This is a genomic window from Streptomyces sp. NPDC046122 (assembly GCF_056429965.1).
This window is the reverse complement of sequence record NZ_JBWKLQ010000015.1, coordinates 63,505-119,429: the sequence shown is the minus strand read 5'-3', so window position 1 is coordinate 119,429 and position 55,925 is coordinate 63,505. Positions and strand designations below refer to the sequence as shown.

At 71.2% G+C, this 55,925-nt stretch carries 52 protein-coding genes and 1 pseudogene (2 of these 53 only partly in view); 15 read left to right on the top strand and 38 right to left on the bottom strand.

Annotation, left to right across the window (positions count from 1 at the left end):
* On the top strand, nucleotides 1–982 hold the 3' portion of the coding sequence (gene rarD, locus AC07FK_RS29030) for an EamA family transporter RarD (protein WP_479107924.1). 131 nt of this gene lie to the left of the window's left edge; 982 of the gene's 1,113 nt are visible here — the last part of the coding sequence; its start codon lies off the left edge, out of view; it ends in the stop codon at nucleotides 980–982.
* A 23-nt stretch (nucleotides 983–1,005) separates the two neighbouring features.
* Here the strand turns inward: rarD and AC07FK_RS29025 are convergent, their stop codons facing one another.
* Nucleotides 1,006–1,566 carry an MFS transporter gene (locus AC07FK_RS29025; protein ID WP_479107923.1) on the bottom strand — a complete coding sequence of 187 codons (561 nt, stop codon included), beginning with the start codon at nucleotides 1,564–1,566 and terminating at the stop codon, nucleotides 1,006–1,008.
* Between the two features lie 86 nt (nucleotides 1,567–1,652).
* Between AC07FK_RS29025 and AC07FK_RS29020 the strand changes: the two genes are divergently transcribed.
* Nucleotides 1,653–2,138, top strand: a complete 486-nt coding sequence (locus tag AC07FK_RS29020; protein WP_479107922.1) for a winged helix-turn-helix transcriptional regulator — start codon at nucleotides 1,653–1,655, stop codon at nucleotides 2,136–2,138.
* A 58-nt stretch (nucleotides 2,139–2,196) separates the two neighbouring features.
* Here the strand turns inward: AC07FK_RS29020 and AC07FK_RS29015 are convergent, their stop codons facing one another.
* Complete coding sequence (locus tag AC07FK_RS29015) at nucleotides 2,197–2,853, bottom strand: CGNR zinc finger domain-containing protein (RefSeq protein WP_479107921.1); 657 nt, start codon at nucleotides 2,851–2,853, stop codon at nucleotides 2,197–2,199.
* Between AC07FK_RS29015 and AC07FK_RS29010 the strand changes: the two genes are divergently transcribed.
* Together AC07FK_RS29010 and AC07FK_RS29005 are read left to right on the top strand one after the other, a co-directional pair.
* Complete coding sequence (locus tag AC07FK_RS29010; protein ID WP_479107920.1) at nucleotides 2,852–3,301, top strand: VOC family protein; 450 nt, start codon at nucleotides 2,852–2,854, stop codon at nucleotides 3,299–3,301. The genes AC07FK_RS29015 and AC07FK_RS29010 overlap by 2 nt on opposite strands.
* A 235-nt stretch (nucleotides 3,302–3,536) precedes the next feature.
* A complete protein-coding gene (locus AC07FK_RS29005; RefSeq protein WP_479107919.1) occupies nucleotides 3,537–4,871 on the top strand; it encodes a M28 family metallopeptidase in 1,335 nt (444 codons plus the stop codon).
* A 48-nt stretch (nucleotides 4,872–4,919) separates the two neighbouring features.
* On the opposite strand, the gene AC07FK_RS29000 is transcribed toward AC07FK_RS29005, so the two are convergent.
* From AC07FK_RS29000 to AC07FK_RS28980, 5 genes are all read right to left on the bottom strand, one after another.
* Nucleotides 4,920–5,819: an ABC transporter permease gene (locus AC07FK_RS29000; RefSeq protein ID WP_479107918.1), complete on the bottom strand. Its 900-nt coding sequence runs from the start codon at nucleotides 5,817–5,819 to the stop codon at nucleotides 4,920–4,922.
* Nucleotides 5,806–6,750, bottom strand: coding sequence for an ABC transporter ATP-binding protein (locus tag AC07FK_RS28995; RefSeq protein ID WP_479107917.1), 945 nt, complete (start codon nucleotides 6,748–6,750; stop codon nucleotides 5,806–5,808). The genes AC07FK_RS29000 and AC07FK_RS28995 overlap by 14 nt, the downstream gene beginning before the upstream one ends.
* A gap of 40 nt (nucleotides 6,751–6,790) precedes the next feature.
* Nucleotides 6,791–8,038: a LolA family protein gene (locus AC07FK_RS28990; RefSeq protein ID WP_479107916.1), complete on the bottom strand. Its 1,248-nt coding sequence runs from the start codon at nucleotides 8,036–8,038 to the stop codon at nucleotides 6,791–6,793.
* A gap of 232 nt (nucleotides 8,039–8,270) precedes the next feature.
* Nucleotides 8,271–9,248 (bottom strand): CHRD domain-containing protein, encoded by a 978-nt coding sequence (locus tag AC07FK_RS28985; RefSeq protein ID WP_479107915.1) that lies wholly within the window; start codon nucleotides 9,246–9,248, stop codon nucleotides 8,271–8,273.
* A 118-nt stretch (nucleotides 9,249–9,366) separates the two neighbouring features.
* Nucleotides 9,367–10,377, bottom strand: a complete 1,011-nt coding sequence (locus tag AC07FK_RS28980; RefSeq protein ID WP_479107914.1) for a polyprenyl synthetase family protein — start codon at nucleotides 10,375–10,377, stop codon at nucleotides 9,367–9,369.
* A gap of 647 nt (nucleotides 10,378–11,024) precedes the next feature.
* On the opposite strand from AC07FK_RS28980, the gene fahA reads away from it, so the two are divergent.
* The gene (fahA, locus tag AC07FK_RS28975; RefSeq protein WP_479107913.1) at nucleotides 11,025–12,254 is read left to right on the top strand and encodes a fumarylacetoacetase; all 1,230 of its coding nucleotides are present in this window, start codon (nucleotides 11,025–11,027) and stop codon (nucleotides 12,252–12,254) included.
* Nucleotides 12,255–12,357: 103 nt separating this feature from the next.
* Nucleotides 12,358–12,966, top strand: a complete 609-nt coding sequence (locus tag AC07FK_RS28970) for a Uma2 family endonuclease (protein ID WP_479107912.1) — start codon at nucleotides 12,358–12,360, stop codon at nucleotides 12,964–12,966.
* Nucleotides 12,967–13,004: 38 nt separating this feature from the next.
* Here AC07FK_RS28970 and recQ read toward each other — a convergent pair whose 3' ends face one another.
* The 15 genes from recQ to AC07FK_RS28895 form a co-directional block, all read right to left on the bottom strand.
* A complete protein-coding gene (gene recQ, locus AC07FK_RS28965) occupies nucleotides 13,005–15,041 on the bottom strand; it encodes a DNA helicase RecQ (protein ID WP_479107911.1) in 2,037 nt (678 codons plus the stop codon).
* A gap of 141 nt (nucleotides 15,042–15,182) precedes the next feature.
* Entirely contained in the window at nucleotides 15,183–16,838 is a 1,656-nt protein-coding gene (nuoN, locus tag AC07FK_RS28960; RefSeq protein WP_479107910.1) for an NADH-quinone oxidoreductase subunit NuoN, read from the bottom strand.
* Entirely contained in the window at nucleotides 16,835–18,412 is a 1,578-nt protein-coding gene (locus AC07FK_RS28955; RefSeq protein WP_479107909.1) for an NADH-quinone oxidoreductase subunit M, read from the bottom strand. The genes nuoN and AC07FK_RS28955 overlap by 4 nt, the downstream gene beginning before the upstream one ends.
* A 5-nt stretch (nucleotides 18,413–18,417) precedes the next feature.
* Nucleotides 18,418–20,358, bottom strand: coding sequence for an NADH-quinone oxidoreductase subunit L (gene nuoL / locus AC07FK_RS28950; protein ID WP_479107908.1), 1,941 nt, complete (start codon nucleotides 20,356–20,358; stop codon nucleotides 18,418–18,420).
* Between the two features lie 15 nt (nucleotides 20,359–20,373).
* A complete protein-coding gene (gene nuoK / locus AC07FK_RS28945) occupies nucleotides 20,374–20,673 on the bottom strand; it encodes an NADH-quinone oxidoreductase subunit NuoK (protein ID WP_069927518.1) in 300 nt (99 codons plus the stop codon).
* Nucleotides 20,670–21,503, bottom strand: a complete 834-nt coding sequence (locus AC07FK_RS28940) for an NADH-quinone oxidoreductase subunit J (RefSeq protein ID WP_479107907.1) — start codon at nucleotides 21,501–21,503, stop codon at nucleotides 20,670–20,672. Before AC07FK_RS28940 ends, nuoK begins: the two co-directional genes overlap by 4 nt.
* A complete protein-coding gene (nuoI, locus tag AC07FK_RS28935; protein ID WP_479107906.1) occupies nucleotides 21,500–22,150 on the bottom strand; it encodes an NADH-quinone oxidoreductase subunit NuoI in 651 nt (216 codons plus the stop codon). Before nuoI ends, AC07FK_RS28940 begins: the two co-directional genes overlap by 4 nt.
* Nucleotides 22,143–23,495, bottom strand: coding sequence for an NADH-quinone oxidoreductase subunit NuoH (nuoH, locus tag AC07FK_RS28930; protein ID WP_479107958.1), 1,353 nt, complete (start codon nucleotides 23,493–23,495; stop codon nucleotides 22,143–22,145). The genes nuoI and nuoH overlap by 8 nt, the downstream gene beginning before the upstream one ends.
* A 5-nt stretch (nucleotides 23,496–23,500) precedes the next feature.
* A complete protein-coding gene (locus AC07FK_RS28925) occupies nucleotides 23,501–26,005 on the bottom strand; it encodes an NADH-quinone oxidoreductase subunit G (protein ID WP_479107905.1) in 2,505 nt (834 codons plus the stop codon).
* Nucleotides 26,002–27,363 (bottom strand): NADH-quinone oxidoreductase subunit NuoF, encoded by a 1,362-nt coding sequence (nuoF, locus tag AC07FK_RS28920; protein WP_479107904.1) that lies wholly within the window; start codon nucleotides 27,361–27,363, stop codon nucleotides 26,002–26,004. The genes AC07FK_RS28925 and nuoF overlap by 4 nt, the downstream gene beginning before the upstream one ends.
* On the bottom strand, nucleotides 27,360–28,181 hold the full coding sequence (gene nuoE / locus AC07FK_RS28915; RefSeq protein ID WP_479107903.1) for an NADH-quinone oxidoreductase subunit NuoE: 822 nt from the start codon (nucleotides 28,179–28,181) through the stop codon (nucleotides 27,360–27,362). The genes nuoF and nuoE overlap by 4 nt, the downstream gene beginning before the upstream one ends.
* Nucleotides 28,182–28,216: 35 nt before the next feature.
* Entirely contained in the window at nucleotides 28,217–29,542 is a 1,326-nt protein-coding gene (locus AC07FK_RS28910) for an NADH-quinone oxidoreductase subunit D (RefSeq protein ID WP_479107902.1), read from the bottom strand.
* Nucleotides 29,539–30,273, bottom strand: coding sequence for an NADH-quinone oxidoreductase subunit C (locus AC07FK_RS28905; RefSeq protein ID WP_479107901.1), 735 nt, complete (start codon nucleotides 30,271–30,273; stop codon nucleotides 29,539–29,541). The genes AC07FK_RS28910 and AC07FK_RS28905 overlap by 4 nt, the downstream gene beginning before the upstream one ends.
* Nucleotides 30,270–30,824 (bottom strand): NuoB/complex I 20 kDa subunit family protein, encoded by a 555-nt coding sequence (locus AC07FK_RS28900; RefSeq protein WP_069927526.1) that lies wholly within the window; start codon nucleotides 30,822–30,824, stop codon nucleotides 30,270–30,272. The genes AC07FK_RS28905 and AC07FK_RS28900 overlap by 4 nt, the downstream gene beginning before the upstream one ends.
* 18 nt (nucleotides 30,825–30,842) lie before the next feature.
* Nucleotides 30,843–31,202: an NADH-quinone oxidoreductase subunit A gene (locus AC07FK_RS28895; RefSeq protein ID WP_003967084.1), complete on the bottom strand. Its 360-nt coding sequence runs from the start codon at nucleotides 31,200–31,202 to the stop codon at nucleotides 30,843–30,845.
* 713 nt (nucleotides 31,203–31,915) lie between these two features.
* On the opposite strand from AC07FK_RS28895, the gene AC07FK_RS28890 reads away from it, so the two are divergent.
* Entirely contained in the window at nucleotides 31,916–32,761 is an 846-nt protein-coding gene (locus tag AC07FK_RS28890; protein WP_479107900.1) for a C40 family peptidase, read from the top strand.
* An 88-nt stretch (nucleotides 32,762–32,849) separates the two neighbouring features.
* Here the strand turns inward: AC07FK_RS28890 and AC07FK_RS28885 are convergent.
* Nucleotides 32,850–33,193, bottom strand: a pseudogene (locus tag AC07FK_RS28885) (imine reductase family protein).
* A gap of 432 nt (nucleotides 33,194–33,625) precedes the next feature.
* On the opposite strand from AC07FK_RS28885, the gene AC07FK_RS28880 reads away from it, so the two are divergent.
* Entirely contained in the window at nucleotides 33,626–35,005 is a 1,380-nt protein-coding gene (locus AC07FK_RS28880) for a serine hydrolase domain-containing protein (RefSeq protein ID WP_479107899.1), read from the top strand.
* Nucleotides 35,006–35,008: 3 nt separating this feature from the next.
* On the opposite strand, the gene AC07FK_RS28875 is transcribed toward AC07FK_RS28880, so the two are convergent.
* A complete protein-coding gene (locus tag AC07FK_RS28875; protein ID WP_479107898.1) occupies nucleotides 35,009–35,881 on the bottom strand; it encodes a hypothetical protein in 873 nt (290 codons plus the stop codon).
* 346 nt (nucleotides 35,882–36,227) lie between these two features.
* On the opposite strand from AC07FK_RS28875, the gene AC07FK_RS28870 reads away from it, so the two are divergent.
* Nucleotides 36,228–37,070: a helix-turn-helix domain-containing protein gene (locus AC07FK_RS28870; RefSeq protein ID WP_479107897.1), complete on the top strand. Its 843-nt coding sequence runs from the start codon at nucleotides 36,228–36,230 to the stop codon at nucleotides 37,068–37,070.
* Complete coding sequence (locus AC07FK_RS28865) at nucleotides 37,067–37,282, top strand: DUF397 domain-containing protein (RefSeq protein ID WP_479107896.1); 216 nt, start codon at nucleotides 37,067–37,069, stop codon at nucleotides 37,280–37,282. Before AC07FK_RS28870 ends, AC07FK_RS28865 begins: the two co-directional genes overlap by 4 nt.
* A gap of 15 nt (nucleotides 37,283–37,297) precedes the next feature.
* Here the strand turns inward: AC07FK_RS28865 and AC07FK_RS28860 are convergent, their stop codons facing one another.
* The 8 genes from AC07FK_RS28860 to AC07FK_RS28825 form a co-directional block, all read right to left on the bottom strand.
* Nucleotides 37,298–38,581, bottom strand: a complete 1,284-nt coding sequence (locus AC07FK_RS28860) for a geranylgeranyl reductase family protein (protein WP_479107895.1) — start codon at nucleotides 38,579–38,581, stop codon at nucleotides 37,298–37,300.
* Nucleotides 38,582–38,734: 153 nt separating this feature from the next.
* Nucleotides 38,735–39,703, bottom strand: a complete 969-nt coding sequence (locus AC07FK_RS28855) for a zinc-ribbon domain-containing protein (RefSeq protein WP_479107894.1) — start codon at nucleotides 39,701–39,703, stop codon at nucleotides 38,735–38,737.
* Nucleotides 39,704–39,788: 85 nt separating this feature from the next.
* A complete protein-coding gene (locus tag AC07FK_RS28850) occupies nucleotides 39,789–40,700 on the bottom strand; it encodes a glutaminase (RefSeq protein WP_479107893.1) in 912 nt (303 codons plus the stop codon).
* Nucleotides 40,701–40,708: 8 nt separating this feature from the next.
* Complete coding sequence (locus AC07FK_RS28845) at nucleotides 40,709–41,404, bottom strand: demethylmenaquinone methyltransferase (RefSeq protein WP_479107892.1); 696 nt, start codon at nucleotides 41,402–41,404, stop codon at nucleotides 40,709–40,711.
* 121 nt (nucleotides 41,405–41,525) lie between these two features.
* On the bottom strand, nucleotides 41,526–42,776 hold the full coding sequence (locus AC07FK_RS28840) for an ABC transporter permease (protein ID WP_479107891.1): 1,251 nt from the start codon (nucleotides 42,774–42,776) through the stop codon (nucleotides 41,526–41,528).
* Nucleotides 42,773–43,462: an ABC transporter ATP-binding protein gene (locus tag AC07FK_RS28835; protein ID WP_479107890.1), complete on the bottom strand. Its 690-nt coding sequence runs from the start codon at nucleotides 43,460–43,462 to the stop codon at nucleotides 42,773–42,775. Before AC07FK_RS28835 ends, AC07FK_RS28840 begins: the two co-directional genes overlap by 4 nt.
* Nucleotides 43,459–45,003: a peptidoglycan-binding protein gene (locus AC07FK_RS28830; protein ID WP_479107888.1), complete on the bottom strand. Its 1,545-nt coding sequence runs from the start codon at nucleotides 45,001–45,003 to the stop codon at nucleotides 43,459–43,461. Before AC07FK_RS28830 ends, AC07FK_RS28835 begins: the two co-directional genes overlap by 4 nt.
* A 26-nt stretch (nucleotides 45,004–45,029) precedes the next feature.
* Nucleotides 45,030–45,569: a hypothetical protein gene (locus AC07FK_RS28825; RefSeq protein WP_479107887.1), complete on the bottom strand. Its 540-nt coding sequence runs from the start codon at nucleotides 45,567–45,569 to the stop codon at nucleotides 45,030–45,032.
* Nucleotides 45,570–45,843: 274 nt separating this feature from the next.
* On the opposite strand from AC07FK_RS28825, the gene AC07FK_RS28820 reads away from it, so the two are divergent.
* The 3 genes from AC07FK_RS28820 to AC07FK_RS28810 all read left to right on the top strand — a co-directional run bounded on the left by AC07FK_RS28820 (nucleotide 45,844) and on the right by AC07FK_RS28810 (nucleotide 47,824).
* Nucleotides 45,844–46,257, top strand: coding sequence for a peptidase inhibitor family I36 protein (locus AC07FK_RS28820; protein ID WP_479107886.1), 414 nt, complete (start codon nucleotides 45,844–45,846; stop codon nucleotides 46,255–46,257).
* A 115-nt stretch (nucleotides 46,258–46,372) separates the two neighbouring features.
* Nucleotides 46,373–47,335 (top strand): hypothetical protein, encoded by a 963-nt coding sequence (locus AC07FK_RS28815; RefSeq protein ID WP_479107885.1) that lies wholly within the window; start codon nucleotides 46,373–46,375, stop codon nucleotides 47,333–47,335.
* A 219-nt stretch (nucleotides 47,336–47,554) separates the two neighbouring features.
* Nucleotides 47,555–47,824, top strand: a complete 270-nt coding sequence (locus AC07FK_RS28810; RefSeq protein ID WP_479107884.1) for a LuxR C-terminal-related transcriptional regulator — start codon at nucleotides 47,555–47,557, stop codon at nucleotides 47,822–47,824.
* 43 nt (nucleotides 47,825–47,867) lie between these two features.
* On the opposite strand, the gene AC07FK_RS28805 is transcribed toward AC07FK_RS28810, so the two are convergent.
* From AC07FK_RS28805 to AC07FK_RS28785, 5 genes are all read right to left on the bottom strand, one after another.
* The gene (locus AC07FK_RS28805) at nucleotides 47,868–48,521 is read right to left on the bottom strand and encodes a hypothetical protein (protein ID WP_479107883.1); all 654 of its coding nucleotides are present in this window, start codon (nucleotides 48,519–48,521) and stop codon (nucleotides 47,868–47,870) included.
* Nucleotides 48,522–48,585: 64 nt separating this feature from the next.
* Nucleotides 48,586–49,782: a cyclic dehypoxanthinyl futalosine synthase gene (gene mqnC, locus AC07FK_RS28800; protein WP_479107882.1), complete on the bottom strand. Its 1,197-nt coding sequence runs from the start codon at nucleotides 49,780–49,782 to the stop codon at nucleotides 48,586–48,588.
* Between the two features lie 171 nt (nucleotides 49,783–49,953).
* Nucleotides 49,954–50,271 carry a hypothetical protein gene (locus tag AC07FK_RS28795; RefSeq protein WP_479107881.1) on the bottom strand — a complete coding sequence of 106 codons (318 nt, stop codon included), beginning with the start codon at nucleotides 50,269–50,271 and terminating at the stop codon, nucleotides 49,954–49,956.
* A 193-nt stretch (nucleotides 50,272–50,464) separates the two neighbouring features.
* Nucleotides 50,465–51,463, bottom strand: a complete 999-nt coding sequence (locus tag AC07FK_RS28790) for a CDP-alcohol phosphatidyltransferase family protein (protein ID WP_479107880.1) — start codon at nucleotides 51,461–51,463, stop codon at nucleotides 50,465–50,467.
* Nucleotides 51,464–51,659: 196 nt separating this feature from the next.
* Nucleotides 51,660–52,523, bottom strand: a complete 864-nt coding sequence (locus tag AC07FK_RS28785; protein ID WP_479107879.1) for a menaquinone biosynthetic enzyme MqnA/MqnD family protein — start codon at nucleotides 52,521–52,523, stop codon at nucleotides 51,660–51,662.
* A 296-nt stretch (nucleotides 52,524–52,819) separates the two neighbouring features.
* Here AC07FK_RS28785 and AC07FK_RS28780 point away from each other — a divergent pair, with 296 nt between their 5' ends.
* On the top strand, nucleotides 52,820–53,023 hold the full coding sequence (locus AC07FK_RS28780) for a cold-shock protein (protein WP_003984261.1): 204 nt from the start codon (nucleotides 52,820–52,822) through the stop codon (nucleotides 53,021–53,023).
* Between the two features lie 84 nt (nucleotides 53,024–53,107).
* Here the strand turns inward: AC07FK_RS28780 and AC07FK_RS28775 are convergent, their stop codons facing one another.
* A complete protein-coding gene (locus AC07FK_RS28775; RefSeq protein ID WP_479107878.1) occupies nucleotides 53,108–54,862 on the bottom strand; it encodes an AMP-dependent synthetase/ligase in 1,755 nt (584 codons plus the stop codon).
* Between the two features lie 95 nt (nucleotides 54,863–54,957).
* On the opposite strand from AC07FK_RS28775, the gene AC07FK_RS28770 reads away from it, so the two are divergent.
* Nucleotides 54,958–55,925: the 5' portion of an AraC family transcriptional regulator gene (locus tag AC07FK_RS28770; RefSeq protein ID WP_479107877.1), read on the top strand. It continues 61 nt past the right edge of the window; the window shows 968 of its 1,029 coding nt (coding positions 1–968); its start codon is at nucleotides 54,958–54,960; the stop codon falls past the right edge of the window.

Here is a 55,925-nt window from a genome sequence, read left to right as displayed (position 1 = left end):
CCGGATGGTCTGGTCCCTCGCCGTCGTGGGCGTCGTGCTGGTGGCGGTGCGCCGGTGGGCCTGGATCGGTGAGCTGGTCCGCCAGCCCCGCAGGCTCGGGCTCATAGCCGTCGCCGCGAGCGTCATCACCGTCAACTGGGGGCTCTACATCTGGGCCGTCAACAACGGCCAGGTCGTCGAGTCGTCGCTCGGCTACTTCATCAACCCGCTGGTCACCATCGCCATGGGCGTCCTGCTGCTGAAGGAACGGCTGCGGCCGGCGCAGTGGGCGGCGGTCGGCGTCGGCTTCGCCGCGGTGCTCGTGCTGGCCGTCGGGTACGGACGGCCGCCCTGGATCTCGCTGGTCCTGGCGTTCTCGTTCGCGACGTACGGGCTGGTGAAGAAGAAGGTCAATCTCGGGGGCGTGGAGTCGCTCGCCGCCGAGACCGCGATCCAGTTCCTGCCCGCGCTGGGCTACCTGCTGTGGATCGGGTCCCACGGGGGCGCGACCTTCGGCTCGCAGGGGCCGGGCCATGCGGCGCTGCTCGCCGCGACCGGCATCGTGACCGCCGCGCCGCTGGTGTGCTTCGGGGCGGCGGCGATACGGGTGCCGCTGTCGACGCTGGGGCTGCTGCAGTACCTGGCGCCCGTCTTCCAGTTCGGGCTCGGCGTCGTGTACTTCCACGAGGCGATGCCGGCGGAGCGGTGGGCCGGCTTCTCGCTGGTCTGGGCGGCCCTGGCCCTGCTGACCTGGGACGCGCTGCGGTCGGCCCGACGCGGACGCACGGAGGCGATCCGCCTCGCCGCGCTCGCGGCGGGGGGTGGGGCGGGGGGCCCGTCCGGGGGCCCGGGCGACGCTGCCACCGGTGGCCCGGGCCACTCGGGTGATGCGTCCGACGCCGGTGGACCGGGTGGCTCCACAGCGGGCAGGGCGGTCGAGGCCACGACCGACGAGGGGACTTCGCCCGCCGATTCCGCCACGGCGACGAAGAGCGCGCCTTAGACGCGCGCGCCCTGCCGCGAGCGTCAGCGGTCAGCCGTCGAGTCCGTGCTCCAGGCGTACGATCCCCTACGCGGGCAGCAGCACCGCCCCGGCGGCGGTGGCCGCCCCGGCCAGGTCGAAGGCACCGCTCCGGCGGTCCGGCCGAGCGAGAAGCCGCCCGCGGCCGTGCCGGCGAAGACGAACAGGGCCTTGTTGCGCTGGGGGCCCTCCTCGTACGAGGCGGTGATGATCGACATCGCGGCCGGCGTCATGAAGGCCGCCGCCACACCCGTCACGAAGCGGGCGGTGATCAGCATCCAGCCCTCGGTCGCGAACCCGCCGAGCATCGAGAAGCCGAGGAAGACGGTGAGCCAGGTCAGGAACATGCGCCGTCTGCCGAGGAGGTCGGCCGCGCGGCCGCCGAGCAGGGTGAAGCCGGCGTATCCGAGGACGTACGCGCTCATCACCCAGGCCGCCGTGCCGGTCGGCAGCTCCAGGTCGGATCTGATGGACGGCACGGCCGCCGAGAGCACGGCCACGTCGATGCCTTCGAGGAAGATGGTGCCGCAGAGTACGAGCAGGAGTGCGCAGGCGCGTCGGGTCATGGGATCGCCTCACGCTGCGTCGGTTATCGGGATGCCGGTCGGTTCTCTCTAGTAACCATTGGCATCCTGAGGCAGCATCAGGCCGCATGGAAGAAGGCTCTTTGAAGTCACCGAGTAACTGCGAAGTCACCGACTCCCAGGGGGGCGGCGACACCGACCCCTTCCAGTGGGACACCCGCGAGGACTGCGAGGTCCGCCAGATCCTCGACCGCGTCGCGGACAAGTGGTCGCTGCTCGTCATCGCGCTGCTGGACCGCCACGTACTGCGCTTCACCGAACTGCGGCGCAGGATCGACGGGATCAGCCAGCGCATGCTGACGGTGACGCTGCGTCAGCTGGAGCGGGACGGACTCGTCAAGCGCACGGTGCATCCGGTGGTGCCGCCGCGCGTGGAGTACGAACTCACCCCGCTCGGAGCGACGTTGCACACCACGATCCGGTCCCTGGTGACCTGGACCGAGGAGCACCAGAACGAGATCGCGGCGGCCCGCGCCGACTACGACGCCCGCGCGGCGGGGGAAGAGGGGCAGACCCCGGGCGCTCCCGCCGCCGTGGCGGCCTCCGCACGGTGAGACCCGCCGCGGCCGCTCCCCGGTGAGTCCCTCCGGCGCCCGGCCCGTCCCCCGCGCGTCAGCCCTCCGCCCCCTCGGCGCGGGCCTGGCGGGCCCGGTGGGCGCGGGCCTTGCTGCGGTTGCCGCAGCGCTCCATCGCGCACCAGCGCCGGCGGCCGGGGCGCGAGGTGTCGACGAACAGCAGGTAGCAGTCGTGCGAGCCGCACTCGCGGACGCGGTGGGCGTACGGTCCGGTGAACAGGTCGATCGCGTCGCGGGCCACCGTCGACAGCAACTGGCCCCCGGTGGCGCCCGGCGCCCACGCGCGCACGGCCCCCACGCCCGCGGCCAGCTCGACCCGGGGGGCCAGCGGCTCCCGCGCGGCCCGCTCGTTGACCACGTCGAGGTCGGAGGCGGCCAGGGCGCGGCCGTGGGCCCGGTCCCCCGCGAGCCGGTGGAGCGCGTCGCGCAGGGCGCGCGCGTCCGACAGTTCGCCCGCGCTCACCGTCAGGTCGAGGCCGCCCGGCAGCCGGCTGCTCTTCGCCCACCGCACCAGATCGGCCGGCTCGTGCAGCACCTCGTACCGGGCGAGCAGGCCGGGGCCGCCGGTCGGCAGGAGCTCGAGGCACAGGGCGCCCGGGTCGAAGAGGTACGGGCGCCCTTCGGGCGTACGCAGGGTGAGTCCGGGCGAGTCTGTTGCGGGCGCGATCACGTAACCACTATAACTGGTTAGCATGACACTGCACTGGAAGCTCGTAGTCGACGCCGCCGACCCGCACGCGCAGGCCGATTTCTGGGCCGCCACCCTCGGTTACGAGGTGGAGGACAACAGCGGGCTCATCGAGCGCCTCATCGACCTCGGCGCCGTACCGCCGGCGGCCGCGGTGGAGTCGCACGGCCGCCGCGCTTGGCGTGATCTGATCGCCGTCCGGCATCCGGACGACCCGCACGAGGAGGACAGCGGGATGGGGCTCGGCCGCCGGATCCTCTTCCAGCGCGTACCGGAGCCGAAGACGGTCAAGAACCGGCTCCACATCGACGTGCACGCTGAGCCCGGCACCCGCGACGCCGAGGTCGCCCGCCTGGAGGCGCTGGGCGCGTCCGCCGTCCGGCACGTGCGGGAACCCGGCGGGGAATGGGTCGTCATGACCGACCCCGAGGGCAACGAGTTCTGCGTCCAGTGACGCGCCCCGCCCGGGGCCGTCCGGGCCTCGCGCGCCGTCCGGCATCCGAACACCGGTGACCGGTTTCCGCTCTTGACGCAGAGTCAAGCTCTCACTGAACATTCAGCACGCACAGCGCACGCACAGCCAGGCACAGCCCTGAGCACCACCAGCTCCAACGCCCCGCGCCGCCACCCGCGTCACGGGGCGTCCCGCACGTTCCGTCTGTCCCCGTACGGAATCCCGGAGCCCCCACATGAGTCCCTCCAGCGCCTCCCGCCTCTCCACTTCCAGACGCACCGCGGCCGCCGTCGCCCTCGCCCTCACCGGCCTGGTCGCCGCCACCGCGCCCACCGCGTCCGCCGCCCCGGCCGCCCCCGCGGCCGCGCTCGCGGCCCCCGACATACCCCTCGCCAACGTCAAGGCGCACCTGACCCAGCTCCAGTCGATAGCCACCGCCAACGGCGGCAACCGCGCCCACGGCCGCCCCGGTTACAAGGCGTCCCTCGACTACCTCAAGGCCAAGCTGGACGCCGCCGGATTCACCACCTCCGTCACGACGTTCACCTCCAGCGGCGCGACCGGCTACAACCTCATAGCCGACTGGCCGGGCGGCGACCCGAACCAGATCCTGATGGCCGGCGCGCATCTCGACTCGGTCTCCTCGGGCGCCGGCATCAACGACAACGGATCCGGCTCCGCCGCCGTCCTGGAGACCGCGCTCGCCGTCTCCCGCGCCCAGCTCAAGCCGACGAAACACCTGCGCTTCGGCTGGTGGGGCGCGGAGGAGCTGGGCCTCGTCGGCTCCAAGGCGTACGTCAACAGCCTGCCGGCCGCCGAGCGTTCGAAGTTCTCCGGCTATCTCAACTTCGACATGATCGGCTCGCCGAACCCCGGCTACTTCGTCTACGACGACGACCCGGCCATCGAGAAGACCTTCAAGGACTACTACGCGGGCATCGGCGTCCCGACCGAGATCGAGACCGAGGGCGACGGCCGCTCCGACCACGCGAGCTTCAAGAACGTCGGCATACCGGTCGGCGGCCTCTTCACCGGCGCGAGCCGCACGAAGACCAGCGCCCAGGCGCAGAAGTGGGGCGGGACGGCGGGCACCGCCTTCGACCGCTGTTACCACTCGTCCTGCGACACCACGGCGAACATCAACGACACCGCCCTGGACCGCAACAGCGACGCGATCGCCCACGCCGTCTGGACGCTGGGCAGCGGGCCGGTCGTCCCGCCCGGTGACACGTACGAGAACACCGCCGACGTCGCCGTCCCGGACAACGGCGCGGCCGTCACGTCGTCCGTCACCGTCGCCGGCCGTACGGGCAACGCCCCGGCGGCGCTCAGGGTGGGCGTGGACATCAAGCACACCTGGCGCGGTGATCTGGTCGTAGACCTCGTGGCGCCCGACGGGACGGCGTACCGGCTGAAGAACTCCAGCAGCAGCGACTCGGCGGACAACGTGATCGCCACCTACACGGTGGACGCGTCGAGCGAGGTCGCCAACGGCGCCTGGAAGCTCAGGGTCCAGGACATCGCCGCGCAGGACACCGGCTACATCGACAGCTGGAAGCTCACCTTCTGATCCTGTCGCGCTCGCGCACGGCCCGGCCCCGGCGGGGGCCGGGCCGCTTCACGCCGTGATGTCCTTGGTCGTGAAGCGCGCCCAGGCGGCGGAGCCGAACACGGCGGCGTACAGCGCCTGGAGCCCGAGGTTGTCCAGCACCTCGTCCCAGTACACCGGCTCGCGCAGCAGATCCGCGAAGGACAGCCAGTGGTGCGGGAAGAGGTACGGGTGGATCGCCTCCAGCTGCGGGATCGTGTCCAGGATCTGCACCGTGATCAGCAGCCCGACCGTCGTCGCCATCGCCGCGACGCCGCTGTTGGTGAGGGTCGAGACGAACAGGCCGATCGCCGCGAGCCCGGTCAGCGAGGCCGCCACCAGCGCCGCGATCAGCACGGCCCGCAGCAGGCCCTCGCCGAGGCCGATCCGCGTACCGGAGATCGTCGTGACATCGCCCAGCGGGAAGAGCAGGGCCCCGGTGGCCAGCGCCGACACGGCGACGACCAGGGTCGCGACCAGGCAGAAGACCAGCGTGGCCGCGTACTTCGCGAGCAGCAGCCGGCTGCGCCCGGCCGGGGCGACCAGCAGATAGCGCAGCGTGCCCGCGTTCGCCTCGCCCGCCACCGCGTCGCCCGCGACGACGCCCACGGCCATCGGCAGGAAGACCGGCAGGGTCGCGGCGAGCGCCGCGAACACCAGGAAGAGACCGTTGTTGGTGATCTGGGCGAGGAAGGCGGGGCCGCCCCCCTCTCCACCGCCCCCGCCGCCGGCCGGCGAACCGCCGCTCGTCTCGATCTTCACCGCGATGCCGATGAGCACGGGCACGGCGGCCAGCACCGCCAGCAGCGCCGCCGTCCGCCAGCGCCGGAAGGTGATCGTCAGCTCGGACCGGAAGAGTCCGAGGGTCCACAGCGGGCCGCGAGCGCGCGGAGCGTCCTGCGGCCGGGCCGTCGTCTCAGCCCGCGACATCGAAGCCCTCCCCGGTCAGCGCCACGAAGGCGTCCTCCAGCGAGGCGCGTTCGACGCCGAACGACCTCACGCGTACATCGGCGCGCACGAGCGCCGCGTTGAGGTCCGCCGGGTCCACGTCCCCCGGCGGCAGCTCCCCGCTCACCCGCTCCTGCGCGACCGTCAGGTCGGTGACCCCGCGTTCCTCGAGCACCCGCGCCGCCCGCGCCGGGTCCGGTGTGGTGACGGCGAGCCGCCCGCGCGCACCGGCCGCCAGCTCGGCGACCGTGCCCTGGACGACGAGCCGGCCCCGGGCCATCACCGCCGCGTGGGTGCACACCTGCTCGATCTCGTCGAGCAGATGCGAGGAGAGGAAGACCGTCGTGCCGTCGGCGGCCAGCTCCCGCACCAGCGAGCGGATCTCGCGCATGCCCTGCGGGTCGAGGCCGTTCGTCGGCTCGTCCAGCACGAGCAGCCTGCGCGGCTGGAGCAGCGCGGCCGCGAGCCCGAGCCGCTGCTTCATGCCCAGCGAGTACGCCTTGGCCTTCTTGGTCCCCGCCGCCGTCAGGCCGACCCGGTCGAGCGCCGCCGCGACCCGCGCCCGGCGGGTGCGCGGGTCCGCCGTCGGGTCGGCCGAGTCGTACCGGACGAGGTTGTCGCGCCCCGACAGGAACCCGTACAGCGCCGGCCCCTCGATGAGCGCGCCCACCTGGGGCAGGACGCCCCGGGCGGCGCGGGGGACGGGGCGGCCGAGCAGTGCCGCCGTACCGGAGGTCGGTTCGATCAGCCCCATCAGCATGCGGATGGTGGTGGTCTTGCCCGAGCCGTTGGGCCCGAGGAAGCCGAAGACGCTGCCGGCGGGCACGCTGAGGTCGAGCCCGTCGACGGCGAGCTGCCCGCCGCGGAAACGCTTCGTGAGCCCCCGCGTGTCGATCACGGTCTCACTGTCCACGGCGGGCGACTCCTCCGTCCCGGTTCCCCGGCGCTCGCGCCTACTTGGCCGCGTTCGCGGCCCGGACCAGCACGTCCTGGGTGACCGCGCCGACGTACACCTTGCCGTCGTCCGTCATCAGGGCGTTGACGAGACGGGTCTTGAAGACCGTGCCCGAGCCGAACTCGCCGGACACCTTGTCGCCCAGCGCGTCCAGGAACTCCTCGGCCTCCGGCGGCACCTCGTCCTTCCCGGGGGCCTTGAAGTCCTTCTCGCCGCCGGGCGAGGAGATCTCGGCCACCGTGGTCCAGCCCTCGCCGATGACGTTGAGGCCCTCGAAGTCCTTCAGGTCCCCCCCGGCCTCGAGGTCCTTCTCGACGTCCTTCCCGAAGTCCCGGCCCTCCTCGTCGGCCTCGGTCACCTTCGCGCCCTTGGGCGGGCTGAAGTCGAAGGTGTCCGCGGCCGGCTTCGCGAAGTCGACCTTGGTGAAGCCCGCGTCGATCGCGGCCTTGCCGCCGCCGCTCGGCTGGAGCGTGAACTTGAGCGGCACGCCGTTCTCGGCGTCGACCGCGATCCGGACGGCCCCGATCGTCGAACCGGACTGCTTGGGCTTGATCAGGAGCTGGTACGCGTCCCGGCCGGCGACCTGCGCCGTGCCGTCGACCGTCACCGACGTGGTCTTGTCCGCGGCCTTCAGCGCTTCCTCGGCCAGACCCTTAGGGGTCGTCGGCACGCCCTCGGGGAGCTTCTCGTGCTGGCCGGAGCCGTCCGGGCCCTTGCCCCGGTCCTTCGCGTCGGCGGGCGCCTCGGCGTGGAACGCCTCGTTCGAGGCACTGTCGTACGCCCAGACCTCACCGGCGTTGTGGATCAGGCTGTACTCCGCGGCGTCGTCCAGGATCGACACCCGCTGCTTGTCCGGGCCGTCGGCCGCCACGCGCAGCGTGTGCGTGCCGGAGGCGAGTTCCATGAGCTTGGCCTGCGGGTCGGCCGACGAGCCCTCGCCGCCGGTCTCGCCCTTGGGCGCCAGGCTGCCCGCGATACCGCCGAGCGACGGGATGCCCAGGTCGGTGTGGATCTTCACGGTGCCGGAGAGCCGCTGTGTGTCCGAAGCCGCGATCTTCTCGATCAGCTGCTGAGCGGTGATCTCCGGCAGGTCGGGGTCGCCGGAATCGGCGAGGGCCGGTACGAGCCCGAAGGTCGCCGCCGCCACCCCCGCCACCGCGACCGGGACGATGTAGCGCGCGGCCTTGCGGCGTCCCGCGGCGAAGTCCCTGTCCTCGGTGGTCTGTGCGCTGTCGTTCGGTGCCATGTGTGCCCTACCTCCGTGGTTGGCGGCCGTCGTCCAGTTGCACTCGTCCACCCCGCGCCGCCATTCTCACCCGAATCGGTGGTGAGTGGTGCTTCTCATCTGACCAAAACACCGGCGCGGAAGCGTCAGACCCCGGGATCAACTCATGTACTGCTCGGGGATGACATGCGGCGTCGGCGCCTCCCCCGTCAGAGAGCGCAGACGCCGGTTGCCCCTTGCATCCGGTTCGCGCTCAGCGCGGTACGAACACGTAGTCCGCCTGGTAGGGAACGGCCGCCCGCGTGCCCGTCTCGCAGTCGCCGGCCGGCGCCGTGCCGCCCACCGTGTTCAGCCGCAGGATCCGGGTGGTCCGCGCGAGCAGGCCGTGCTTCGCGCCGGACCGCTCGGCCCGCAGGACGAGTTCCGGGATGTTGCCGTCGCCGTTGGGGCTCCTGCTGACCACCGAGCCCGTGACCGCGCTGCCGTCGGGCGCGATCCACTGCGGCGTACCGGAGTTCGGCCGTACGAAGGAGTGGGCGATGCCGCCGTCGAGTACGGCCCGTACGTCACGCTGCTGGAACGCGCGCCCGCCGTCCGTCCCCTTCTCGCATCCGTAGATCTGCTCACCCTCGAGCACCGGGGCCACGACACCGCGAAGTGCGCGGCCGGGGTCGAACCCGCCGGCGACCTCGTGGAACTGGCCGCGCACCGCGCCGCCCGGGAACGCGGCGGTGTGCAGGTTGGCGTAGAAAGCCGTCGGGGCGGCCTTGAACGCCGTGAGCACCGCCGTGTCCGCGACCTCGACCGCACCGGTCGCGGTCCGCCACTCGCCCATGCGCGCGCCCTCGCGGAGCCGCGCGGTGAAGTCGATCTCCATGGCGCCGTTGGCGTTCCTGGCGCCCCGGTGAACGTGCAGAGCGGTGGGCCTGCCGGTACCGCGCCACTTCACGGCGAAGGACACCGTGCCGCCCTTGACCGTGACGAACTCCAGCGCGACGCCGTCCTTGTCACCGGCGGCGGGGCCGCCGGGGACCGGCACCTCGTTGGCGCCGTTCAGGGCGGCCACGAAGTACGACGTGCCGCTCTCCGCACCGCCCCGCGCGGACGGATCCGCGCCGTCGGCGGCGGCCGGGACCGCGGCGAGCGCGAGGCTCGCCGCCGCCGCGACCGCGGTGGTGATGATGAGGACGCTTCTACGACCGCCGGCTTGCGCCGTACCCGTTCCGCTCACGACCGGACATCTCCCCGTGTCAGTGCCGTCGCCCCTGCGCCGGCTTCCGCACATGAATACGGAGAGGGCCCGGCCGCGCACTCAACGCGACGGAGTGACGGGGGTCACACCGGCCGCGCTAGCCCGCGCGGTGCACCACGGCGTCGCACAGCTCCTCCAGAGCCGCCTTCGCGTAGCACTCGGGAAGCGGCGCGAGCGAGGCCCTTGCGTCCTCGGCGTACTGAATGGTGTCGCGCCGCGCCTGCTCCAGCGCCGGGTGGGCGCGCAGCCGCCGCAGCACCTCGGCGAGCCGGGCGTCGTCCGTGAGGTCGCCGTCCAGCAGCTCGCAGAGCTCCACGTCCTCGGGGCGCCCGTGCTCGGCCGCCTGCGCGCGCAGCAGCAGGACCGGCAGCGTGGGAATCCCTTCCCGCAGGTCCGTGCCGGGCGTCTTGCCGGACTCGTGGCTGTCGCTGGCGATGTCGAGTACGTCGTCGGCCAGCTGGAAGGCGGTGCCGAGGCGCTCGCCGTACTGGGTGAGGATGTCGACGACGCGCTCGTCGGCGCCGGCCATTATGGCGCCGAAGCGTCCGGAGACGGCGATCAGCGAACCCGTCTTGCCCGCGATGACGTCCAGGTAGTGCCCGACGGGGTCCTGGCCCTCGCGCGGTCCGGCCGTCTCCAGGATCTGGCCGGTGACCAGACGCTCGAACGCGTCCGCCTGGATCCGCACGGCTTCGGGGCCGAGGTCCGCCAGAATGCGCGACGCGCGCGCGAAGAGGAAGTCGCCGGTCAGGACCGCGACCGAGTTGCCCCAGCGGGCGTTGGCGCTGGGGACCCCGCGGCGTACGTCCGCCTCGTCCATCACGTCGTCGTGGTACAGCGTCGCCAGATGCGTCAGCTCGACGACGACGGCGGAGGGCACGATGCCCGGCGCGTGTGGGTCACCGAACTGCGCGGCCAGCATGACCAGCAGCGGCCGGAACCGCTTGCCCCCGGCCCGGACCAGGTGCTGGGCGGCCTCCGTGATGAAGGGAACCTCGCTCTTGGTAGCGTCGAGCAGCCCTTCCTCGACAGCTGCCAATCCGGTCTGGACATCGGTCTCAAGAGCCTGGTCCCGCACGCTCAGTCCGAACGGCCCGACGACGGTCACGAGGGTCACTCCTGTCTGCTGACGATCACACGGATTGTCGATGTGTCGCTGTCTTCACTCAAGTCAGCCTATCCGGTCGCCTTTCGATCACAGTGAGCGCCTTCCCGTCGCCCGGAGCACAGCCCGATGGGAACCGGTATGTCGCCTCTCGCCTGTTACGCACAGGAGTGGGCGCATTACTGCGCGCCCGTGTCCGCGCTCGTCGCGCGCCCACGGCGGAGCCGCCGGGCCGGGCGTCCGGAGCCCGCCGCTGATCTTTCTCCCACCCCAACCCCGGCCAGGGCCGTACGGACACGCCCTCAGGCCCACCGGGCCGACCGGCGGGGGACAGGGCGGCGGGCCGGAGAGGGGCCGCCAGGGCCCGCGGCAGCCGCGCCAGGCCGGTCAGCCCGGTCGCCACGGCCACCGCCCGCCCCTGACTGCTCTGCCCCCGCGCCCGCACCGGTCCTCGCCGCCGCCTCCGGTCTCGGCCGCGGCCCCGGTGCCGCCCCCCCCCCTGCCTGCCCGTGTCCCCAAAGGGCGCTAAGCCGGAATTCCCCACTCCAGCAAGGCTTTTTCGGACATCACGCACTCTTTAGGCACTGCCGTCCCAGGCGACTCCCACGTAACGTGTTGTCCTCCACGACCTGGAAAGCGAGGCAGCACCAATGCCCGAGCACAGCCCGCTCGACCTGGCCGAAGGCGACCTCTTCGGCCCGCACAACCTTCCCTACGGCGTCTTCTCCACCGCGGACGAGCCCGAGCGCCGCCGGGTCGGTGTGCGTATCGGCGGCCATGTGCTGGACGCGGGGGCGGCGGCGCTCACCCTGGGCTCCCCGTACGCCGCGCTGCTCGCCCAGCCGACGCTCAACCCGCTGCTCGCCGCCGGACGCACCGCATGGCGCGACGTGCGCCGGGCGCTCACCGCCTGGGTCACGAGCCCGGCGCACCGGGCCGACATCGAGCCGCTGCTGCACCCCGTCACCGAGGTCACGCTGCACCTCCCGTACGAGGTAGCCGACTACGTCGACTTCTACGCGAGCGAGCACCACGCCACGAACGTCGGCAGGATCTTCCGCCCCGACGGCGACGCGCTGACCCCCAACTGGAAGCACCTGCCGATCGGTTACCACGGCCGGTCCGGCACGGTCGTCGTGTCCGGTACGGACGTAGTGCGCCCCAGCGGCCAGCGCAAGGCGCCGACGGATCCGGCGCCGGTGTTCGGCCCCTCGGTCAAGCTGGACATCGAGGCGGAGGTCGGCTTCGTGGTCGGCACCCCGTCCACGCAGGGCACGCCGGTCCCGCTCGCGGACTTCCGGGAGCACGTCTTCGGCCTGTTCCTCCTCAACGACTGGTCGGCGCGGGACATCCAGGCGTGGGAGTACGTGCCGCTCGGCCCGTTCCTGGGCAAGTCCTTCGCCACCTCCGTCTCGGCCTGGGTGACCCCGCTCGAAGCACTGGAAGCGGCCCACGTGGCGCCGCCGGCCCGCGACTTCCCGCTCCTCCCCTACCTGGACGACGCCGACGAGGAGGAGCCGGGCGGTTACGACGTCCGCATCGAGGTGAAGATCAACGGCGAGGTGGTCTCCGCTCCCCCCTTCTTCACCATGTACTGGACGGCGGCGCAGCAGCTCGCCCAGATGACGGTGAACGGCGCGTCGCTGCGCACGGGTGACCTCTTCGGCTCCGGCACGGTCAGCGGTCCCGAGGTGAACCAGCGGGGCTCGCTCCTCGAACTCACCTGGAACGGCCGGGACCCGATCGAACTCGCCACGGGCAAGCGGACGTTCCTGGAGGACGGCGACGAGGTCACGATGACGGCCTGGGCCCCCGGCCCGCACGGCACGAGGGTCGGCCTGGGCGAGGTCACGGGGCGGATCGTTCCGGCATCGGAGTGACGGGGTGAGCGAGTCTCCCCCGTCCACACGAACGGGGGAGCCGCTTGCGAGCACCCGCCGTACGCTGGACGGACCCGCCAGACTCCGTCTCATGGGAGCACTGATGAGCGTCGTACCCGAGGACCCGGAGCCCACGTGGCCGGTCCCGCCCCCGGGCGGCTGGACCGCCGACGACCTGGACCGGCTTCCGAATCTGCCTCCGCACACGGAGCTGATCGACGGGAGCCTCGTCTTCGTGAGTCCACAGACCCTCTTTCATTCGCGGGCGGTCAGCTTCTTCGAGTGGCAACTGCAGTCCGTCGTCCCGCCCGAGCTGGAGGTGGTACGCGAATTCACCATCGACATCGACCGCTACAACCGGCCCGAGCCCGACGTGATCGTCGTGGACGGTGACGTCATCGAGGACCCGGAGCAGACCCGGTTCCCCGCCGGGTCGGTGCGGCTGGCGATCGAGGTCGTCTCCCCCGAGTCCATGTCGCGGGACCGTGAAACCAAGCCTGTGAAGTACGCGCGCGCCAGGATTCCCCACTTCTGGAGGGTCGAGAACAACGGCGGCCACGCCGTCGTCTACGTCTTCGAGCTGGAGCCGAGCACCAGGGCGTACACGAGCACCGGGATCTTCCACGACCGCATGAAGGTGTCGGTCCCGTTCGCCGTCGATCTCGACCTCAGCCTCATCACACCTCGCCGGAAGGCCGGCGGCCAGCAGTAGGACGGGCTTGGCCCTCCGGGCCCAGCTCCCACTGGCGCTCACTGCGACTCGGGCGGCTCCGTGTCCCACTCGGGCTCCGCGTCCCAGTCCCACTCCGCCGCCCCATCGTCCGCACCCGGTGACGCCGAGGCCACCGCCCCGACCAGGGCCACCGAGCCGACCGGGCCTGTCGGCGGCGCCACCGGAGCCGACTCCCCCGCTCCGCTCAGCGCGCCCAGTACCCCCAGCACGCCCTCCCCGTACGTGGCCAGCTTCTTCTCGCCGAGACCGGCGACGCCGCCCAGCTCGGCCACCGACCCCGGCCGCACCGTCGCGATCTCCCGCAGCGTCGCGTCGTGGAAGATCACGTACGCCGGTACGCCCAGCTCCCGCGCCTGCTCCGCCCGCCACGCGCGGAGCGCCTCGAAGACCGGCACGGCCTCCGCCGGCAGGTCCGCGTTGGCGGCGGCCGCCTTCGCCTTGCGCTCGCCCTTCGCGGCCCGGGCGGCCGGCACCGGCTTCGCCTCCTTGCGCAGCCGCACCTCCCGCTCCCGGCTCAGCACGGACCCGCTCGCGTCGGTCATCACCAGCGTGCCGTACTCACCCTCGACCGCCAGCAGCCCCTGCGCCAGCAACTGCCGCACGACACCCCGCCATTCGACCTCGGACAGCTCCTCGCCGATGCCGAACACCGACAGCTGGTCGTGGTCGAACTGGATCACCTTGGCGGTCCTGCGGCCCAGCAGGATGTCGATGATCTGACCCGCCCCGAACTTCTGCCTCCGCTCCCGCTGCAACCGCACCACCGTCGACAGCACCTTCTGCGCCGGCACGGTCCCGTCCCACGTCTCGGGCGGCGTCAGGCAGGTGTCGCAGTTGCCGCAGGAGGGCGCGGCCGGGTCCTGCCCGAAGTAGGCCAGGAGCTGCGCCCGCCGGCACTGCGCGGTCTCGCAGAGCGCCAGCATCGCGTCCAGGTGCGACGCCGCCCGCCGCCGGAACGCCTCGTCGCCCTCCCCGCCCTGGATCATCTTGCGCTGCTGCACCACGTCCTGGAGGCCGTACGCCATCCACGCCGTCGACGGCATCCCGTCACGCCCGGCGCGGCCCGTCTCCTGGTAGTAGCCCTCGACCGACTTGGGAAGGTCGAGGTGCGCGACGAACCGCACGTCCGGCTTGTCGATTCCCATCCCGAAGGCGATGGTCGCGACGACGACCAGGCCCTCCTCCCGCAGGAACCGCGACTGGTGCGCCGCGCGCGTCCCCCCGTCGAGCCCCGCGTGGTACGGCACCGCTTCGATGCCGTTGCGGCAGAGGAACTCCGCCGTCTTGTCGACGGAATTGCGCGAGAGGCAGTAGACGATGCCCGCGTCACCCGCGTGCTCCTCGCGCAGGAACGACAGCAGCTGCTTCTTCGGGTCCGACTTCCCCACGATCCGGTACTGGATGTTGGGACGGTCGAAGCTCGCCACGAAGTGCCGCGCCTCCGGCATCCCGAGCCGCTGCGTGATCTCCCGGTGCGTGGCGTCCGTCGCGGTCGCCGTCAGTGCGATCCGCGGTACGTCCGGCCAGCGCTGCCCCAGCACCGACAGGGTCAGGTAGTCCGGCCGGAAGTCGTGGCCCCACTGGGCCACACAGTGCGCCTCGTCGATGGCGAAGACGGAGATCTTGCCCCGGGACAGGAGGTCCAGCGTCGCGTCCAGCCGCAGCCGCTCCGGCGCCAGGTAGAGCAGGTCCAGCTCCCCGGCGAGGAACTCCGCCTCCATGGCGCGCCGCTCGCCGAAGTCCTGCGTGGAGTTGATGAACCCGGCCCGCACGCCGAGCGCCCGCAGCGCGTCGACCTGGTCCTGCATCAGTGCGATGAGGGGCGAGATCACGATGCCCGTACCGGGCCTCACCAGCGCCGGGATCTGGTAGCAGAGCGACTTTCCGCCGCCGGTCGGCATCAGCACGACGGCGTCGCCGCCGGCCACGACGTGCTCGATGACCGCGGCCTGCTCACCGCGGAACGCGTCGTACCCGAAGACGCGGTGCAGCGTCTCCAGGGCGTCGCTCCGCGTCACCTCACCGGCCTCGACCATGCCACCTGTCCCGTCCATCGCTCTGTCCCCCGTACGTACCGTGCCCGGCTCCCCACGATAGGGGCACCCACTGACACCACCGCCCAAAAGCGGCCGCCCGGCACCCCTGCGAGGAGGGGCGCCGGGCGGCGATCATGCCCGTACGGGCCGCGGCACGCGTCAGCGGACGAAGACTCCCGCCTGGCCGGCCAGGTCCAGGAAGTACTGCGGTGCGACACCGAGCACCAGCGTCACCGCGACGCCCACCCCGATCGCCGTCGTCGTCAGCGGCGACGGCACGGCGACCGTCGGTCCGTCCGCCTTCGGCTCGCTGAAGAACATCAGGACGATCACCCGGATGTAGAAGAACGCGGCGATCGCGGAGGAGATCACACCGACCACGACCAGCGCCCCGGCGCCGCCCTCGGCCGCCGCCTTGAACACCGCGAACTTGCCGGCGAAGCCGGACGTCAGCGGAATCCCGGCGAAGGCGAGCAGGAACACCGCGAAGACCGCGGCCACCAGCGGCGAGCGCCGCCCCAGCCCCGCCCACTTCGACAGGTGCGTCGCCTCGCCGCCCGCGTCCCGCACCAGCGTGACCACCGCGAACGCGCCGATCGTCACGAAGGAGTACGCCAGCAGGTAGAAGAGGACGGACGAGATGCCCTCGGGCCTGGTGGCGATCACACCGGCCAGGATGAACCCGGCGTGCGCGATCGACGAGTACGCCAGCAGCCGCTTGATGTCGGTCTGGGTGATCGCGACGATCGCGCCGCCCAGCATGGTGACGATGGCGACGGCCCACATCACCGGCCGCCAGTCCCACCGCAGGCCCGGCAGTACGACGTAGAGCAGCCGCAGCATGGCGCCGAAGGCGGCGACCTTGGTCGCGGCGGCCATGAACCCGGTGACCGGCGTCGGAGCGCCCTGGTAGACGTCCGGGGTCCACATGTGGAAGGGGACCGCGCCGACCTTGAAGAGCAGGCCCATGAGGATCATCGCGCCGCCGATCAGCAGCAGCGCGTCATTGCCCATGGTGTCCGCGAGCGCCGGGTCGATCTGCTTGACCGTCCCGTCGACCACGCTCGCGATGCGGGCGTACGACACCGAGCCCGCGTACCCGTACATCAGCGCGATGCCGAAGAGCAGGAACGCCGACGAGAAGGCGCCCAGCAGGAAGTACTTCACCGCGGCCTCCTGCGACATCAGCCGCTTGCGGCGGGCGACGGCGCAGAGCAGGTACAGCGGGAGGGAGAAGACCTCCAGCGCCACGAACAGCGTCAGCAGGTCGTTGGCCGCCGGGAACACGAGCATTCCGGCGACCGCGAACATCATCAGCGGGAACACCTCGGTGGTGGTGAACCCGGCCCTGACCGCCGCCTTCTCACTGTCGCTGCCCGGTACGGACGCGGCCTGCGCGGCGAACGAGTCGACGCGGTTGCCGTGCGCGTCCGGGTCGAGCCTGCGCTCGGCGAAGGTGAAGACGGCGACCAGGGACGCCAGCAGGATCGTGCCCTGCAGGAAGAGCGCCGGGCCGTCGACCGCGATGGCGCCCTCCGCCGCGATCTGCGCCTTCGTGGTGCCGTACCCGCCGGCCGCGAGCGCGACGATCGCCGCGAAGGCGGCGGCGACGGCCACGACCGACAGGAAGAGCTGCGTGTAGTACCGCGCCCTGCGCGGCACGAACGCCTCGACGAGTACGCCGAGAACGGCCGCGCCCACGACGATGAGCGTCGGCGACAGCTGGGCGTACTCGATGTGCGGGGCGGTGAAACCGCCCTCGGCGCCGGGCGCCGCGACCGTCGTCCACAGGCTGTGGACAGCTGATGCGCTCACTTGGCCGCCTCCGCCTCAATCTCGGGGGTGGGGTCCGTCTTCCGGACGTCGTTCATGGTGTGCTTCACGGCCGGGTTCACGATGTCCGTCAGCGGCTTGGGGAAGACGCCGAGGAGCAACAGCAGCGCGATCAGCGGGGCGACGACCACCAGCTCGCGGGCCTTGAGGTCGGGCATGGCCCGCACTTCGGCCCTGACCGGGCCGGTCATGGTCCGCTGGTACAGGACGAGCGTGTACAGCGCGGCGAGGACGATGCCGAGGGTGGCGACGATCCCGGCCGCCGGGTACGCCGCGAACGCGCCGACCAGGACCAGGAACTCGCTGACGAACGGTGCGAGCCCCGGCAGCGACAGCGTCGCCAGGCTGCCGACCAGGAACGTCCCGGCCAGCACCGGGGCGACCTTCTGCACCCCGCCGTAGTCCGCGATGAGCCGCGACCCGCGCCGCGTGATGAGGAAGCCGGCCACCAGCATCAGCGCGGCGGTCGAGATCCCGTGGTTGACCATGTAGAGCGTCGCGCCCGACTGGCCCTGGCTCGTCATCGCGAAGATGCCGAGCACGATGAAGCCGAAGTGCGAGATCGAGGCGTACGCGATCAGCCGCTTGATGTCGCGCTGGCCGACCGCCAGCAGGGCGCCGTAGATGATGCTGACGAGCGCCAGCACGATGATCACGGGCGTCGCCCACTTGCTGGCCTCCGGGAAGAGCTGGAGGCAGAAGCGCAGCATCGCGAAGGTGCCGACCTTGTCGACGACCGCCGTGATCAGCACGGCGACCGGGGCGGTCGCCTCACCCATGGCGTTGGGCAGCCAGGTGTGCAGCGGCCACAGCGGCGCCTTCACGGCGAACGCGAAGAAGAAGCCCAGGAACAGCAGCCGCTCCGTGTTCGTCGCCATCTCCAGCTCGCCGCTCGCGCGCGCCTCGGCGATCTCCGGGAGCGAGAAGCTTCCGGCGACCACGTAGAGACCTACGACGGCGGCCAGCATGATCAGCCCGCCGGCCAGGTTGTAGAGGAGGAACTTGACGGCGGCGTACGAACGCTGGGTGGCCGCCGCCCCGTCGGTGCCCGCGTGCGCCCGGTCCCCGAAGCCGCCGATGAGGAAGTACATCGGGATGAGCATGGCTTCGAAGAAGATGTAGAAGAGGAAGACGTCGGTGGCCTCGAAGGAGAGGACCACCATCGCCTCGACCATCAGGATCAGCGCGAAGAATCCCTGGGTCGGGCGCCAGCGCGAGCTCTTGGTCTCCAGGGGGTCGGCGTCGTGCCAGCCCGCCAGGATGATGAAGGGGATGAGCAGCGCCGTGAGCGCGATCAGCGCGACGGAGATGCCGTCCACGCCCAGCTCGTACCTGACTCCGAAGTCGGGGATCCAGGCGTGGGATTCGGTGAGCTGATAGCGGTCGCCGTCCGGCTCGAAGCGGACGACCACGAGGGCCGCCAGGACGAGCGTCGCCAGCGAGACGAGCAGCGCCAGCCACTTGGCGGCCGTGCGGCGCCCGGCGGGCACGGCGGCGGTCAGGACCGCGCCGACCGCCGGCAGCGCCGCCGTAACCGTCAGAAGGGGAAAGGACATCGTGATCAGACCGCCCTCATCAGCAGGGTCACGGCGATGAGGATCGCCGTACCGCCGAACATCGAGACCGCGTACGAGCGGGCGTAGCCGTTCTGCAGCTTGCGCAGGCGGCCGGAGAGCCCGCCGACCGAGGCCGCCGTTCCGTTGACCACTCCGTCGACCAGGGTGTGGTCGACGTACACCAGCGAGCGGGTGAGGTGCTCGCCGCCGCGGACCAGGACGACGTGGTTGAAGTCGTCCTGGAGCAGGTCGCGCCGGGCGGCGCGGGTCAGCAGCGAGCCGCGCGGGGCGACCACCGGCACGGGCTTGCGGCCGTACTGGAGGTACGCGATCGCGACGCCGGCCAGCAGGACGGCGACCGTCATGCCGGTGATGACCGGCACGCTGATCGGCGGGTGCGGGTGCTCGAACCGCGTCACCGGCTCCAGCCAGTTCACGAACCGGTCGCCGATGCTGAAGAACCCGCCCGCGAAGACCGACCCGAAGGCGAGCACGATCATCGGGATCGTCATCGACTTGGGCGACTCGTGCGGGTGCGGCATCTCACCCGGCGTCACGCCGGCGCCGGGTTCGACGTCGGCGGCCCTGTCCGGGTCGGGGGCGGGCTGCCAGCGCTTCTCGCCGAAGAACGTCAGGATCATCACGCGCGTCATGTAGTACGCCGTGATGCCCGCGCCCAGCAGCGTGACCGTGCCGAGGATCCAGCCCTGCGTGCCGCCCGAGGCGAAGGCCGCCTCGATGATCTTGTCCTTGGAGAAGAAGCCGGACAGGCCCGGGAAGCCGATGATCGCGAGGTACCCGAGTCCGAACGTCACGAAGGTCACCGGCATGTACGTCCGCAGGCCGCCGTACTTCCTCATGTCGACCTCGTCGTTCATGCCGTGCATGACCGATCCGGCGCCGAGGAAGAGGCCGGCCTTGAAGAACCCGTGCGTCACCAGGTGCATGATCGCGAAGGCGTAGCCGATGGGGCCGAGGCCCGCCGCGAGGATCATGTAGCCGATCTGCGACATCGTGGAGCCGGCCAGCGCCTTCTTGATGTCGTCCTTCGCGCAACCGACGATCGCACCGAAGAGGAGCGTGACCGCGCCGACCGTCACGACGGCGGTCTGCGCGTCGGGGGCGGCGTCGAAGATGGCGCCGGACCGGGTGATGAGGTAGACGCCGGCCGTCACCATGGTGGCGGCGTGGATGAGGGCCGAGACCGGGGTCGGGCCCTCCATCGCGTCACCGAGCCAGGACTGGAGCGGCACCTGGGCCGACTTGCCGCAGGCGGCCAGCAGCAGCATGAGCCCGATGGCCGTCATCTTGCCCTCGGTCGCGTCCCCGGTCGCCCCGAGGACCGGCCCGAAGGCGAAGGTCCCGAAGGTCGTGAACATCAGCATGATCGCGATCGACAGGCCGATGTCACCGACGCGGTTGACGATGAACGCCTTCTTGGCCGCCGTCGCCGCGCTGGGCTTGTGCTGCCAGAAGCCGATGAGCAGGTACGACGCCAGGCCGACGCCCTCCCACCCGAAGTACAGCAGCAGGTAGTTGTCGGCGACGACCAGCAGGAGCATCGCCGCGAGGAAGAGGTTCAGGTAGCCGAAGAAGCGGCGACGGCGTTCGTCGTGCTCCATGTAGCCGATCGAATAGAGATGGATCAGGGTGCCGACCCCGGTGATCAGCAGCACGAACGTCATCGACAACTGGTCGAGCTGGAACGCGATGTCCCCCTGGAAACCCTCCACGGGAACCCAGCTGTAGAGGTGCTGACGCATGGTCCGCGCCTCGGCGTCGTACCCGAGCATCGCGCCGAACAGCACCAGGCCGAGTACGAACGAGGCTGCCGCGAGCACCGTGCCGATCCAGTGGCCGGCACGGTCGAGCCGCCGCCCGCCGCACAGCAGGACCGCCGCTCCGAGCAAAGGCGCCGCTACGAGCAGCGCAATCAAGTTCTCCACGATTCTTGCGACCCCTTACAGCTTCATCAGGCTGGCGTCGTCGACCGAGGCCGAGTGGCGGGACCGGAACAGCGACACGATGATCGCGAGACCCACCACGACCTCGGCGGCGGCGACCACCATCGTGAAGAACGCGATGATCTGACCGTCGAGATTGCCGTGCATCCGGGAGAAGGCGACGAACGCGAGGTTGCAGGCGTTGAGCATCAGCTCGACGCACATGAAGACGACGATCGCGTTCCGCCGGATCAGGACGCCCGCCGCACCGATGGTGAACAACAGCGCGGCGAGGTAGAGGTAGTTGACCGGATTCACTGGGAGACCTCCGAATCGTCCTGGTCACGGCTCGCCCCGCGGCCGAGCCGCTCCTCGGAGCGCTGCTCCAGCGCCTTGAGGTCGGCCATCGCCTCCCGCGACACGTCACGGATCTGACCGCGCCCGCGCAGGGTCCTGTTGACCGTGAGCTCCGACGGCGTGCCGTCCGGCAGCAGGCCGGCGATGTCCACCGCGTTGTGCCGGGCGTACACGCCGGGTGCGGGCAGGGGCGGCAGGTGCTTGCCGCGTACGCGCTCCTGGGACAGCTCCCGCTGCGTCTTCGCGCGCTCCGTGCGCTCGCGGTGCGTGAGCACCATCGCGCCGACGGTCGCCGTGATGAGCAGGGCGCCGGTGAGCTCGAAGGCGAAGACGTACTTGGTGAAGATGAGCTCGGCGAGGCCCTCGACGTTGCCCCCGGCGGCGGTGTTGGCCCGGCCGAGTCCGTTGAAGGTGGACAGCGAGGCCTGACCGATGCCGGCCATCAGCAGGATCCCGAAGCCGAGACCGCAGCCGGCGGCCAGCCAGCGCTGGCCCTTGAGCGTCTCCTTCAGGGAGTCGGCGGCCGTGACACCGACCAGCATGACGACGAAGAGGAAGAGCATCATGATCGCGCCGGTGTAGACGACGATCTGGACGACGCCCAGGAAGTACGCGCCGTTGGCGAGGTAGAAGACGGCCAGGACGATCATCGTCCCGGCCAGGCACAGCGCGCTGTGCACCGCCTTCTTCATCAGGATCGTGCACAGGGCGCCGATGACGGCGACCGTACCGAGGATCCAGAACTGCACGGCCTCGCCCGTCGACGTCACGGAGGCGGCGAGAGCGTTCATCCGCCGATCACCTTCTCCGTCGTCGGCTCGCCCTCACCGAAGGTCGACGCGGCCTCCTGGGGCCGCTCGCCCCTGCTGTGCGCCACCTGCCGCTCCGTGCCCGGCGCGGCCTCGGTCACCAGGCCCCGGTAGTAGTCCTGCTCGTCCATGCCGGGGAAGACCGAGTGCGGCGCCTCGACCATGCCCTCCTCCAGTCCGGCGAGCAGCTGCTCCTTGGTGTAGATGAGCGACTCACGGCTGCTGTCGGCCAGTTCGAACTCGTTGGTCATCGTCAGCGCGCGGGTGGGGCACGCCTCGATGCACAGGCCGCACAGAATGCAGCGGGCGTAGTTGATCTGGTAGACGCGGCCGTAGCGCTCACCCGGGGAGTAACGCTCCTCCTCGGTGTTCTCCGCGCCCTCCACGTAGATGGCGTCGGCCGGACAGGCCCAGGCGCACAGCTCGCACCCGATGCACTTCTCCAGCCCGTCCGGGTGGCGGTTGAGCTGGTGCCGGCCGTGGAAGCGCGGCGCCGTCGTCTTCTGCTGCTCCGGGTACTGCTCGGTCAGCCGCTTCTTGAACATGGCCTTGAAGGTCACGCCGAAGCCGGCCACCGGGTTCTGCCAGGGCGTCCGGGGGGCATCCCCCGGCTTTGGGGTGTCAGGCATCGTCGGCCTCCTTACCGTCACTCTTAGTGTCCGGCCCACCACTGACAATGAGCTCGCGCTCGTGGCGCGGCCGCCTGCGGGGCACCGGTGGCAACTCCTGCCCGGGCAGCGGAGGCACCGGGAATCCGCCCGCCATCGGGTCGAACGCGGGGGGTTCCTCGCCGTCCTCCGCGGCCTTCTGCCGCTCCTTCTTGTCGCGGAAGACGTCCGCGACGAAGGACAGGAGCAGGACCGCGACGATCGCCCCGGCGACGTACAGCACGATGTTCTGGAATTCCATGTTCTCGTTGCGCATCGCGCGCACGGTGGCGACCAGCATCAGCCAGACCACCGAGACCGGGATCAGGACCTTCCAGCCCAGCTTCATCAACTGGTCGTAGCGCACGCGGGGCAGCGTGCCGCGCAGCCAGATGAAGAAGAAGAGGAGCAGCTGGACCTTGACGACGAACCAGAGCATCGGCCACCAGCCGTGGTTCGCGCCCTCCCAGAACGTGCTGATCGGGTACGGGGCCCGCCAGCCGCCCAGGAAGAGGGTGACCGAGACCGCCGAGACGGTGACCATGTTGACGTACTCCGCCAGCATGAACAGCGCGAACTTGATCGACGAGTACTCGGTGTTGAAGCCGCCGACCAGGTCGCCCTCGGACTCCGGCATGTCGAAGGGTGCGCGGTTCGTCTCGCCCACCATCGTGACGACGTAGATGATGAACGACACCGGCAGCAGGATGATGAACCACCGGTCCTGCTGCGCCTCGACGATCGCCGAGGTCGACATCGACCCGGAGTAGAGGAACACCGAGGCGAAGGCCGCGCCCATGGCGATCTCGTACGAGATCATCTGCGCACAGGAGCGCAGGCCGCCGAGGAGCGGGTACGTCGATCCGGACGACCAGCCCGCGAGGACGATGCCGTAGATGCCGACGGAGGCGACCGCGAGGATGTAGAGCATCGCGATCGGCAGGTCGGTCAGCTGCATCGTGGTGCGCTGTCCGAAGATCGAGACCTCGTTGCCGGCCGGGCCGAACGGGATGACCGCGATCGCCATGAACGCCGGGATCGCCGCGACGACCGGGGCAAGGACGTAGACCACCTTGTCCGCCCGCTTGACGATCACGTCCTCCTTGAGCATCAGCTTGACGCCGTCCGCGAGGGACTGGAGGAGGCCCCAGGGACCGTGCCGGTTGGGGCCGATCCGCAACTGCATCCAGGCGACGACCTTGCGCTCCCACACGATGGAGAAGAGCACGGTGATCATCAGGAAGGCGAAGCAGAAGACGGCCTTGATCGCGACGAGCCACCACGGGTCGCGCCCGAACATGGACAGGTCCTCGGCCGCGAGAAGCATCGTGTTCACGCGAGCACCTCCGGTACGTCGGTGGCGGAGGCGGCCGCCGGGCCGATGCGGACGACCTGTCCGGGGACCGCGCCGGTGTCGGATGCGACGCCGCCGCCCGCCGAGTTCAGCGGCAGCCACACCACGCGGTCCGGCATCGCCGTGACCTGGAGCGGCAGTTCGACCGTTCCGGCGGGTCCGGTGACGGCGAGCAGGTCGCCGTCCTTCACTCCGGTGCCGGCGGCGGTGGTCGCGGAGAGCCGGGCGACGGCCGCGTGACGGGTGCCTGCCAGCGCCTCGTCGCCGTCCTGGAGCCGGCCCTGGTCGAGCAGCAGCCGGTGCCCCGCGAGGACCGCCTCCCCGTCGCCCGGGCGCGGCAGCGGCTGGGGGGACTCGGCCGGGTCGGTGGCGTGCGCCCCGCCCCAGGCGCCGAGCCGCTCCATCTCGCGGCGTACGGCCCGTACGTCCGGCAGCGCGAAGTGCACGTCAAGGGCGTCGGCAAGCATGTGCAGCACCCGCGCGTCGGCGGGGGCGAGCGTGCGGGTCATCTGGTCGGGCTTCAGTGCGGCCTCGAACATCCGGACCCTGCCCTCCCAGTTGAGGAAGGTGCCGGGCTTCTCCGCGACGGCGGCGACCGGAAGGACGACGTCCGCCCGGTCCGTCACCTCGCTGGGCCGCAGCTCCAGGGAGACGATGAACCCGGCCTGGTCGAGCGCTTCCCGCGCGCGTACCGGGTCGGGCAGGTCCGCGACCTCGACGCCCGCGACGAGCAGCGCGGCCAGTTCACCGGTGGCCGCGGCCTCGATGATCTGGCCGGTGTCGCGCCCGTAACGGCTCGGCAGTTCGGCCACGCCCCAGACCGCCGCCACCTCGTCCCGCGCGCGCGGGTCGGTGGCCGGACGGCCGCCGGGCAGCAGCGCGGGCAGCGCGCCCGCCTCGACGGCCCCGCGCTCACCGGCCCGGCGCGGGATCCACACCAGAGCGGCGCCGGTCGCGGTGGCGGCCCGTACCGCGGCGGTGTACGCGCCGGGCACGGCGGCCAGCCGCTCACCGACGACGATCACCGCGCCGTCGGCGCGCAGCGCCTCGGCCGCGGCGAGCCCTTCGGCGTCGAGTCCCGTGTTGCCCGCGATCGCGTCGAGCCACTCCGGTTCGGTGCCGGGCGCGGCGGGAAGCAGCGTGCCGCCCGCCTTCGTCAGGCCCCGGGTGGCGTGGGTCGCGACGGCGAAGGTGCGCTGCCCGTGCTTGCGGTGGGCCTTGCGCAGCCGCAGGAAGACGCCGGGGGCCTCCTCCTCGGACTCGATGCCGGCGAGCAGTACGGCGGGCGCCTTCTCCAGCGCCGTGTACGTGACGCCGCTGCCGTCGAGGTCGCGTCCGCGCCCGGCCACCCGCGACGCCAGGAAGTCGGCCTCCTCGCCGCTGTGCACGCGCGCGCGGAAGTCGATGTCGTTGGTGTCCAGGGCGATGCGCGCGAACTTGGCGTACGCGTACGCGTCCTCGACGGTGAGCCGGCCGCCCGTGAGGACACCGGCCCGCCCGCGCGCCGCCGACAGCCCCCTGGCCGCCGCTTCGAGCGCCTCGGGCCAGCTCGCCGGCTCCAGGACGCCCGCCTCGTTGCGTACCAGCGGAGTGGTGAGCCGGTCGGGGCGCTGCGCGTAACGGAAACCGAAGCGGCCCTTGTCGCAGATCCACTCCTCGTTGACCTCGGGGTCGTCGGCCGCCATGCGCCGCATGACCTTGCCGCGCCGGTGGTCGGTCCGGGTCGCGCAGCCGCCCGCGCAGTGCTCGCAGACGGACGGCGACGACACGAGGTCGAAGGGCCGCGACCGGAAGCGGTACGCCGCCGAGGTCAGCGCGCCCACCGGGCAGATCTGGATCGTGTTCCCGGAGAAGTACGACTGGAAGGGGTCGCCCTCGCCGGTGCCGACCTGCTGGAGCGCACCGCGCTCGATCAGCTCGATCATCGGGTCGCCCGCGACCTGGTTGGAGAAGCGGGTGCAGCGCGCGCACAGCACGCACCGCTCGCGGTCCAGCAGCACCTGCGTGGAGATCGGGACGGGCTTCTCGTACGTCCGCTTCCTGCCCTCGAAGCGGGACTCCGCGTCGCCGTGGGACATGGCCTGGTTCTGCAGCGGGCACTCGCCGCCCTTGTCGCAGACCGGGCAGTCCAGCGGGTGGTTGATCAGCAGCAGTTCCATCACACCGCGCTGGGCCTTGTCGGCGACCGGCGAGGTGAGCTGGGACTTGACGACCATGCCGTCGGTGCACGTGATGGTGCACGACGCCATGGGCTTGCGCTGGCCCTCCACCTCGACGATGCACTGGCGGCAGGCGCCGGCCGGGTCGAGGAGCGGGTGGTCGCAGAAGCGCGGGATCTCGATGCCGAGCAGTTCGGCGGCCCGGATGACCAGAGTCCCCTTGGGGACGGAGATCTCGATGCCGTCGATCGTGAGCGACACCAGGTCCTCGGGCGGGAGCGCCGCCTCGCCGCCTCCGGAGGGAGCACTTGTCGTGACGGTCATGCGTTCACCTCCGTGGGGTGGGCGGGCTTGTCGGCCCAGACGGTCGACTTGGCCGGGTCGAAGGGGCAGCCCTTGCCGGTGATGTGCTGCTCGTACTCCGCACGGAAGTACTTGAGCGAGGAGAAGATCGGGGACGCGGCGCCGTCGCCGAGCGCGCAGAACGACTTGCCGTTGATGTTGTCGGCGATGTCGTTCAGCTTGTCGAGATCGCTCATGCGGCCCTTGCCGGCCTCGATGTCGCGCAGCAGCTGCACGAGCCAGTACGTCCCTTCGCGGCAGGGCGTGCACTTGCCGCACGACTCGTGCGCGTAGAACTCGGTCCAGCGGGTCACGGCCCGCACCACGCACGTCGTCTCGTCGAAGCACTGGAGCGCCTTGGTGCCGAGCATCGAGCCCGCCGCGCCGACGCCTTCGTAGTCCAGCGGTACGTCGAGGTGCTCGTCGGTGAACATCGGGGTCGACGAGCCGCCGGGCGTCCAGAACTTCAGCCGGTGGCCGGCGCGGATGCCGCCGCTCATGTCGAGCAGCTGGCGCAGCGTGATGCCGAGCGGGGCCTCGTACTGGCCGGGGCTGGTGACGTGGCCGCTCAGCGAGTACAGCGTGAAGCCCGGGGACTTCTCGCTGCCCATCGACCGGAACCAGTCCTTGCCCTTGTTGAGGATCGCGGGAACGGACGCGATGGACTCGACGTTGTTCACCACAGTGGGGCACGCGTAAAGACCCGCGACGGCGGGGAAGGGGGGACGGAGCCGGGGCTGGCCGCGCCGGCCTTCGAGCGAGTCGAGCAGCGCGGTCTCCTCACCGCAGATGTACGCGCCCGCGCCCGCGTGCACGGTGAGTTCCAGGTCGAGGCCGCTGCCGAGGATGTTCTCGCCGAGGTAGCCCGCCGCGTACGCCTCCCGCACGGCCTCGTGCAGCCGGCGCAGTACGGGGACGACCTCGCCGCGCAGATAGATGAACGCGTGGTTCGACCGGATCGCGTAGCAGGCGATCACGATCCCCTCGATGAGGGAGTGCGGGTTCGCGAAGAGGAGCGGGATGTCCTTGCAGGTCCCCGGCTCCGACTCGTCGGCGTTGACGACCAGGTAGTGCGGCTTGCCGTCGCCCTGCGGGATGAACTGCCACTTCATGCCGGTGGGGAAGCCCGCGCCGCCGCGTCCGCGCAGACCGGAGTCCTTGACGTACGCGATGAGGTCGTCCGGGGACATGGCGAGGGCCTTGCGCAGGCCCTCGTACCCCTCGTGCCGCCGGTAGGTGTCCAGGGTCCAGGACTTCGGGTCGTCCCAGAACGCCGACAGGACGGGTGAGAGCAGCTTTTCCGGGCTGGTCTCGTTGATCTCGGCTGCCAAGGTCATCACTCCCCCTCCTCGGTTTCCGGTCCGGCCGGGTGAGCGGGGTCGGACGCCGAGGTCTGCTGCGGAGCGTCGTGCGAGCTGAGGTGCTCGGACGGCGAAGGATCGTGCGGCGACCCGTTCTGCCGGGTCTCCGCGCGCGGGTGCACCACACGGTGCTGCGGCGCCTCGCCCTTGGCGAGCTTGAGGCCGATGAGCGAGGCGGGTCCGGCGCCGCCGGTCGCCTCGACGGCGCCGGGGCGCTCGTCGGGGAAGCCGGCCAGGATGCGGGCGGTCTCCTTGTACGTGCACAGGGGCGCGCCGCGGGTGGGCCGCACGGGCCGCCCGTCCCGCAGGTCGTCGACGAGGCGCTTGGCGGACTCGGGCGTCTGGTCGTCGAAGAACTCCCAGTTGACCATCACCACGGGGGCGAAGTCGCAGGCGGCGTTGCACTCGATGTGTTCGAGGGTGACCTTGCCGTCCTCGGTCGTCTCGTTGTTGCCGACGCCGAGATGCCGCTTCAGCTCGTCGAAGATCGCGTCGCCGCCCATCACCGCGCACAGCGTGTTGGTGCAGACGCCCACCTGGTAGTCGCCGCCCGGCTTGCGCCGGTACATCGAGTAGAAGGTGGAGACCGCGGTGACCTCGGCGGTGGTCAGGCCGAGCGTCTCGGCGCAGAACCGCACGCCGGTGCGGGTGACGTGACCCTCCTGCGACTGCACGAGGTGCAGCAGCGGCAGCAGGGCGGACCGGCTGTCGGGGTAGCGGGCCACGACCTCCTTGGCGTCCGCGTCGAGCCGGGCGCGTACGTCGGCCGGGTAGTCGGGAGCGGGGAGCTGCGGCATCCCCAGGCTCACCTCTTGATTCGCTGGTGTGGCGGTCACCGGTCGACGCCTCCCATCACGGGGTCGATGGACGCGACGGCGACGATGACGTCGGCGACCTGGCCGCCCTCGCACATCGCCGCCATGGCCTGGAGGTTGGTGAAGGACGGGTCGCGGAAGTGGACCCGGTAGGGGCGGGTGCCGCCGTCTGAGACGACGTGCACGCCCAGTTCGCCCCGGGGCGACTCGACGGTGACGTACGCCTGTCCGGCAGGGACCCGGAAGCCCTCGGTCACCAGCTTGAAGTGGTGGATCAGGGCCTCCATGGAGGTGCCCATGATCTTCTTGATGTGGTCGAGCGAGTTGCCGAGGCCGTCGGGTCCGAGCGCGAGCTGCGCGGGCCAGGCGATCTTCTTGTCGGCGACCATCACCGGGCCGGGCTCCCTCAGCCGGTCCAGGCACTGCTCGACGATGCGCAGCGACTGCCGCATCTCTTCGAGCCGGATGAGGAAGCGGCCGTAGGAGTCGCAGGTGTCGGCGGTCGCGACGTCGAAGTCGTACGTGTCGTAACCGCAGTAGGGGTCGCTCTTGCGCACGTCGTGCGGCAGGCCCGCCGAGCGCAGGACCGGTCCGGTCGCGCCGAGCGCCATGCAGCCGGTGAGGTCGAGGTAGCCGACGTCCTGCATGCGCGCCTTGAAGATCGGATTGCCGGTGGCGAGCTTGTCGTACTCCGGCAGGTTCTTCTTCATGGTCTTCACGAGCTCGCGGAGCTGGTCCATCGCGCCCGGGGGCAGGTCCTGGGCGAGGCCGCCGGGGCGGATGAACGCGTGGTTCATGCGCAGGCCGGTGATCAGCTCGAAGGCGTCGAGAATGAGTTCACGATCTCGGAATCCGTAGATCATGATCGTGGTGGCGCCGAGCTCCATGCCGCCGGTGGCGATGCACACCAGGTGCGAGGAGAGCCGGTTGAGCTCCATCAGCATCACGCGGATGATGCTCGCCCGGTCCGGGATCTGCTCCTCGATGCCGAGCAGCTTCTCGACGCCCAGGCAGTACGCCGTCTCGTTGAAGAACGGCGTCAGGTAGTCCATGCGCGTGACGAAGGTGGTGCCCTGCGTCCAGTTCCGGAACTCGGTGTTCTTCTCGATGCCGGTGTGCAGGTAGCCGATGCCGCAGCGGGCCTCGGTGACCGTCTCGCCGTCGATCTCGAGGATGAGCCGGAGCACGCCGTGCGTCGACGGGTGCTGGGGACCCATGTTGACGACGATGCGCTCGTCGTCGGCCTTGGTCGCCGCCTGGACGACCTCGTCCCAGTCGCCGCCGGTGACGGTGTAGACGGGACCTTCGGTGGTCTCGCGCGCTGACGCGGGTGGAGTGGTCACGAGTACGACCTCCGCTGGTCCGGAGCGGGAATCTGGGCGCCCTTGTACTCGACGGGGATGCCGCCGAGGGGGTAGTCCTTGCGCTGCGGGAAGCCCTGCCAGTCGTCCGGCATCATGATCCGGGTGAGGGCGGGGTGCCCGTCGAAGACGAGGCCGAAGAAGTCGTACGTCTCGCGCTCGTGCCAGTCGTTGGTCGGGTAGACCGCGACCAGCGACGGGACGTGCGGGTCGCTGTCCGGGGCGCTCACTTCGAGCCGGATGAGCCGGCCGTGGGTGAGCGAGCGCAGGTGGTAGACCGCGTGCAGCTCTCGGCCCCGGTCCTCCGGGTAGTGGACGCCGCTGACGCCCGTGCACAGCTCGAAGCGCAGGGCCGGGTCGTCGCGCAGCGTCCGCGCCACCCGCACCAGGTGCTCGCGGGCGATGTGGAACGTCAGCTCGCCGCGGTCGACGACGGTCTTCTCGATCGCGTTCTCCGGGAGGAGGTCCTGCTCCTCCAGGGCGCCTTCGAGCTCGTCGGCGACCTCGTCGAACCAGCCGCCGTAGGGGCGGGCGGCCGGTCCGGGCAGGCGTACGGAGCGGACGAGGCCGCCGTAGCCGGTGGTGTCGCCGCCGTTGCGCGCACCGAACATGCCGCGCTGGACGCGGATCTCCTCCCCGTGATCACCGCGCTGGCCGGGGAGGTTCTGCGCGCTGAGGTCCTTGTCGGGGTTCGGCTCGTTGACGTCGCTCACCGGAGCAGCCCCTTCATCTCGATGGTGGGGAGCGCCTTGAGGGCCGCCTCCTCCGCCTCGCGGGCCGCTTCTTCCTGGTTCACGCCGAGCTTGGAGTTCTGAATCTTGTGGTGGAGCTTCAGAATCGCGTCGATCAGCATTTCGGGACGGGGCGGGCAACCCGGCAAATAAATGTCAACAGGAACAATATGATCAACACCCTGCACAATTGCGTAGTTATTGAACATTCCGCCTGAAGAGGCGCACACGCCCATGGAGATGACCCACTTGGGGTTCGGCATCTGGTCGTAGACCTGCCTCAGCACCGGCGCCATCTTCTGGCTGACCCGGCCCGCGACGATCATGAGGTCGGCCTGCCGCGGGGAGCCGCGGAAGACCTCCATGCCGAAGCGGGCGAGGTCGTACCGGCCGGCGCCCGTGGTCATCATCTCGATGGCACAGCAGGCGAGGCCGAAGGTCGCGGGGAAGACGGAGGACTTCCGCACCCAGCCCGCGGCCTGTTCGACGGTGGTCAGCAGAAAGCCGCTGGGCAGCTTCTCTTCGAGTCCCATTGGTGACCCCTCAGCCCCTCAGTCCCATTCCAGGCCGCCGCGCCGCCATACGTACGCGTAGGCAACGAAGACGGTGAGCACGAAGAGCAGCATCTCGACGAGCCCGAAGATCCCCAGGGCGTCGAAGGAGACGGCCCAGGGATAGAGGAAGACGATCTCGATGTCGAAGACGATGAAGAGCATCGCCGTCAGGTAGTACTTGATGGGGAAGCGGCCGCCACCGGCGGGTGTGGGTGTCGGCTCGATGCCGCACTCGTACGCTTCAAGCTTTGCCCGGTTGTAGCGCTTTGGGCCGATAAGCGTGGCCATGACCACGGAGAAGATCGCAAACCCTGCCCCGAGGGCGCCGAGCACGAGGATGGGCGCGTAGGCATTCACGCTCCTCGCTCCTTCCAGTCGTCCTTGACCGTTGGACCGCACCCCGGACCTGCGTTTCACACGGCCTCCACGGCCTTCGCGACGCGAAGATCACGTATATGTGAGGCAGTTCACAAGCCCGGCTGCTTCGCATCTTATGCCTGCCGGTCTGTGATCTGCGACACGGGTCGCGACAACGTCTTTGTGATCTCCACCACCCGACGAACGATCATCAACACGGGTGAGCGGTGATCTTCATACGCGAAGTGCACGAGTGGCTACCAGACGTGACAAGTGATGGTGTTACCGCTGGTCGCGTGGGGTGTGCGCTATCAAGCGATGGCCCGTACAGGCAAATTCGCACTGGACCGCCCACCGGTGATAAGGGAATGCCGCCTCATCACTCCGGGGGAGCTCCGCGGACCGATGTGGACGCGTGAGCGCGTTCACGAGCGTCCGGGAGCCGCGAAGGGTTGCCGATCTGTGACCTGCACCACTTGGACACCGGTCCCGTACAAGCGGGCTTGGCCAACTGTGTGAACGGATGGTAAGCGGCGGGCAATTGGGGCGTAATGCGGAAAACCCATGATCACAGGCATGATCACGAGTGCCCGTATTGTCCGTTACGGCGTCAATAAAGCCCGGCGGAGGGCGGATTCGGGCCGCAGAGGCACAACTGTGGCGCAGCCCACGTTTCTTGAAGGGAACCGCGAACGCCTGATAGCGGTTGTCCCATGTCCCTCACCGCTCACATACCCAGCCACCGGAAACCCCGTCGTAGCGCCTCCAAGGTCGCACTGCGTGCCGGAGTTGCCGGTGGCGTCCTCAGCACCCTCGGTGTGGCCGGTGCTGCCGGGCCGGCGCATGCCGAGCCGGTGACCGCCACCATCGAAATGCCCACCATCACCGCGGACCTGGCGAACACCGTCGCGGTCTCCGCCGAGACCACCCAGCAGGTCGCGCACGCCTACGACCTCCAGGCCCAGCAGGACGCCGCCGCCGCCAAGGCCGCGAAGACCGCCAAGAAGGAAAAGGCGGAAGCGGAGCGCAAGGCCGAGGCCGAGCGCAAGGCCGAAGAGGCCGCCAAGAAGAAGGCCGCTGAGGAAGCGGCCGAGAAGGCCGCCGCCGAAGAGCGCGCCTCCCGTTCCACGGAGCGCACGACGCTCAGCGCGTCCGCCTCCACCAACACCTCCGCCTCCACCGGTTCCTCGGTCTCCACCGGCACGGGCAACGCCGCGACCGTCGTCGCCTTCCTCAAGGCGCAGCTCGGCGACGCGTACGTCATGGGCGCCTCCGGCCCCAACGCCTGGGACTGCTCCAGCCTCGTCCAGGCCGCGTACCGGACGGTGGGCGTCGACCTGCCGCGCGTCTCGCAGGACCAGTCGGTGGCCGGAACCCAGGTCGGCACGTCCAACCTCCAGGTCGGCGACATCCTTTACTGGGGCAGCGCCGGATCGGCGTACCACGTGGGCGTCTACATCGGCGACGGCCAGTACCTCGACGCCGCCAACCCGAGCAAGGGCGTCGTCATCCAGGACCTTTCGGGCTACCCCGCGACCGGTGCGGTCCGGGTGCTCTGAGACTTCTTTCCGTACGACGGAGGGCCGTCGTTCCCACGCCCGGGAACGACGGCCCTCCGTCGTGCGTTCGTCCGGCGACCGCCGGCATTCACCCCTTGCGGAACAGCTCGACCAGGCGCGCGCAGCTGTCGCCGCCGTGGCCCCCGCCGACCGCCCGCTCGATCAGTGCCTGCGACAGTTCGGGCAGCGTCCCGTCGACGCCCCGGTCCCTCCCCGCGTGGACGAGGTGCGCGACGGCCGCGCGGTGCACGTCGAGCGTGGCGTCGTCGCCCGGATAGTGGCCGGCGTCCACCTGCCCGGCGTACGTCTCCGTGAAGCCGGTCACCGCGCCGCTCAGCCAGCGGACCGCGACCGGGGTGAAGGCGGTCGCTGCCACGCCGTCGGCTCCCGTCAGGGCCTGGCGTGCAGCCAGCCGCTCAGCGTGGCCCACATGATGTCGAGCAGTGCCACGTCGTAGAGCGAGGCGACTCCGGCGTCCTCGCCGAGGTCGACCGGGTCGCCCAGGGCGGCCAGCGTCTCCCGGTGGGCGGCGGAGGCGGCCGGTGAGCCGCTGAAGAGGAACATGCTCTCCGGGCTCCCCACGCCCGGCGGCGTCGACATGACCGCGCCACTTCGGGGTCTCCCCCCAGCGACTACCGGCGCGCCTTCGCCGCCGGACCGGTCGCGGGCTCCCGCGCGCCGTCCAGTACAGTCCTGGCCTCCCGCGCGCCGTCCACCCCGGTCCCGGGCGTCGCCCACGCCTGACAAATGTCATGGGTTCCTGTGCACGGGATCGTCCTCGGGGCTGAGGGAACAACGCGGCCGGGTGCCGAGGATGGTGACACCGCGTGCGTCCGGTGCGCGAGTCGACCCACGGGAGTGACCATGAGCCCGGCCCGACCCAACGCCCGTCGACCGGAGCGCCGGAGAGCCCGTCTGGCCGCCGCGGCCTCGGCAGCCGTACTGTCGCTCGCGGCCGGCGTCCTACCGGCACAGGCGGCCGCCGTACCCGTGGCCGCCGGCCCCGTGGCCGCCGTGCCCGGCCGGTCGTCCGCCGGGCCCCCGGGCGCGGCCGGCCATCGCCTCGACCGGGCGGCCCTCCGCGACTCCCTCGCGGCGATCCACCGGGCCGGTATGTACGGGGCGTTCTCGTCGGTCCGTGACGGTTCCGAGCAGTGGAACGGCGCGACGGGACTTGCCGACGTGGACACCGGGCGCCGGATGCGGCCCGGCTTCGAGCACCGGATCGGCAGCATCACCAAGACCTTCACCGCCGTGGCCGTCCTCCAGCAGGTCCAGAAGGGACGCCTCGGTCTGGACGCGCCGATCGGGCGCTACCTGCCCGAGCTGGTGCCGGGCGAACGCGGTCGCCAGGTGACCGTGCGCATGCTGCTCAACCACACCAGCGGAATAGCCGACTACATGCTCCCGGCCTTCCCCGGCGTCGTGGAGGACCCCGGCGAGGTCCTGGAGGCCAACCGCTTCCGCCGCCTGGACCCCGAGCACCTCGCCCGCCTCGGGCTCGCCGCGCCGCCGGTCGCCGAGCGCGGGAAGCACGCGTACGCCAACACCAACTACGTCCTCGCCGGGCTGCTGCTGGAGAAGGTCACGGGCCAGGACGCGGAAACGTACATCACCCGCAACGTCATCCGTAAGGCCGGGCTGCGGCACACGTACTTCCCCGCGTCGCCCCGCCTGTCCGGGCCGCACGCCAAGATGTACGAGTCGATGTTCGGCCTCATAGAGCCCGCCCGCGACTTCAGCGTCTACGACATGTCCTGGGCCGGTACGGCGGGAGCGATGGTGTCGACGACGCGGGACCTCAACGACTTCTACCGCCGGCTCCTCGGCGGCAAGCTCCTCGGCCCCGCCGGACTGCGCGCCATGAAGACCACCGTCCCCGCCTACGACGCGGAGCCGGGCGAGGAGGCCGCGATGCGCTACGGCCTGGGCATCTACACCCTGCGCATGCCCGACGGCCGCTGGTACTGGGGCCACGACGGCGGCGTCTTCGGCGCCGGGACCTGGGCGCTGTCCACCGAGGACGGCCGCAGGCAGGTCGCCGTCGGCTACAACCTGATGAAGTACCAGCGGTACGAGGACGACGGCCGGCCGAAGCCGGATCCGATAGGCGACGCGCTGTTCCAGTACGTCGGCGGAGCACTCGGCGGCGTCCCGGCCGCACCCTCGGCCGCCCTGCGCCGGGCCGCGCCCGGTCCGCTGTCCCCGCTCAGCTCCCCGGCCCCCCACGGGCTGCCGCGCTGAGCGTCAGCGCCCCGGCCTGAGCTTGTGCGTACGGACGGTGGCCCGCAGGCGGGCCGCCCTGCCGCGCACGAGGTCGGCCGGCAGGCGGCCGTCGTCCGGGTGCTCGTACGGCTCGCAGCGGCAGACGCGGCACAGGCCGCCCGGCAGCGCGTCCGGCGTACCGGGGACGTGGCAGTCGGTGCACTCCATGACGGACCCGTCCCGGCCGGGGGCCGGGAGCGCGGGCGGCATACGGCTGATCAGCCGGTTCTGTACGAAACCGAACGGGTGGCGGACGGGGTCCGGCAGCATCGTCGCGACGGCCGTCATGAGCTGCCCCTCGGTCGCCCCGCGCCGGAACCAGTCCCCCGCCAGCCCGGCCAGCGTCTCGCACTCCAGCGCGGACAGGGCGAGCCGGGGGTGCTGGTGCACCAGCCGGGCGAGCGCGTCGTAACCGCGCGCCTCCGGCTCCTGTCCGGACGCGGGGGCGGCCGTCCCCGACTGCGGGACGTCGCCCCCGAGGAAGGCGGCCCACCAGGCGTCGGGGCGGGCGGTACGCGTGAAGAAGGTCCGGTACACCCACCGCGCCCCCTCGGCGTCCTGCACGTCCCGGCGCACCCGCCGCAGGTGCCCGGCCTCGGAGAGCCGCCGCAGAACCGTGCCGACGGCGCACTGGCCGTAGCCCTCCAGCTCCCTGGCCAGCGCCTTGATGGAGATGTCCGCGCCTTCGGGCAGCCGGTCGATGTAACCGGCGATCGCGGCTTCCCTCTTGGGCAGATGTGCGAAATCCCCGGCGCGGCGCGGCTCCTGGTCGGGCGCGGACCGCTTTCCGAACCCGGGCTTGGCCATCGGGTGGGCGGGCGCGTGCAGGGCGGGGCTAAGCTGCTGAACAGCCATGAGATCGGCTCCACGATCTTGTTGGTCAGACCCCTGTGCGGTGTTCCACCACCGCATGGGGGTCGTTTCGTCGTGCCGCACGCTACACCGTCGGGGCTCTGCGTGGCGACCTGATCACAAAACGTCATCACCGCTGCTGCGGGCGCGAGTTGGCGCACCGGAAGCGGGGTGGGTGGGAAGGATCCCCACCCCCCATTCCTAGCAAAAGCGTCTCGAACCTCGGCCCCCGAAGCTCAAGCGCCGCTCACCCGCCCTGTCACGTTCCGTGTCCGCTCGTCGCGCTCCGCACATACGATGGGCGGGGGGGACAGCGGGCATCAACGGTGTGGCGACGCAGGGGAGTTCCATGGTGAACAAGCCCAACAAGAGTCTGAGTTTCGCGCAGGGCAAGGTCGGATGGCCGTTCTTCGGCTCCGAGCTCAGGCGGCGGCGGGAAGCGGTTTCGCTCACCCAGCAGCAGCTCGGGGACCGGGTGTACGTCTCGGGGGCGTACATCGGCCTGATCGAGGCGGCGGTCCGCAAACCCCAGCTCGACCTCGCCCGGCGCATCGACAGCGAGCTGGGAACGGACGGGCTCCTGGCCCGCATGTGCAAGGAGCTGATCGACAGCAGTCCGCACCCGGCCTACTTCGCCGATGCCGCCACGTTGGAAGCGGACGCCATCACGATCAGCGAGTACGCACCGACGCTTGTCCCGGGGCTGCTTCAGACGGAGGAGTACGTACGCGCGCTCATGGCTCCCACTGCGCCACTGGTCCTCGACCACGACATGGACACGTGGGCACGAGCGCGGGCGGCGCGGGCCGCCCTGCTGGACGGCCCCACAAGGCCCGTGCTGTGGGTCGTGCTCCACGAAACCGTGCTCCGCATCCCGGTGGGGGGCCCGGAGGTCATGGCCCGCGAGCTCTCACACATCGCCGCACTGGTCCGGCGCGGACGCATCCTGGTTCAGGTGCTGCCCTTCTCCGCCGGGGCGCACGCGGCGAGCAGCGGCATGTTCGCGGTCATGACGTTCGACGACGCACCACCCGTCGCCTACTCGGAGGGGCAGCACTCCGGTCAACTGGTCGACATGCCGCCGCTGGTCGCCAAGTACCAGCGGTCATACGATCTGATCCGGGCCGCCGCGCTGTCACCCGAGGCGTCCCTGGCCCTGATCGAATCGGCGGCGGAGGACTTCGCACCATGAGCAACGCGCATGACCTGAGCACGGCGACGTGGCGCACGTCTTCCCACAGCAACGCCGAGGGCGGGAGCTGCGTCGAAGTGGCCGACAACCTGCCCGGTGTCATGCCGGTGCGGGACAGCAAGATCCCCGGCGGTCCCGCGCTCACCTTCGGCGCGAACGCGTGGTCGTCCTTCGTCACCGCCGTGAAGGACGACCGGCTGCCCCGCGGCTGAACGCACACTGCCGGGTCAGGAGTTCGGGGCGACCTTCGCCAGGCCGTTGATGATGCGGTCCATCGCGTCGCCGCCGGTCGGGTCGGTCAGGTTGGCCAGCATCTTCAGCGTGAACTTCATCAGCACCGGGTGCGTCAGGCCGCGCTGGGTGGCGAGCTTCATGACCTTCGGGTTGCCGATGAGCTTCACGAAGGCGCGGCCCATCGTGTAGTAGCCGCCGTACGTCTCCTTGAGGACCTTCGGGTACGACTGCAGCGCCAGCTCGCGCTGGGCGGGGGTCGCGCGGGCGTGGGCCTGGACGATGACGTCGGCGGCGATCTGGCCCGACTCCATGGCGTACGCGATGCCCTCGCCGTTGAACGGGTTGACCATGCCGCCCGCGTCGCCGACCAGCAGCAGGCCCTTGGTGTAGTGCGGCTGGCGGTTGAAGGCCATCGGGAGCGCCGCGCCGCGGATCGGCATCGTCATGTTCTCCGGGGTGTAGCCCCAGTCCTCCGGCATGGACGCGCACCACGCCTTCAGCACCTCGCGCCAGTCCAGCTCCTTGAACGCCTTGGAGGAGTTCAGGATGCCGAGGCCGACGTTCGACGTGCCGTCGCCCATGCCGAAGATCCAGCCGTAGCCGGGGAGGAGGCGGTCCTGCGGACCGCGGCGGTCCCACAGCTCCAGCCAGGACTCCAGGTAGTCGTCGTCGTGGCGCGGGGAGGTGAAGTACGTGCGTACGGCCACGCCCATCGGGCGGTCCTCGCGGCGGTGCAGGCCCATGGCCAGCGACAGGCGGGTGGAGTTGCCGTCGGCCGCGACGACCAGCGGGGCGTGGAAGGTGACCGGGGTCTTCTCCTCGCCGAGCTTCGCGTTGACGCCGGTGATCCGGCCCGTACGCGGGTCGACGACCGGCTCGCCCACGTTGCAGCGCTCGTACAGGCGGGCGCCGGCCTTCTGGGCCTGGCGGGCGAGCTGCTCGTCGAAGTCGTCGCGCTTGCGGACGAGGCCGTAGTCGGGGAACGAGGCCAGCTCCGGCCAGTCGAGCTGGAGGCGGACGCCGCCGCCGATGATGCGCAGGCCCTTGTTGCGCAGCCAGCCCGCCTCTTCGGAGATGTCGATGCCCATGGAGACGAGCTGCTTGGTGGCGCGGGGCGTCAGGCCGTCGCCGCAGACCTTCTCGCGCGGGAACGCGGTCTTCTCCAACAGCAGGACGTCGAGCCCGGCCTTGGCCAGGTAGTAGGCGGTGGTGGAGCCGGCGGGTCCGGCCCCGACGACGATCACATCTGCGGTGTGCTCGGAGAGGGGCTCGGTCACGGCGGGATCTCCCGTAAGACTCGGCGTCGCGTGCCGTGGGGGCACAGGTCAGGGGCAGTCTATTGCCGGACGCCGCGCGGCCTGAGGAAGGGTGCGCGCGGAGTCCGCGCGCGGGCGCGCCGCCGGGGCCGCGCGCCGCCGGTGCGGCCGGGGTCAGCCGAGCGTCCAGCCGGCCAGCGCGGCGTCGAAGATCTCCCGGGAGTGCTCCCAGTCCCGGTCCCTGCCCTTGGTGTAGATCGAGTAGTCGGTGCCGTTCGACGCGATGTAGCCCTGGTCGATGGCGTGCAGGGTCTCGCCCGTCTGCTTGTCCGTGAACGTGTACTCCCAGATCGCGCCCGGCCGGCCCTGGAAGGTGTTCCGTTCGAGACGCAGGCGGCGGAAGTCCTTCTGGTTGGCCCTGGCCTTCTTCTCGATGGTGAGGAAGTTGTCGTACGAGGAGGCGTACGGGGGGTTGTGGACGACGCCGACGAGGAGGTGCTCCATGCCGGTCGAGCCGGCGTACGTGATCTGGCCGGAGTCGGCGCTCGTACGGGACCAGACCTCGGGCACGGCGAGGGAGAAGCCGGCGGGGTCGGTCACCGTGCGGTAGCCCTCGGGGGCGTCGGGCGGCTGCGGGATTTCGCGGCTGCGCGGGCTCTGCGGGCCGTCGGGGGTCTGCGACCGCTCCTGGTCCGGCGCCGCGGAGTCCGTCGCCGGTCCGGCCCCGGGCGAGGACGTGGGGCCGGGCGCCGTCGGGGCGGGCGACGCCGATCCGGCCGGGCTCGTGACCACGAACGGCTTGTCGTCCCGCGCCTGGGTCCCGCCTCCGCCTTCGCCCCCGTCTCCGAGCAGCACCACCCCGGCGGTCGCGCCGCCGCCGATGACGAAGGCGGCGGCGAGCGTCACCGTCCAGACGAAGGCGGGGCTGCGGCGTGGCCGGGTGGCGGGCGGCGCGGGCAGGGGCACGGGCGGGGGCGTGTGGTGCGGCGGGGGCGGGCCGGCGGGCGAGGCCGTCGCCGTCTCCATGGCCTCCAGGGGCACAGGTGGGGCGTACTGCGGCTGCGGTCGTTCGCGGCCGCACCTCATGCAGTAGCGGGCGTCGTCAAAGACCTCGGACCCGCAGTGCGGGCAGTGCAGCGGCATGGGCCTATCTTGCCCGGCCAGCGAGGCGCGTCAACCGGCTTCCGGCAAGCGGGGGTTGCGGGAGGCGGACGGCCGGACGCCCCGCCTAGAAGACCGACAGGCCCGTCAGCGTGGTGAAGCGGTCCAGGGCCGTGACGCCCGCCACCGAGTTGCCGCGCTCGTCGAGGCCGGGGCTCCACACGCACAGCGTGCACCGCCCCGGCACCACCGCGACGATTCCGCCGCCCACGCCGCTCTTGCCGGGAAGTCCCACCCGGTGGGCGAACTCACCGGCCGCGTCGTACGTCCCGCAGGTCAGCATCACCGCGTTGACCTGCTTCGCCTCGCTGCGCGTCAGCAGCCGTGAGCCGTCCGCGCGCAGCCCGTGGCGGGCCAGGAAGCGGGCCGCGAGGGCGAGGTCCGCGCAGCTCATCTCGATCGCGCACTGCCAGAAATAGTGGTCGAGGAGGGTGGGCACGGGGTTGGTGATGTTGCCGTACGACGCCATGAAGTGCGCCAGGGCCGCGTTGCGGTCGCCGTGGGCGGACTCCGACTCCGCCACCTCCGGGTCGAAGGCCAGGCCGGGGTTGCCGGACTCCTGACGGAGGAATTCCAGCAGTTCGGAACTGGCGTCGCCCGTCAGGGTCTGGAGGCGGTCCGTCACGACGAGCGCGCCGGCGTTGATGAAGGGATTGCGCGGGATGCCGTTCTCGTACTCCAGCTGCACGAGGGAGTTGAAGGGGTTGCCCGACGGCTCGCGGCCCACGTGCCCCCACAGGTCGTCGCCGCCCGCGGCCAGGACCAGGGCCAGCGTGAAGACCTTGGTGATCGACTGGGTGGAGAAGGGGCGCTGCCAGTCCCCGACTCCGTACACCTTGCCGTCGACGTCGGCGAGGGCCATGCCGAACCGGCGCGGGTCGACGGAGGCGAGCGCCGGGATGTACTCGGCGGGCCTGCCGCTGCCGACCAGCGGCTCCACGTCCCGCGCGATCCGCTCCAGGACCGACTGGTAGTCCACGGGGGCTTCTACTGCGGCTTGGTGCCGCGGTGCAGCGCGACGACGCCGCCCGTCAGGTTGCGCCAGGCGACCTTCGACCAGCCCGCCTTCTGCAGCCGCGAGGCGAGCGCCGCCTGGTCGGGCCACTCGCGGATGGACTCGGCGAGGTAGACGTACGCCTCCGGGTTCGACGACACGGCCGTCGCCACCGGCGGCAGCGCGCGCATCAGGTACTCCATGTAGAGGGTGCGGAAGGGCGTCCACGTCGGGTGTGAGAACTCGCAGATGACCACGCGTCCGCCGGGCCGGGTCACCCGGTACAGCTCGCGCAGCGCGGCGTCGGTGTCCTGGATGTTGCGCAGGCCGAAGGAGATGGTGACGGCGTCGAAGGTGTCGTCCTTGAACGGCAGTTTCGTCCCGTCGCCCGCGGTGAAGGGCATCCACGGGTGACGCCGCTTGCCGACCCGCAGCATGCCGATCGAGAAGTCGCAGGGCACGACGTACGCACCGGCCTCCGCGAAGGGCTGCGAGGAGGTGGCGGTGCCGGCGGCCAGGTCGAGGATCTTCTGCGCCGGGCGCGCGCCCACCGCCCTGGCGACCTCCCTGCGCCAGATCCGGTCCTGTCCGAGGGAGAGCACGTCGTTGGTGAGGTCGTAGCGTTCCGCCACTTCGTCGAACATCGAGGCGACTTCGGCGGGCTTCTTGTTCAGGGATGCGCGGGTCACGCCGCCCATTGTGCCGGGCCCGCCCACCGACGTCGGAGCGGGCCCGCCCACCGTGTCCGCGGCGGGCCCGCGGCCGGCGGCGCGCCGCCCCGGCGCGGTCACCGGCGGGGCGGCCGTGCGATCAGCGGCGCAGCGCCTCGGCCGGCTGGATGCGTGAGGCCCTCCACGCGGGGTACAGCCCCGCCACTACGCCGGTGACCAGGCCGATCACGGGCGCCGCCGCCACCGCGGCGGGGTGCACCACGGGGGTCCACTCGCGGGCCAGGGCCACGCCGACGACCGTGAGCACACCCAGTGAGGTGCCGATCAGGCCGCCCAGCGCTCCCAGGGTTCCGGACTCCGCGAGGAACTGCGCGGTGATGTGCCTGCCCCGTGCACCGAGCGCACGGCGCAGGCCGATCTCACCGGTGCGTTCCAGGACCGCGACCAGGGTGGTGTTGGCGATGCCCACCGCGCCGATGACCAGGCAGATCGCCGCGAGGAGCAGGAACAGCTGACCGAGGTCGCCGCTCACGCCCGAGCGCAGCGTCTTGGGGTCCGGCGGCGGTACGGCCTTGAGGTACTCGGGATGGTCGGGCCGCAGGGCCGTCGGGGCCAGCTCGGCGATCTGCCGGGCGGCGCCCAGTTCGGTCGAGATCAGCATCATCGCGCCACTGCCCTCGGGCGGGCCCCACACCTTCTCGGCCGTCGTGCGCGGGACGACCACCGAGAGGAGGAGGTCGGCCTTGCGTTCGGTGTCCTCGATGATGCCGGTGACCGTGAAGGGCTGATCGCCGACGAAGACCGCGGGCCTCGTCTCCAGTGTGGTGATGCCGAGCCGGGAGGCGACGCCGGAGCCGATGACGGCGACGTACTCGCCCTTCTCGGACATGCGGTCGTCGTAGAGCTTCCCCTGGGCGAGGGTGGGTTCGGCCGCTTCGAGTACGCCGGGGGAAGCGGCCACCACCTCGGCCCGCCCGCCCCCGCCCGCGCCGCCCACCGGGGCCGAGCGCACGGTGGTGGCGGCGTCCAGCCGCACCGGCCAGTACACCCCGGCGCTGCGGACCCCGTTCAGCTTCTCCACCCGGGCGTCGGCGTCCGGGGGAAAGGCGAGACCGGCGTACTCGCTCTGTTCGGAGGCCACGTCCTCGACGGACACCTCGGTGGCCGTGAGGGAGTTGAAGCGGGCGTCGATCTGCGAGGAGGCCGTCGCGGTCAGCCCCAGGATGGCCACGAACGTCCCCACGCCCAGGACCGTGCCCAGCGCGGTCAGGGCGGACCGGGCGGGGCGTTGCAGCATTCCGGCGAGCGCTTCGGCCAGCAGATCACGTGCGGGGAAGACCGAGGGCTCCACCGGCCGGGTACGCCGCCGGAGCGTCGGGCGGCGGATCATGCCGCCGCCCCGTCCCGCTCGCGCAGCACACCGTCCCGGATGGCGACCGTACGCGCGCCGCGCTCCGCCACCTCCGGGTCATGAGTGATCACCAGCACGGTCATCCCGTCGGCGTGCAGCCGCGCCAGCAGTTCGAGCACCGACTGCGCGTTGGCCGTGTCGAGATTGCCGGTCGGCTCGTCGCACAACAGCAGCGAGGGCCTGGCCACCAGCGCCCGCGCGATCGCCACGCGCTGGCGCTCACCGCCGGAGAGCCGGGTGGGCAGCGTCTGGACGCGATGGCCGAGTCCGACCCGGTCCAGCGCTTCCCTCGCCCGCAGGCGCCGCTCCTTGCGGGGGACACCGTTGTAGACCATGGCCAGAGTGACGTTCTCCAGCGCACTGCGGTGCGGCAGCAGGTGGAAGGACTGGAAGACGAAGCCGATGCGGCGCCCGCGCAGCGCGGTGCGGTCGGTGTCCCTCATCGCGCCGGTGTCCAGACCGTCGAGGAGGTACGTCCCCGAGGTGGGTGCGTCGAGCAGACCGGCGATGTTCAGGAACGTCGACTTGCCCGATCCGGACGGACCGACCACGGTGACGAACTCGCCCCGTTCGATGGTCAGGTCGCAGGGCCGGAAGGCGGCGACCGGCGGCGGCCCGGGATACGTCAGGGCCACCTGCCTGAACTCGATGACGGGCGGCGTCACTTCCGCACCCCCGTGACCACCGTGTCGCCGGCCGCCAGCGCACCCTCGCGCGCCGGCACGACCGCCACGAAACCGTCTCCGCTCGTCCCCGGCCGCACCGTGACGCGCTCCTGGCGGCCGGAGCCGCTGACCACGGTCACCACCGTCCTGCCGTCGGCGCCGGACGTGATCGCGGTGACCGGGACGACGAGGGCCTTGCCGCCGGTGGAGGCGGCCTCGATGGTCAACCGGACGTCCTCGCCGGTCAGTTGTGTGTCGAGCGCCTTGTCCGGGGTGATCCGCACCAGATAGCCGGACTCGCCGGCGGCCGCGCCGCCGCCGCTGTCACCGCTGGTCCGGCCACCGGAGTCGCCCGTGCCGCCGCCGCTCTGTCCCGGCACCGTCTGCGTCTCGGCGACCGAGGCGACCCTGGCGCCGGCCGAGACGCCGCTGAGCTCCGAGTAGAGGGTCACCTTCTGGCCGGCGCGCAGCAGCCCCTTCTGGTACTCGGGAACGTACGCCTGCACGGCCAGCCGGCCCGCCGACACGGTCATGACGGTCCCCGTCACCTTGCTGCCCACAGTCCCCTGCACCGCGTTCACCCGGGCCGGGAAGCTCTCCAGGAAGACCGCCTCACCGGCCGGGAGCATCGCGCCCGACGCGGCGCGCGCCTCGGCGTACGCGGACCTGGCCTCTCTCAGGTCCTCCCTCGCGCGGTCCACGGACTTCTGCGACTCCGCGACACCCGCGTCCGCGCCGGCGCCGCCCGCGGGCCGGCCCTGCGCGTCGCCGGCCGTGTCACCGGCCGCGTCGTTCTCCGCAGCGCCCTGGTCGTCGCCTTCCGTACCGCCTCGGGCGTCGCCTTCCGTACCGCTTCGCGCCGCGTCGCGTGCGTCCTCGGCGTCCTCCAGGGCGCGTTCGGCGGACTTCACCGTGTCGGCGGCGGCCTTCAGCGCCTCGCCGTCGTCGTCCTGGGCGGGCACGGGGTCGTAACCGGCCGAGGCGTAGAAGGCGCTCAGCGCCGACTTGGTTCCCGCGCCGAAGACGCCGCCGGGGTCCGAGCCGGTCCCGTGCCCGAGGCCGCGCAGGGCGCTCTGCAGCTGCCTGACGTCGTCGCCCGTGGTGCCGGGGCGCAGGTCCCGGTAGACGGGGAGCTTGCCCTTCAGTACGAACACGGGGCGGCCCGAGACCTCCATCAGCACCTGGCCGTTCTCGAGAACGTCCTGGGCCTTGACGGCCACTTTCGTGATCACCGCTCCGGCCGCGCCCTCGCCGCCGCCGGACACCTGCGGGGCGATGTTCACCGACTGCCGCGCCTTGACCTCACCGCGAGTGATCACCGAGGAGACCAGCACCCGGTGCTCCACGGTCGCCGTGAGCACGTCCTCCCGGGGCGCCTCGGCCTCCGCCGCCGCCTGCGCCGGCGACTTGATCACCATGGAGGCCCCAACGCCGGCGGTGGCGAGCACCGCCGCGCCCACGGCGACGGCGACCACCCAGCGACGCCGCCTGCGCAGCCCGCCGTCCCGGTCGTCCGTGTTCGTCCCGCTGTTCCCGCTCATCGCAAGCCTTCCCGCACCCGGCCGCGTCAGCCGCCGACGACGGTGTCGTCCGTGCCGCCCGCCGAGTCGGGCTCGCACTCCCGCTCGGCCTTCGGAAAGGCGGGGTCGGCCTTGAGCGACGCGGCCAGCTCGGCGCCGAGCCGGACGTTGCCGTTCGCGTCGGGGTCCGGGTAGTCCTCGAAGCCCTTCTCCCTGATGCACGCGCTCAGAGCGCGGGCCTTCGCCAGCTGCCCCTTCGGCACGGCGGCGGCGTCCGGCGCCGGTCGGAGGCCCACGCACTTCTTCTCCGCCGCCACCGTGTCCCCGTCGCCGACGACGCCCTTCGCCACACGCGGCTCTCCCGCGTCGGTCGTCTCCAGGGTCAGACCGTTGTCCTCCAGGCAGTCGAAGTACGCCCGTGTCTCGTCGCTCACCACGGCCCGCGACGCGCCGCCCGCCGGGGAATCGGCCTTCGGTCCCGCAGAGTCGGAGGCCCTGTCCCCTGCGCCGTCCGAGCAGCCGACGGCGGTCAGGGACAACAGCAGCAGCGCCGCGGCGGTTCGGGTGACGGCAGGGACACAGCGCATACGGGACTCCCGGTGGAGGGGCAGTGGCAGGGGGAGGCGGCGGGCGTCCCCGGCATCGGCGGAGCGGCCGACCAGGCGGCCAACGAACGTGTGGGCGCGGTCTTCTGACGGCGCGCAAGCACGACTCAGGCCGCCGACGCTACCCAGCGTGCGGGCCCCGAACAACTGTCTCCGGGGACAGTAGACACCCCTGCGCACGCCTCATTGAATTGCCAAGGCTCATGCCTCACCTGCGAGAACGCAGGCGAATCAACAAGACTCAAGGAGAAGTTGCATGTCTCGGTCCACCGTTACGCGGCGCCTCGCCGGCATCGCCCTGGCCGCCACCGCCGCCACCGGCCTGACCCTCGCGACGGCCGGCACGGCCTCGGCCGCCACCCACAAGAACGGCAGCGTGGAGGTCGGCGAGCTCGGCCTGTACTACAACTCCGACTACCAGGGCTGCACGTTCGACCTCTACACCTCCGACGCCAACTTCTACGGCGACGTCTTCGTCGGCAGCTGCGCAGGCTCGGGGCAGTCCGCGAACGACAACACCGCCTCGTACTGGAACCGCGACTCGATGACCTGGTACGTCTACACCGACGCCAACCGGGGCGGAGTCCGCGGCTCGCTGCCGTCCGACTACTACGGCAACGCGTCCGCGACGTTCAAGAACGAGATCTCTTCGGCGTACTACACGCTCTGACGGCACCGGTCGTGACGCACGGCCCCGCCAGTGAAAGCAGCCGCTGTTCTGCCCGTAAGCGCCGGGCAGAACAGCGGCTGCCGCATCCTACAACCCGGCCGCCCGAAGGATCCGTATGCTTCCGTTCCCCGGCTCGCGCCACCTCCACCGTTCGATGGGTGTGGTCGTCGCCGCTCTGCTCCTCTCCGCCTGTTCCGCCGCCGACGCGGGGCAGGACGACGACACGTCCGAGCCGGAGGTGAAGTCCGTTCCCACGATGACGGCGACCGTGGGCCTCGAGTTCCCCCTGGACGCCTACGAAGCCACCCAGCAGGAAAGGGACGCGGTCGAGCAGGGACAGGGCGCGCTGGTCACCCGTTGCATGGAACGCTACGGCTTCTCGTACAGCCCCCCGCCGCGGCCGGTCTCGAAGGCGGCGACCGACCCGAACGCGCGGATCTTCGGGTTGGTGGACCCGAGGGAGGCGGCCCGGTACGGCTACGGCTCCCCCGGTGAGGCCGAACCACCGGCCAAGGCCGCGAACCCTCTCACCGCGACGGAGGAGCTCGCGCTGCACGGCGGGCCCGGTCTGACGCCGGCCGACATGCCGATGAGCCAGGCGGAGGCCGAGAAGGAGGGCGGCGGCGAGCAGAAGGTGAACGGCAAGGCCGTGCCCGTCGGCGGCTGCGGACGTGAGGCGTTCCTCAAGCTGTACGCTCCCGAGCCGAACGCCGTGGACGCGCTGTACGTCTTCAACCTCAAGTCCGAGGCCGAGTCCAAGGCCCGCGAGGACTCCCGGGTGAAGGCCGTCAACAAGCGCTGGTCGGCCTGCATGGCGAAGCGGGGACATACGGCCGCCGACCCGATGGACGCCAGAGAGGATCTGGGGATCGCGGACGACGCGCTCTCCTCTCCCGCCGCCATCACCGCGGCCAAGGCGGACGTCGCCTGCAAGGAAAAGGTAAATCTCGTCGGCGTCTACTTCGCGGTCCAGTCCGCCTATCAGAACAGGCAGATCGACAAGCACGCCGAAACACTGAACCTGGCCAAGCAGCAGCTCAAAGACCGGCTCAAGCTCGCTGCTTCACTAAGTTCCTGACGAGTAACTGGAAAACACCTTCCGGAACCGCCCAGATAGCGGACTCACATCCGGAGAATAACCCCCCCGTGTTAGATTTCCCCGCTGTTCTGAGCCAATGCCCCGGGGGGGACCATGACGGTTCAATGTGTTGTCTGCGCAGGCCGAAGGCCTGGCATCCCGTGCGAGCACCCATCGGTGACACTCCTCGCACCCACTCCTCTGCGCCACCTCACACCCATGGAGGAGCAGGTCTTCGCCGCCCTGCACTGCGCACCTTCCAATGAGGAAATAGCGGCGCTCCTGAGCATCACCACACGGACGGTGAAGTTTCACGTCGCCAATATCCGAGCGAAGCTGGACGGTCTCACGAGGCTGCGGCTGTGCCTCCTGTCCGCCCTGCACCACAGGGGCCTTCCGGCACTCTGCGCTCCCTGCGCTCAGGCTTTCGCGAATTACCAGAAGCATCCTGCTTCCAATTTCAACCTTTTCGATGCCGGAGTGCGCTGAAGGGCACTTCGGAAAAGGAGGCGGTTCCTGTGTGCCCGGCGGTTCAGCGGCGTCGGTGCACCAGACGGCCGCCCAGAACCGTCGCCACGCAGGTGCCGGCTCCGCGCGCCCGCAGCGCCGTCTCGTCCGGTACGTCGAAGACCGCGAGGTCGGCGCGGGAGCCGACGGTGAGCGGAGACGCGGCCACGGCGGCGAGCGGGGCGCCGCCGGCCAGCGGGTCGAGGCCCGCACCGGCGTCCGCCGGCGGCTCCTGCGGCCGTACCGGACCCACGACCGCGAGCCCGGCGCGGCGTACCGCCTGACGGACCGCCGGGAGCACGAGCGGGCCGGCGACCGCCACCACGCCGTGCGCGAGCAGCTTCTGGGTGCAGCGGCGGGCGCTGTTGCCCCAGCGGGCCTCGGTCATGCGCAGCGCGGCCAGGGCGTCACCGGTGAGGGGACCGGGTCCGAGTGCGTCGGACTCGGCCGGATCCTCCGGGAAGTAGGCGTGCTCCAGCAGGAAGCCGCCGCCGTCGTTGCGCAGCCCCGGCGTGAGCACCCCGGGCCACCGGCGGACGCGGGCCGCCGGACGGGCGGCGGCCACCTCCTCGTACGGTCCGAGCGCGACGACCGCCGTGCCGTCGACGGCGACCGCGCCGAGGACGATCGGCTCCCCGGCGACGGGGACGACCAGATCGGCGGCGTGAATCGTCAGCAAGGCGGCTCCGTGCCAGTCGGGTCGGCGTGCACGCCGCGTCGGTCCGTCTCGGGTCGGCGTCGGGTCAGCTGGTGCTGAGGATCTTCAGCTCGGGGTGCGCGGTGCCGCCCTCGATGGCCGTGGACGACAGGTGGGACACCACGTGGTCGTCGACCGGGTCGTTCGCCGGGTCGTCGTGCACGACGATGTGCTCGTACGTCGTCGTGCGCTGCGCGGGCACGCGCCCCGACTTGCGGATGAGATCGATGATCTCCATCCGGTTCGACCGGTGCCTGGCGCCCGCCGACGACACGACGTTCTCCTCCAGCATGATCGACCCGAGGTCGTCCGCGCCGTAGTGCAGCGACAGCTGGCCGACCTCTTTGCCGACCGTCAGCCAGGAGCCCTGGATGTGCGCGACGTTGTCGAGGAAGAGGCGCGCGACGGCGATCAGGCGCAGGTACTCGAAGAGCGTGGCCTGGGTCCGGCCCTTCAGCGCGTTGTTCTGCGGCTGGTAGGTGTACGGGATGAACGCGCGGAAGCCGCCCGTCCGGTCCTGTACGTCGCGGATCATCCGCAGGTGCTCGATGCGCTCGGCGTTGGTCTCGCCGGTGCCCATGAGCATCGTGGAGGTCGACTCGACGCCCAGGCGGTGTGCGAGCTCCATGATCTCCAGCCAGCGCTCGCCGGACTCCTTGAGCGGCGCGATGGCCTTGCGCGGCCGCTCGGGCAGCAGCTCCGCGCCGGCGCCGGCGAAGGAGTCGAGGCCGGCGGCGTGGATGCGGCGGATCGCGTCCTCGGCGCTCACGCCGGAGATGCGGGCCATGTGCTCGACCTCGGAGGCGCCGAGGGAGTGGATGACGAGCTGCGGGTACGCCGCCTTGATCGCGGCGAAGTGCTCCTCGTAGTACTCGACGCCGTAGTCCGGGTGGTGGCCGCCCTGGAACATGATCTGCGTACCGCCGAGTTCGACGGTCTCGGCGCAGCGGCGCAGGATGTCGTCGAGGTCGCGGGTCCACACCTTGTCGCTCTTGGGCGCGGCGTAGAAGGCGCAGAACTTGCACGCGGTGACGCACGAGTTCGTGTAGTTGATGTTGCGCTCGATGATGTACGTCGCGATGTGCTCGGTGCCGGCGTAGCGACGGCGGCGCACGGCGTCGGCCGCCTGGCCCAGCGCGTGCAGCGGCGCGTGGCGGTACAGGTCGAGCGCCTCTTGCGGGGTGATCCGCCCACCCTCAGCGGCGCGGTCGAGGACGGCTGTGAGGTCGGCCTTCTCAGTCACCGGGGTGTCCCTTTCGGCAGGGTGTGGACGGACCGGTCCAGCCTACGCCAGCCCCCGGCAGGCCCTGCGGGCGGTGGGCGTCCCGCCGCCCGCCCCGACGCGTTCGGGGCGGGTGACGGGTGGCGAAACCTCACCGCGTCGCGCGCGCGGACGCGCCGCGCGCGCCGCGGGTCAGCGGCCGAAGGGGCGCGAGACGCCGTTCTCGGCGTCGAGGAGCTGCTTGACCCTCTTGTCGATCGCCGCGGCCTGGGCGCGGCAGCGCTTGGCCTCCGCGTGGGCGCCGAGGCGGTCCAGCTGCGCGGCCTTGTCCTTCAGGTCCCGGGACTGCTGCTGCAGCTGCCGGATGTCGACCGTGATGGAGCCGCGGGCGGCCATCGCGGTCACGCTCTGCTGGCCGGCGGCCGGGGCGGCCTGGGCGGGCAGAGCGGTGAAGAGAACGCCTCCGGCCACCGCTGCGGTCACAGCGAGCGTGGAAATGCGTCGAAGCATGAGCTTCCCCCTGGTCTGGTTCGAAATGAGGTCATTACCAGCTGGTAACCCCATCCTACGCGATCTTGAGAAGCGTCCGCGTCAGCCCATCCGCCCGCCGGCCGGCCCGCTTCACTCCCGCGTGCCCGCTTCCGCCCGCCCGTCCCGGGGCCCCGGTACGGGCGGGGCCCCGCTCCCGGCGGGGCCCCTCGGATCAGGCCGTCTGCTCGAAGGACTGCAACGTGCGGGTGAAGTCCCGGGTCGACAGCAGGAGCTTGTAGATGATGGCCAGTTCGAAGACCAGCAGCAGCACGCCCGCACCGATCGTCACGGGCGCCACCGCATCGACCGCCGGGGCGACGATGAACACGGCCATCTGGAACTCGATGCCGCTGACCAGGTGCGTACGGATGCGGCGTCGCAGCAGGAAGGTCCGGAATCGGGCGTACCAGGGGAAGCGGTGACGGAACTCCTGGTGCAGGTCGACGACCGTCGGCTTCCGCGGCGTCACCGGGGCCGCGAATCCCTGCGCGGAGGCATCCGCGGCAGCCTCGGCGGCCTCCTCGGCGGCGGCCTCCGCGGAGGCCTGCTCCTCCGCCGTGGTCTGCTCGTGTTCGATGTCCGCCTCGGGGTTGTCGCGCAGCATGTCCTCCATGAAGGCGAGTTCCCGCTGGTTCTCAGCCTTGCGGGCCGCGCGCACCCGGGTCTTGATCTGCTTGCGCATCCCGTGACGGATCTTGAAGATCTGCAGCGCGTCGACGTAGCGCAGCATGTCGAGGAAGACGACGGCGAGCGCCAGCCACAGGAAGATGATCTCGCCGGTCCGGGTGAACTGGCCGCCCATCAGCGCCACGGCGCAGGCCAGGACCCGTATCCGGTCGAAGACGTAGTCCAGCCAGGCGCCGAACACCGAGCCGGTGCCGGTGAGCCGGGCGAGCTTGCCGTCCATGCAGTCGAGGATGAAGCTCACGTGGTACAGCGCGGCGCCGACCAGCAGCCAGCCCCAGCTTCCCGCCGCGAAGCAGCCCGCCGCGCCGAGGCCGAGGAGAAGCGCGACCCAGGTGATCTGATTCGGGGTGATCCGGGTCCACATCGCGGTCCAGCGGACCAGCGGGGTGGCGACCGGGTCCACGAGCAATACGGTCCACCAGGCGTCGCGCTTCTTCTCAGTGGTACGGCGCACCTCGGCGAGGGCCGGCATTTCTCGGAGCATGATCAACTTTCCTGGCGTCTGAGTGTTCGCCCGACGTTAAGAGGCTGTTCAGCAAAGAAACCAGACGCGCGCCATACAACCTTTACTCTGGGGTAACGGTCTTCTTGATCACCCGAGTCGACGGCATTCCCAGACCCGGAACCGCAGGCGGGGAACGCCGCGGCGCCGGGTGCCGCGGATCATGCGGCCCAGGTGGTCAGCCGAGCAGTTCCACGGTGACATCGGCCGGATAGCCGGTCGTCGGACCGGTCCGGCGCGCGAACTCCCGTACGCCGGCCAGCTGGTCGGGGCCGAAGCGGAAGTCCAGGGTCGTGAAGTAGCGCTCCAGCAGCTGCGCGTCGAAGACCTCCCAGCGCGCGGCCTGCTCGGCGACCTTGGCGACCTCTTCCAGGGACAGGTCGCGCGACGTCAGGAACGCCTCGTGCACCTTCTTCACGACGCCCGGCTCCCGCGCGAGGTAGTCCTTGCGCGCCGCCCACACCGCGAAGACGAACGGCAGCCCCGTCCACTCCTTCCACATCTGCCCCAGGTCGTGCACCTGGAGGCCGAGGCGCGGCGCGTCGTGCAGCGCGGCCCGCAGCGCCGCGTCGCCGATCAGCACGGCCGCGTCCGCCTCCTGCATCATCACGCCCAGGTCGGGCGGGCACGTGTAGTAGTCGGGCCGTACGCCGTACTGCTCGGCGAGCAGCAGCTGCGCCAGGCGCACCGACGTGCGCGAGGTCGAACCGAGCGCGACGCGCGCCCGGTCGAGCCGGTCCAGCGGGACCTGGGACACGATGACGCAGGACATGACGGGCCCGTCGCAGCCGACCGCGAGATCGGGAAAGGCGACGAGATCGTCGGCGTTGCGCAGGAATTCGACGAGGGTGACGGGGGCGATGTCGAGATCACCGCGTACGAGTTGCTCGCTCAGTCGCTCAGGGGTGTCCTTCGACAGCTCGAAGTCGAGAAGCGCTCCGGTACGGGCCAGCCCCCAGTAAAGGGGCAGGCAGTTCAGGAACTGGATGTGGCCGACACGTGGCCGGCTGCGACGGTGGTCGACAGCAGTTGAATTGTCCACATCGTGAGGCTAGACCCGCCGGTGGCCCGGCTCGACGGCGGGGCGGCCGAAGGGGCGCCGGTCACCGGGGAAAGACCTGCTGGAAGGCGTTCTGGTGGACGCCGTCAAACTTCTGGGTGACGTGATCTTTCCCTCTTCCACTCTCCCGGAAGTGCGTGCTACGCTCGCCGCAAGTTGCAGTTTGGTTTCCCTTGCAGTACAGAGCCTGCGGAGCATGTGACCCGCAGGCTTTTGTAGTTTTCAGACTTCTTTGCAGGTTCTGGAGCAGGGCAACCCTTTGGCCCATAGGAGGGCTTATGGCTACCGGAACCGTCAAGTGGTTCAACGCTGAAAAGGGCTTCGGCTTCATCGCCCAGGACGGCGGCGGCCCGGATGTCTTCGTCCACTACTCCGCGATCAACGCGTCTGGTTTCCGCTCCCTGGAGGAGAACCAGCAGGTGAACTTCGACGTCACGCAGGGCCCCAAGGGCCCGCAGGCGGAGAACGTCACCCCGGTCTAGTTGCCCGGGCCGACCTGATCGCGGTCGGAACACGCAGTACCCAAGGAGCCCCGTTCCGCGAGGAACGGGGCTCCTGCCTTGTGCTCACCCCGCGCCGGGTCCGGCCTCCTCGTACAGGGCCGCGATCTCGGCGGCGTACCGCTCGACGACCGCCCGCCGGCGGACCTTGAGCGTCGGCGTCAGCACACCGGCGTCCACCGTGAAGTCCTCGTCGAGCACAGCGAAGGCGCGGATCCGCGCGGGCCGCGAGAGCCGGGCGTTCGCCGCGTCGACCGCTTCCCGCACCACGGCGCGCAGCGCCTCGCGGTCGGCCGGGTCGCGGCCCTCCCGCGCCGCCCAGGCCGCGACCTCCTGCGCGTCGAGGGTGACGAGCGCGACGGGGTACGGCCGGCGGTCGCCCACCATCACCACGTGCGACACGAGCGGCGACTGCTGCCGGACGGCCTGTTCGACCAGCGACGGAGTGAGGTTCTTGCCCGCGGACGTGATGATCAGGTCCTTCTTGCGGCCGGTGATCGTGAGGTAGCCGTCGCCGTCGAGCGCGCCGAGGTCCCCGGTGTGCAGCCAGCCGTCCGCGTCGACCGTCTCGCGCGTCGCCGCCTCGTTCGCGTGGTAGCCGGGGAAGACCATCGGGCCGCGCGCCAACACCTCGCCGTCGTCCGCGATCCGCACCTCGCAGCCCGCGACCGGGCGGCCCACCGTCCCGTACCGGACCGCGCCCGGGTGGTTGAGCGAGATGACGCCGCCCGACTCGGTCATCCCGTACCCCTCGAAGACCTGGATGCCGCAGGCGCGCAGGAAGTCCATGGTCCGCGGGGCGATCGGGGCGGCGCCGGTCAGCGCCCAGCGCAGGCTCCCGCCGAACGCGGCCCTGACCGGGCCGTAGAGCCGCTGGTCGGCCTCTTCGTACGCCGCCGCCAACTCCTGCGGAAGCCGTCCCTCCGCCGCCAGCAGGCCGATCCGTACCGCCTCCTCGAACCGTTCGCGGCCGCCCTCCTGCGACGCGGCGAGCGACTGGACCACCGCGTGCACCTTCTCGAAGAGCCGGGGCACGGACGGCAGATGCGTGGGCCGCACCTCGGCCAGCTCGTTCAGCACGTCCTCGACGCGGCCGCCGAAGAAGCACAGCTCGCCGCCGCGCAGGAGGGTCGTGAACTCGATGAGCTGCGCGAGGAGGTGGGCGAGCGGGAGGTAGAGGTACGTGCGGTCGCCCGGCCCGCCGCCGATCAGGGCGAGGTTCGCTTCGAGCACGGCCCCGAGGTTGCCGTGGGTGAGGCGGCAGCCCTTGGGCAGCCCGGTGGTGCCCGACGTGTAGACGATCGCCGCCAGGTCGTCGTCCACGACGGCGGCGGCCCGCGCGGCCCGCTCCGCGGACGTCGCGGGCGGACCGGGCAGCGCGCGCAGCCCTTCCGCGGACAGCACGTGCCGCACCCCGGGGACCTTGGCCCGCACCCCCTCCACGCGCGCCGTCCGCTCGGCGTTCTCGCAGATCACGACCGTGGCGCCGGAGTCACCGAGCACCCAGGCCAACTCCTCGTCGCCCGCCGTCGGATAGACGGGGACGACGACCGCGCCCGCCGCGAGCACGGCGAGGTGCGCGTAGGTCCACTCGACGCGGGTCTCGGAGAGGATCGCCACGCGGTCCCCCGCCCGGACGCCGGTGCCCGGTCCGGTCAGCCCGGCCGTGATCGTGCGCACGGTGTCGCGCAGCGCGGTGTACGAGACGGGCGGCATCCCCCTGGCCCGCAGCGCCGGGTGGTCCCCGTACCGCTCTGCCGCCCACTCGGTGAACAGCGCGAGGGTGCCGGGCCGACTGCTCGTGCCACCTGTTCGACTCATGCGTCCGACGGTAGGTACGCCGGGAGGCCGCCGGGGATGACGGAAAACGTCACCACCACTGACCGCGCCGCTCATCCCCGCTACCGTCGTGGACCATGGCGACCACGGCCAAGAGGACGATCACCGTGCACCACGTACGGGCCGTGCTGCGCGGCGCCGAGCGGCGCGGCATCGACACCGTGCCGCTGCTCCAGGCGGGCGGCATCCCGCCGCTCCTGCTCGGCGACGACCGGGCGCGCGTCACGGCCGCGCAGTTCGCGGGCCTCTTCCGGGCGCTGTACCGGGCGACGCGGGACGAGTTCCTGGGGCTGGCGTCCGTGCCGAGCAGGCCGGGCACCTTCGCGATGATGTGCCACGCCACGCTGGGCTGCCGGGACCTGGGGGCGGCGGTCGAGCGGGGGACGGCCTTCTACGGCCTGTTCCCCGGCGGCCCGGACCTCGTACTCGAACGCGGCGGCGGTGAAGCGGCGTTCACGGTCCGCAGCGCGCCGGACCGCGACGAGGACCGGTTCCTCAGGGAGTGCCTGCTGATCATCTGGCACCGGCTGTGCAGCTGGCTGATCGGGCGGCGCATCCCGCTGCGGTGGGCCGCGTTCGACTACCCGCCGCCGCCCCACGAGGACGAGTACGACCCGCTCTTCGGCTGCCCCGTCCGCTTCGGCGCCGCACGCACGGGCGCCGGCTTCGACGCGCACTGGCTCGGCGCACCGCTCGTACGGGACGAGGCGGAGCTGCACACGATGCTCAGCCGGGCCCCGTTCGAGCTCCTGCGCCGTCGCGAGTACGGCACGACCGTGGCCGAACAGGTCCGCCACGCCCTCGCGCAGTCCCTGCGCGCGTCGCCCCGGCTTCCCCCCCTCGGCGAGACGGCGGCCCGGCTGGCGGTGAGCCCCGCGACGCTGCGCCGCCGCCTCCAGCGGGAGTCGACCTCCTTCCAGCAGCTCAAGGACGCGGTACGCCGTGACGCGGCCATCGCCGGTCTGACGGAGGGGAGCGAACCGATCGCGGAACTGGCGGCGCGGCTCGGCTTCTCCGAGGACACGTCCTTCCACCGCGCGTTCCG

Coding starts and splice junctions, on each gene's coding strand:
- AC07FK_RS28875 (WP_479107898.1), bottom strand. CDS start 35,881: ATGGCTGTTCAGCAGCTTAGCCCCGCCCTGCACGCGCCCGCCCACCCG.
- recQ (WP_479107911.1), bottom strand. CDS start 15,041: ATGGACGGGACAGGTGGCATGGTCGAGGCCGGTGAGGTGACGCGGAGC.
- AC07FK_RS28880 (WP_479107899.1), top strand. CDS start 33,626: ATGAGCCCGGCCCGACCCAACGCCCGTCGACCGGAGCGCCGGAGAGCC.
- AC07FK_RS28825 (WP_479107887.1), bottom strand. CDS start 45,569: ATGCGCTGTGTCCCTGCCGTCACCCGAACCGCCGCGGCGCTGCTGCTG.
- AC07FK_RS28855 (WP_479107894.1), bottom strand. CDS start 39,703: ATGCCGCTGCACTGCCCGCACTGCGGGTCCGAGGTCTTTGACGACGCC.
- AC07FK_RS29005 (WP_479107919.1), top strand. CDS start 3,537: ATGAGTCCCTCCAGCGCCTCCCGCCTCTCCACTTCCAGACGCACCGCG.
- AC07FK_RS29015 (WP_479107921.1), bottom strand. CDS start 2,853: ATGCTAACCAGTTATAGTGGTTACGTGATCGCGCCCGCAACAGACTCG.
- AC07FK_RS28865 (WP_479107896.1), top strand. CDS start 37,067: ATGAGCAACGCGCATGACCTGAGCACGGCGACGTGGCGCACGTCTTCC.
- AC07FK_RS28830 (WP_479107888.1), bottom strand. CDS start 45,003: ATGAGCGGGAACAGCGGGACGAACACGGACGACCGGGACGGCGGGCTG.
- AC07FK_RS28810 (WP_479107884.1), top strand. CDS start 47,555: ATGGAGGAGCAGGTCTTCGCCGCCCTGCACTGCGCACCTTCCAATGAG.
- nuoH (WP_479107958.1), bottom strand. CDS start 23,495: ATGCTTCTCGCGGCCGAGGACCTGTCCATGTTCGGGCGCGACCCGTGG.
- AC07FK_RS28780 (WP_003984261.1), top strand. CDS start 52,820: ATGGCTACCGGAACCGTCAAGTGGTTCAACGCTGAAAAGGGCTTCGGC.
- AC07FK_RS29000 (WP_479107918.1), bottom strand. CDS start 5,819: ATGTCGCGGGCTGAGACGACGGCCCGGCCGCAGGACGCTCCGCGCGCT.
- AC07FK_RS28970 (WP_479107912.1), top strand. CDS start 12,358: ATGAGCGTCGTACCCGAGGACCCGGAGCCCACGTGGCCGGTCCCGCCC.
- fahA (WP_479107913.1), top strand. CDS start 11,025: ATGCCCGAGCACAGCCCGCTCGACCTGGCCGAAGGCGACCTCTTCGGC.
- AC07FK_RS28840 (WP_479107891.1), bottom strand. CDS start 42,776: ATGATCCGCCGCCCGACGCTCCGGCGGCGTACCCGGCCGGTGGAGCCC.
- nuoI (WP_479107906.1), bottom strand. CDS start 22,150: ATGCCTGACACCCCAAAGCCGGGGGATGCCCCCCGGACGCCCTGGCAG.
- AC07FK_RS28870 (WP_479107897.1), top strand. CDS start 36,228: ATGGTGAACAAGCCCAACAAGAGTCTGAGTTTCGCGCAGGGCAAGGTC.
- AC07FK_RS28820 (WP_479107886.1), top strand. CDS start 45,844: ATGTCTCGGTCCACCGTTACGCGGCGCCTCGCCGGCATCGCCCTGGCC.
- nuoE (WP_479107903.1), bottom strand. CDS start 28,181: ATGCCGCAGCTCCCCGCTCCCGACTACCCGGCCGACGTACGCGCCCGG.
- AC07FK_RS29025 (WP_479107923.1), bottom strand. CDS start 1,566: ATGACCCGACGCGCCTGCGCACTCCTGCTCGTACTCTGCGGCACCATC.
- AC07FK_RS28815 (WP_479107885.1), top strand. CDS start 46,373: ATGCTTCCGTTCCCCGGCTCGCGCCACCTCCACCGTTCGATGGGTGTG.
- AC07FK_RS29010 (WP_479107920.1), top strand. CDS start 2,852: ATGACACTGCACTGGAAGCTCGTAGTCGACGCCGCCGACCCGCACGCG.
- AC07FK_RS28775 (WP_479107878.1), bottom strand. CDS start 54,862: ATGAGTCGAACAGGTGGCACGAGCAGTCGGCCCGGCACCCTCGCGCTG.
- AC07FK_RS28790 (WP_479107880.1), bottom strand. CDS start 51,463: ATGCTCCGAGAAATGCCGGCCCTCGCCGAGGTGCGCCGTACCACTGAG.
- AC07FK_RS28795 (WP_479107881.1), bottom strand. CDS start 50,271: ATGCTTCGACGCATTTCCACGCTCGCTGTGACCGCAGCGGTGGCCGGA.
- AC07FK_RS28955 (WP_479107909.1), bottom strand. CDS start 18,412: ATGTCCTTTCCCCTTCTGACGGTTACGGCGGCGCTGCCGGCGGTCGGC.
- AC07FK_RS28900 (WP_069927526.1), bottom strand. CDS start 30,824: ATGGGACTCGAAGAGAAGCTGCCCAGCGGCTTTCTGCTGACCACCGTC.
- AC07FK_RS29020 (WP_479107922.1), top strand. CDS start 1,653: ATGGAAGAAGGCTCTTTGAAGTCACCGAGTAACTGCGAAGTCACCGAC.
- AC07FK_RS28990 (WP_479107916.1), bottom strand. CDS start 8,038: ATGGCACCGAACGACAGCGCACAGACCACCGAGGACAGGGACTTCGCC.
- AC07FK_RS28940 (WP_479107907.1), bottom strand. CDS start 21,503: ATGAACGCTCTCGCCGCCTCCGTGACGTCGACGGGCGAGGCCGTGCAG.
- AC07FK_RS28890 (WP_479107900.1), top strand. CDS start 31,916: ATGTCCCTCACCGCTCACATACCCAGCCACCGGAAACCCCGTCGTAGC.
- AC07FK_RS28925 (WP_479107905.1), bottom strand. CDS start 26,005: ATGACCGTCACGACAAGTGCTCCCTCCGGAGGCGGCGAGGCGGCGCTC.